The 57,671-nt window shown below is 53.3% G+C and carries 51 protein-coding genes, 3 tRNA genes and 3 rRNA genes (1 of these 57 only partly in view); 22 read left to right on the top strand and 35 right to left on the bottom strand.

What is annotated here, in order from left to right; genetic code table 11:
* The 7 genes from spoT to LN244_RS00500 all read right to left on the bottom strand — a co-directional run.
* Window positions 1-2,112 carry the 5' portion of a bifunctional GTP diphosphokinase/guanosine-3',5'-bis pyrophosphate 3'-pyrophosphohydrolase gene (spoT, locus tag LN244_RS00530; protein ID WP_239040913.1) on the bottom strand. It extends 12 nt beyond the left edge of the window, so the window shows 2,112 of its 2,124 coding nt (coding positions 1-2,112); its start codon is at window positions 2,110-2,112; its stop codon lies beyond the left edge, outside the window.
* 84 nt (window positions 2,113-2,196) lie between these two features.
* Window positions 2,197-2,412: a DNA-directed RNA polymerase subunit omega gene (gene rpoZ, locus LN244_RS00525; protein WP_239040912.1), complete on the bottom strand. Its 216-nt coding sequence runs from the start codon at window positions 2,410-2,412 to the stop codon at window positions 2,197-2,199.
* A 55-nt stretch (window positions 2,413-2,467) separates the two neighbouring features.
* The gene (gene gmk, locus LN244_RS00520) at window positions 2,468-3,094 is read right to left on the bottom strand and encodes a guanylate kinase (protein ID WP_239040911.1); all 627 of its coding nucleotides are present in this window, start codon (window positions 3,092-3,094) and stop codon (window positions 2,468-2,470) included.
* An 81-nt stretch (window positions 3,095-3,175) separates the two neighbouring features.
* On the bottom strand, window positions 3,176-4,456 hold the full coding sequence (locus tag LN244_RS00515) for a TRAP transporter large permease (protein WP_239040910.1): 1,281 nt from the start codon (window positions 4,454-4,456) through the stop codon (window positions 3,176-3,178).
* 42 nt (window positions 4,457-4,498) lie between these two features.
* Window positions 4,499-5,062 carry a TRAP transporter small permease gene (locus LN244_RS00510; protein WP_239040909.1) on the bottom strand — a complete coding sequence of 188 codons (564 nt, stop codon included), beginning with the start codon at window positions 5,060-5,062 and terminating at the stop codon, window positions 4,499-4,501.
* A 48-nt stretch (window positions 5,063-5,110) separates the two neighbouring features.
* Complete coding sequence (locus LN244_RS00505; protein WP_239040908.1) at window positions 5,111-6,130, bottom strand: TRAP transporter substrate-binding protein; 1,020 nt, start codon at window positions 6,128-6,130, stop codon at window positions 5,111-5,113.
* Window positions 6,131-6,433: 303 nt separating this feature from the next.
* Complete coding sequence (locus tag LN244_RS00500) at window positions 6,434-7,297, bottom strand: YicC/YloC family endoribonuclease (RefSeq protein ID WP_239040907.1); 864 nt, start codon at window positions 7,295-7,297, stop codon at window positions 6,434-6,436.
* A gap of 96 nt (window positions 7,298-7,393) precedes the next feature.
* Between LN244_RS00500 and rph the strand changes: the two genes are divergently transcribed.
* Window positions 7,394-8,164, top strand: coding sequence for a ribonuclease PH (gene rph / locus LN244_RS00495; RefSeq protein WP_275424699.1), 771 nt, complete (start codon window positions 7,394-7,396; stop codon window positions 8,162-8,164).
* A gap of 50 nt (window positions 8,165-8,214) precedes the next feature.
* Here rph and LN244_RS00490 read toward each other — a convergent pair whose 3' ends face one another.
* Entirely contained in the window at window positions 8,215-8,988 is a 774-nt protein-coding gene (locus tag LN244_RS00490; RefSeq protein WP_239040906.1) for an exodeoxyribonuclease III, read from the bottom strand.
* Window positions 8,989-9,158: 170 nt separating this feature from the next.
* Here LN244_RS00490 and pyrE point away from each other — a divergent pair, with 170 nt between their 5' ends.
* On the top strand, window positions 9,159-9,803 hold the full coding sequence (gene pyrE / locus LN244_RS00485; protein WP_239040905.1) for an orotate phosphoribosyltransferase: 645 nt from the start codon (window positions 9,159-9,161) through the stop codon (window positions 9,801-9,803).
* A 555-nt stretch (window positions 9,804-10,358) separates the two neighbouring features.
* On the opposite strand, the gene rrf is transcribed toward pyrE, so the two are convergent.
* The 14 genes from rrf to LN244_RS00415 form a co-directional block, all read right to left on the bottom strand.
* Window positions 10,359-10,474: ribosomal RNA gene (gene rrf, locus LN244_RS00480) — 5S ribosomal RNA — on the bottom strand.
* 126 nt (window positions 10,475-10,600) lie between these two features.
* Window positions 10,601-13,485: ribosomal RNA gene (locus LN244_RS00475) — 23S ribosomal RNA — on the bottom strand.
* Between the two features lie 194 nt (window positions 13,486-13,679).
* Window positions 13,680-13,755 (bottom strand) — tRNA-Ala (locus tag LN244_RS00470).
* A gap of 38 nt (window positions 13,756-13,793) precedes the next feature.
* A tRNA-Ile gene (locus tag LN244_RS00465) sits at window positions 13,794-13,870 on the bottom strand.
* Between the two features lie 86 nt (window positions 13,871-13,956).
* Window positions 13,957-15,498 (bottom strand): 16S ribosomal RNA (locus LN244_RS00460).
* Together the 16S, 23S and 5S rRNA genes with 2 tRNA genes alongside form the textbook arrangement of a ribosomal RNA operon.
* Window positions 15,499-16,040: 542 nt before the next feature.
* Complete coding sequence (gene tatC, locus LN244_RS00455) at window positions 16,041-16,835, bottom strand: twin-arginine translocase subunit TatC (RefSeq protein WP_239040904.1); 795 nt, start codon at window positions 16,833-16,835, stop codon at window positions 16,041-16,043.
* Window positions 16,832-17,194, bottom strand: a complete 363-nt coding sequence (gene tatB / locus LN244_RS00450; protein ID WP_239040903.1) for a Sec-independent protein translocase protein TatB — start codon at window positions 17,192-17,194, stop codon at window positions 16,832-16,834. The genes tatC and tatB overlap by 4 nt, the downstream gene beginning before the upstream one ends.
* Window positions 17,195-17,205: 11 nt before the next feature.
* Window positions 17,206-17,463: a Sec-independent protein translocase subunit TatA gene (tatA, locus tag LN244_RS00445; protein ID WP_239040902.1), complete on the bottom strand. Its 258-nt coding sequence runs from the start codon at window positions 17,461-17,463 to the stop codon at window positions 17,206-17,208.
* 86 nt (window positions 17,464-17,549) lie between these two features.
* Entirely contained in the window at window positions 17,550-17,879 is a 330-nt protein-coding gene (locus LN244_RS00440; protein WP_239040901.1) for a phosphoribosyl-ATP diphosphatase, read from the bottom strand.
* A 3-nt stretch (window positions 17,880-17,882) separates the two neighbouring features.
* The gene (hisI, locus tag LN244_RS00435; RefSeq protein ID WP_239040900.1) at window positions 17,883-18,281 is read right to left on the bottom strand and encodes a phosphoribosyl-AMP cyclohydrolase; all 399 of its coding nucleotides are present in this window, start codon (window positions 18,279-18,281) and stop codon (window positions 17,883-17,885) included.
* A 72-nt stretch (window positions 18,282-18,353) separates the two neighbouring features.
* Window positions 18,354-19,985 (bottom strand): ubiquinone biosynthesis regulatory protein kinase UbiB, encoded by a 1,632-nt coding sequence (gene ubiB, locus LN244_RS00430; protein WP_239040899.1) that lies wholly within the window; start codon window positions 19,983-19,985, stop codon window positions 18,354-18,356.
* Window positions 19,986-20,025: 40 nt separating this feature from the next.
* Entirely contained in the window at window positions 20,026-21,594 is a 1,569-nt protein-coding gene (locus LN244_RS00425) for a GGDEF domain-containing protein (RefSeq protein WP_239040898.1), read from the bottom strand.
* 125 nt (window positions 21,595-21,719) lie between these two features.
* Window positions 21,720-22,343 carry a thiol:disulfide interchange protein DsbA/DsbL gene (locus LN244_RS00420; RefSeq protein ID WP_239040897.1) on the bottom strand — a complete coding sequence of 208 codons (624 nt, stop codon included), beginning with the start codon at window positions 22,341-22,343 and terminating at the stop codon, window positions 21,720-21,722.
* A 138-nt stretch (window positions 22,344-22,481) separates the two neighbouring features.
* Window positions 22,482-23,084: a c-type cytochrome gene (locus LN244_RS00415; protein WP_239040896.1), complete on the bottom strand. Its 603-nt coding sequence runs from the start codon at window positions 23,082-23,084 to the stop codon at window positions 22,482-22,484.
* Window positions 23,085-23,283: 199 nt separating this feature from the next.
* Here LN244_RS00415 and yihA point away from each other — a divergent pair, with 199 nt between their 5' ends.
* Window positions 23,284-23,931 (top strand): ribosome biogenesis GTP-binding protein YihA/YsxC, encoded by a 648-nt coding sequence (yihA, locus tag LN244_RS00410; RefSeq protein WP_239040895.1) that lies wholly within the window; start codon window positions 23,284-23,286, stop codon window positions 23,929-23,931.
* A gap of 169 nt (window positions 23,932-24,100) precedes the next feature.
* On the opposite strand, the gene polA is transcribed toward yihA, so the two are convergent.
* The gene (gene polA, locus LN244_RS00405; protein WP_239040894.1) at window positions 24,101-26,845 is read right to left on the bottom strand and encodes a DNA polymerase I; all 2,745 of its coding nucleotides are present in this window, start codon (window positions 26,843-26,845) and stop codon (window positions 24,101-24,103) included.
* 99 nt (window positions 26,846-26,944) lie between these two features.
* Between polA and LN244_RS00400 the strand changes: the two genes are divergently transcribed.
* The 3 genes from LN244_RS00400 to uvrD all read left to right on the top strand — a co-directional run bounded on the left by LN244_RS00400 (window position 26,945) and on the right by uvrD (window position 30,516).
* Window positions 26,945-27,226, top strand: coding sequence for a DUF2782 domain-containing protein (locus LN244_RS00400; protein ID WP_239040893.1), 282 nt, complete (start codon window positions 26,945-26,947; stop codon window positions 27,224-27,226).
* 6 nt (window positions 27,227-27,232) lie between these two features.
* Window positions 27,233-28,204 carry a homoserine kinase gene (locus LN244_RS00395; protein WP_239040892.1) on the top strand — a complete coding sequence of 324 codons (972 nt, stop codon included), beginning with the start codon at window positions 27,233-27,235 and terminating at the stop codon, window positions 28,202-28,204.
* A gap of 101 nt (window positions 28,205-28,305) precedes the next feature.
* Complete coding sequence (gene uvrD / locus LN244_RS00390; protein ID WP_239040891.1) at window positions 28,306-30,516, top strand: DNA helicase II; 2,211 nt, start codon at window positions 28,306-28,308, stop codon at window positions 30,514-30,516.
* 3 nt (window positions 30,517-30,519) lie between these two features.
* Here uvrD and LN244_RS00385 read toward each other — a convergent pair whose 3' ends face one another.
* Complete coding sequence (locus LN244_RS00385; protein WP_239040890.1) at window positions 30,520-31,299, bottom strand: sulfite exporter TauE/SafE family protein; 780 nt, start codon at window positions 31,297-31,299, stop codon at window positions 30,520-30,522.
* A complete protein-coding gene (locus LN244_RS00380) occupies window positions 31,299-32,546 on the bottom strand; it encodes an EAL and HDOD domain-containing protein (protein WP_239040889.1) in 1,248 nt (415 codons plus the stop codon). The genes LN244_RS00385 and LN244_RS00380 overlap by 1 nt, the downstream gene beginning before the upstream one ends.
* 183 nt (window positions 32,547-32,729) lie before the next feature.
* Here LN244_RS00380 and LN244_RS00375 point away from each other — a divergent pair, with 183 nt between their 5' ends.
* A complete protein-coding gene (locus tag LN244_RS00375; protein ID WP_239040888.1) occupies window positions 32,730-33,521 on the top strand; it encodes a TIGR00266 family protein in 792 nt (263 codons plus the stop codon).
* A gap of 58 nt (window positions 33,522-33,579) precedes the next feature.
* Here LN244_RS00375 and LN244_RS00370 read toward each other — a convergent pair whose 3' ends face one another.
* Window positions 33,580-34,128, bottom strand: a complete 549-nt coding sequence (locus tag LN244_RS00370; RefSeq protein ID WP_239040887.1) for a hypothetical protein — start codon at window positions 34,126-34,128, stop codon at window positions 33,580-33,582.
* Window positions 34,129-34,341: 213 nt separating this feature from the next.
* Window positions 34,342-34,875: a hypothetical protein gene (locus tag LN244_RS00365; RefSeq protein WP_239040886.1), complete on the bottom strand. Its 534-nt coding sequence runs from the start codon at window positions 34,873-34,875 to the stop codon at window positions 34,342-34,344.
* A gap of 546 nt (window positions 34,876-35,421) precedes the next feature.
* On the opposite strand from LN244_RS00365, the gene LN244_RS00360 reads away from it, so the two are divergent.
* The 5 genes from LN244_RS00360 to LN244_RS00340 all read left to right on the top strand — a co-directional run bounded on the left by LN244_RS00360 (window position 35,422) and on the right by LN244_RS00340 (window position 39,166).
* On the top strand, window positions 35,422-36,633 hold the full coding sequence (locus LN244_RS00360) for a tyrosine-type recombinase/integrase (protein WP_239040885.1): 1,212 nt from the start codon (window positions 35,422-35,424) through the stop codon (window positions 36,631-36,633).
* A 63-nt stretch (window positions 36,634-36,696) separates the two neighbouring features.
* Window positions 36,697-37,008 carry a hypothetical protein gene (locus tag LN244_RS00355; RefSeq protein ID WP_239040884.1) on the top strand — a complete coding sequence of 104 codons (312 nt, stop codon included), beginning with the start codon at window positions 36,697-36,699 and terminating at the stop codon, window positions 37,006-37,008.
* Window positions 37,009-37,138: 130 nt separating this feature from the next.
* On the top strand, window positions 37,139-37,549 hold the full coding sequence (locus LN244_RS00350) for a hypothetical protein (protein WP_239040883.1): 411 nt from the start codon (window positions 37,139-37,141) through the stop codon (window positions 37,547-37,549).
* A gap of 95 nt (window positions 37,550-37,644) precedes the next feature.
* Complete coding sequence (locus LN244_RS00345; protein WP_239040882.1) at window positions 37,645-37,890, top strand: helix-turn-helix transcriptional regulator; 246 nt, start codon at window positions 37,645-37,647, stop codon at window positions 37,888-37,890.
* A gap of 1 nt (window position 37,891) precedes the next feature.
* Window positions 37,892-39,166: a DUF3631 domain-containing protein gene (locus LN244_RS00340; protein ID WP_239040881.1), complete on the top strand. Its 1,275-nt coding sequence runs from the start codon at window positions 37,892-37,894 to the stop codon at window positions 39,164-39,166.
* A gap of 412 nt (window positions 39,167-39,578) precedes the next feature.
* On the opposite strand, the gene LN244_RS00335 is transcribed toward LN244_RS00340, so the two are convergent.
* Both LN244_RS00335 and LN244_RS00330 read right to left on the bottom strand, forming a co-directional pair.
* A complete protein-coding gene (locus LN244_RS00335) occupies window positions 39,579-41,060 on the bottom strand; it encodes a tetratricopeptide repeat protein (RefSeq protein ID WP_239040880.1) in 1,482 nt (493 codons plus the stop codon).
* A 922-nt stretch (window positions 41,061-41,982) separates the two neighbouring features.
* Window positions 41,983-43,160, bottom strand: a protein-coding gene (locus LN244_RS00330; RefSeq protein WP_239040879.1) for an IS3 family transposase whose coding sequence is annotated in 2 segments (ribosomal slippage) — window positions 41,983-42,902 and window positions 42,902-43,160 — 1,179 coding nt in all. Because the reading frame shifts where the segments join, the coding sequence is not laid out codon by codon here.
* Between the two features lie 529 nt (window positions 43,161-43,689).
* Here LN244_RS00330 and LN244_RS00325 point away from each other — a divergent pair.
* The 6 genes from LN244_RS00325 to LN244_RS00300 all read left to right on the top strand — a co-directional run bounded on the left by LN244_RS00325 (window position 43,690) and on the right by LN244_RS00300 (window position 47,678).
* Window positions 43,690-43,881, top strand: a complete 192-nt coding sequence (locus tag LN244_RS00325; protein ID WP_239040878.1) for a carbon storage regulator — start codon at window positions 43,690-43,692, stop codon at window positions 43,879-43,881.
* A gap of 11 nt (window positions 43,882-43,892) precedes the next feature.
* Complete coding sequence (locus LN244_RS00320) at window positions 43,893-44,438, top strand: zinc ribbon domain-containing protein (RefSeq protein ID WP_239040877.1); 546 nt, start codon at window positions 43,893-43,895, stop codon at window positions 44,436-44,438.
* A 168-nt stretch (window positions 44,439-44,606) separates the two neighbouring features.
* Complete coding sequence (locus LN244_RS00315) at window positions 44,607-45,185, top strand: recombinase family protein (protein ID WP_239040876.1); 579 nt, start codon at window positions 44,607-44,609, stop codon at window positions 45,183-45,185.
* A 409-nt stretch (window positions 45,186-45,594) separates the two neighbouring features.
* On the top strand, window positions 45,595-45,849 hold the full coding sequence (locus LN244_RS00310; protein ID WP_239040875.1) for a hypothetical protein: 255 nt from the start codon (window positions 45,595-45,597) through the stop codon (window positions 45,847-45,849).
* A 135-nt stretch (window positions 45,850-45,984) separates the two neighbouring features.
* Window positions 45,985-47,013: an AAA family ATPase gene (locus LN244_RS00305; protein ID WP_239040874.1), complete on the top strand. Its 1,029-nt coding sequence runs from the start codon at window positions 45,985-45,987 to the stop codon at window positions 47,011-47,013.
* A 146-nt stretch (window positions 47,014-47,159) separates the two neighbouring features.
* Complete coding sequence (locus tag LN244_RS00300) at window positions 47,160-47,678, top strand: hypothetical protein (protein WP_239040873.1); 519 nt, start codon at window positions 47,160-47,162, stop codon at window positions 47,676-47,678.
* A 429-nt stretch (window positions 47,679-48,107) separates the two neighbouring features.
* Here LN244_RS00300 and LN244_RS00295 read toward each other — a convergent pair whose 3' ends face one another.
* Window positions 48,108-49,448 (bottom strand): site-specific integrase, encoded by a 1,341-nt coding sequence (locus tag LN244_RS00295; protein WP_239040872.1) that lies wholly within the window; start codon window positions 49,446-49,448, stop codon window positions 48,108-48,110.
* A gap of 176 nt (window positions 49,449-49,624) precedes the next feature.
* Window positions 49,625-49,701, bottom strand: a tRNA-Arg gene (locus LN244_RS00290).
* A gap of 292 nt (window positions 49,702-49,993) precedes the next feature.
* On the opposite strand from LN244_RS00290, the gene LN244_RS00285 reads away from it, so the two are divergent.
* The 4 genes from LN244_RS00285 to LN244_RS00270 all read left to right on the top strand — a co-directional run bounded on the left by LN244_RS00285 (window position 49,994) and on the right by LN244_RS00270 (window position 54,779).
* Window positions 49,994-50,425, top strand: coding sequence for a c-type cytochrome (locus LN244_RS00285; RefSeq protein ID WP_239040871.1), 432 nt, complete (start codon window positions 49,994-49,996; stop codon window positions 50,423-50,425).
* Between the two features lie 409 nt (window positions 50,426-50,834).
* A complete protein-coding gene (locus LN244_RS00280) occupies window positions 50,835-51,746 on the top strand; it encodes a phosphate/phosphite/phosphonate ABC transporter substrate-binding protein (protein ID WP_239040870.1) in 912 nt (303 codons plus the stop codon).
* Window positions 51,743-53,944, top strand: coding sequence for a putative bifunctional diguanylate cyclase/phosphodiesterase (locus LN244_RS00275; RefSeq protein ID WP_239040869.1), 2,202 nt, complete (start codon window positions 51,743-51,745; stop codon window positions 53,942-53,944). Before LN244_RS00280 ends, LN244_RS00275 begins: the two co-directional genes overlap by 4 nt.
* Window positions 53,868-54,779 carry a hypothetical protein gene (locus LN244_RS00270; protein WP_239040868.1) on the top strand — a complete coding sequence of 304 codons (912 nt, stop codon included), beginning with the start codon at window positions 53,868-53,870 and terminating at the stop codon, window positions 54,777-54,779. Before LN244_RS00275 ends, LN244_RS00270 begins: the two co-directional genes overlap by 77 nt.
* 17 nt (window positions 54,780-54,796) lie before the next feature.
* Here LN244_RS00270 and hisF read toward each other — a convergent pair whose 3' ends face one another.
* Genes hisF through hisB form a run of 4 tightly spaced genes read right to left on the bottom strand, consistent with a single transcriptional unit; the run spans window position 54,797 to window position 57,610 of the window.
* Complete coding sequence (gene hisF, locus LN244_RS00265; protein WP_239040867.1) at window positions 54,797-55,570, bottom strand: imidazole glycerol phosphate synthase subunit HisF; 774 nt, start codon at window positions 55,568-55,570, stop codon at window positions 54,797-54,799.
* Window positions 55,571-55,583: 13 nt separating this feature from the next.
* Window positions 55,584-56,324 (bottom strand): 1-(5-phosphoribosyl)-5-[(5-phosphoribosylamino)methylideneamino]imidazole-4-carboxamide isomerase, encoded by a 741-nt coding sequence (hisA, locus tag LN244_RS00260; protein ID WP_239040866.1) that lies wholly within the window; start codon window positions 56,322-56,324, stop codon window positions 55,584-55,586.
* A gap of 41 nt (window positions 56,325-56,365) precedes the next feature.
* Window positions 56,366-57,013, bottom strand: coding sequence for an imidazole glycerol phosphate synthase subunit HisH (hisH, locus tag LN244_RS00255; RefSeq protein WP_239040865.1), 648 nt, complete (start codon window positions 57,011-57,013; stop codon window positions 56,366-56,368).
* A 3-nt stretch (window positions 57,014-57,016) separates the two neighbouring features.
* A complete protein-coding gene (hisB, locus tag LN244_RS00250; RefSeq protein WP_239040864.1) occupies window positions 57,017-57,610 on the bottom strand; it encodes an imidazoleglycerol-phosphate dehydratase HisB in 594 nt (197 codons plus the stop codon).
* Window positions 57,611-57,671: the final 61 nt, after the last annotated feature.

The raw sequence follows: 57,671 nt of genomic DNA, 5'->3' as shown, positions 1-57,671 counted from the left end.
GATGTGGGTCACCGAGCTGAGCCCGCGCAGCTTGCGAATCACGCGCGCCAGATGCACACGGTTATAGACCGTCAGCTCCATCTGCACGCTGTACAGTTGACCATCACGCTCACCACTGTCGATCTTGAGCAGGTTGGCCCCCACATCGGCTGCCGCCGTCGCCAGATTTGCAATAATGCCGCGCTGGGAGCGGACTTCGAGCTGCAGCCCGACCACGAATTCTTCCTCGTTGTCCTGAGGGGCAGACCACTCCAGATAAATGGTCTTCTCGGGATTGTCACGCAGGTAGCCGATATTGCGGCATTCCGTGCGATGCACCACCAATCCGCGCCCACTGCTGATATGACCGATGATCACATCACCCGGAATCGGATGGCAGCAACGAGCATACTGCATCACCATCCCCTCAGCCCCTCGAATCGCCAGCGCCCGCCCCTGTTCGGCCGGATGCTCTTCCTGATCCGTGTGGGACTCCGGACGGAGACGCCGTGCGACCACATAGGCCATGCGGTTGCCCATACCGATATCTTCGAGCAGGTCGTCTAAGGTTTTGAAATCCGCTTCTTGCAGCAGCTGTGCCAGACGCTCAGGATCGATATTATCAAGCGAGGCACCGTAGTTGCTCATGAACTGCCCCAACAGTCGACGCCCCAGTTCGATCGATTCATTGCGCTGCTGATTCTTGAGGAAATGGCGAATACTGGTGCGCGCCTTGCCGGTCACGACAAAGTTCAACCAGGCCATGTTGGGCTGAGCACGCGGGGTGGTAATGATCTCAACGGTCTGGCCACTCTCCAGCGGTTCAGACAGCGGCGCCAGGCGACGATTAATGCGGCAGGAAACGCAGGAGTTGCCGACATCGGTGTGCACGGCATAGGCAAAGTCCACGGGCGTCGCTCCGCGTGGCAGCTCGAGAATGCGGCCTTTGGGCGTGAAGATGTACACCTCGTCCGGAAAGAGGTCCTTCTTCACGCTTTCGATGAACTCCATGGAGTCACCGGCATTCTGCTGCATCTCCAGCAGCCCCTGCACCCACTTGCGAGCCCGGTTGTAGGAACCCAAGGCCGTTTCGGTACTGCCCTTGACCTTGTAATGACTATGCTCGGCAATGCCCTGACTGGCGACGGCATCCATATCCCGGGTGCGGATCTGCACCTCGATGGTCATGCCGCGAGCCCCGAACAGGACAGTGTGCAGCGACTGATAGCCATTGGCCTTGGGGATGGCAATGTAGTCCTTGAAACACCCCGGCACCGGCTTGTACAGGTTATGTACCGCACCCAGAATGCGATAGCAGTCATCAACGGTATCGGTGACGACGCGAAAAGCGAACACATCCATGATGTCAGCGAATGCCTTGCGCTGCACTTTCATCTTGCGATAGATGCTGTACAGGTGCTTTTCGCGCCCGCTGACCCGACCACTCAACCCTTCCTGATCAAGTCGGTTTTGCATGCTTTCGCGGACGTGCTCAATGATATCCTTGCGCTGACCGCGAGCATGGACCACGGCACGACGGATACGCTTGGCACGCATCGGGTAGTAGGACTGAAACGCAAGGTCCTCCAGCTCGACCTGAAGATCTCGCATGCCCAGACGGGCCGCAATCGGCGCATAGATATCAAGGGTTTCGCGGGCAATACGACGCTGCTTGTCGGGGCGCATGGCGCCCAGGGTGCGCATGTTGTGCAGACGGTCGGCCAGCTTGACCAGAATGACACGGATGTCCTCTGCCATCGCCAGTACCATCTTCTGGAAATTCTCAGCCTGGGCTTCAGCCTTGGTTTCGAACTCCAGGTGGGTCAGCTTGGAGACGCCATCGACGATATCTGCCACCGAAGTCCCGAACTGTCCCTCGATGCCGCCATAGTCGATCTCGGTATCTTCGATCACGTCATGCAGCATCGCCGCCATCAGGCTTTGATGGTCCATGTGCATGCCGGCCAGAATATTGGCAACCGCCAGCGGGTGGGTCACATAGGGCTCACCACTTTTGCGGCGCTGACCATCGTGGGCCTGCTCGGCATAGAAATAGGCGCGCCGGACCCGAGCGATCTGCTCAGGGGTCAGATACTCTTCAAGGCGATGGGAAAGGGCGTCTATCGTCGGCATCAACATCTCCGCTAGGGCTGAAGGCTGGCAGACACCAGCCACCTATCCCCCTGATGATGCCGTATTACGGTCGCGGGGAAAAGATCAGTCCTGATCCTTGGCGTTCAGAATTTCAGCGCGGTCGATCAGGTTTTCAGCAATTTCACGCAAAGCCACTACTGTCGGCTTGTCATTTTCCCACTCGACCTTGGGGTCCTTGCCACCGACCGCAATCTGGCGCGCACGCTTGGACGCAACCATTACCAGCTCAAAGCGGTTTTCTACATTTTCCAGACAATCTTCAACGGTTACTCGTGCCATTGCGACCTCGAACAGGGTTGGAAACAACTAAGGGACCGCACAGTTTACGGGGCTTTCAGTCCTCAGACAAGAGCTGTTCCAGCAGTACCTCGTGACGGGTCTGCTGAGCGGACTGACGCAGGCGACGCGCCTGAAACAGGCTGGCCAGCTGCTGCAATGCGGTATCGAAATCATCATTGATCAGCAGGTAGTCGTATTCAGGGTAATGACTCATCTCACTGGTCGCTTCCGCCATACGTCCCGCAATCACCTCGTCACTGTCCTGACCGCGGGCATTGAGGCGCTCACGCAGGGCTTCACGACTGGGCGGCAGGATGAACAAGGTTACCGCTTCCGGCATCAGTCGGCGCACCTGCTCGGCTCCCTGCCAATCAATCTCAAGAATGACATCCCGACCCGCCGTCAGTTGTTCCTCGACCCAACGCTGAGAAGTGCCGTACTTGTTGCCGAACACTTCCGCGTATTCCAGGAATTGACCTTGCTCGATCAATGCGTTGAAGGCATCCATGGTCACGAAGTTATAGTCCACTCCATCCACCTCACCCGGGCGCATGGCGCGGGTCGTGTGGGACACCGATACCCCTACCTGATCATCCTGCTGCAGCAGCGCCTTAACCAGGCTGGTTTTACCTGCGCCCGAAGGGGCTGAGAGAATGTATAAAGTACCGGCAAGTTGGCTCATCTGTGCGTTCCGATCATGTGACGTTCAAAGCGGGCACTATAGCCCGAGGTCGCCAGCCGATCAAACCGGCGACCTCGAGGCTCAGAAGGCCAGATCGCGCAGGAAAAGCGCTATTTGAGGAAAGATGATCAACAGTGCCGCCGCCACGACCAGCATCAGTACAAAGGGTGGCGTACCCCGTATCACTTCGATATAGGGCCTGCGAAAAATGGCAATCGCGGTGAAGATATCGCAGCCAAACGGCGGGGTTGCCGAACCTATGGCAACCTGTAGCGTAATCAGCACACCCACGAGCACCGGGTCCAGTCCGGCAGACTCCACCACCGGTGCAAAGATCGGTACCAGCACCAGAATCACCACGATCGGATCCACAAACATGCAGCCGATAAAGAAGGCGATCGAGATCGCGATCAGTACGCCCGTTGGGCTTGCCTCGGCCAGCCCCAGTGTGGCCAGAATAGTCTGCGGTATCTGGGCGAACGAAATAATCCAGGAGAATGCGGCACCAGCTGCAACCAGGATGAAAACCACCGCCGTGATCAGCCCGGTGGACTTGGCGATCTTGTACAGTTCAATCGGCTTGAGAGCACGAAATACGATGAACTCGAGAATAACCGCATAGAGGACACAAACGGCTGCAGCCTCCGTGGGGCTGAATACACCGCCATAGATGCCGCCTACGATGATGACAGGGAAGCCCAGTGGCCAGATCGCCTTGCGCACCGCCTGCCAGCGTTCAGACCAGGTGGCTTTCTGCTCTGTCGGAACCTTATGGATCACGGCGTAGATATAGCTGTAGAGGGCAAACATGCCAAGGATCAGCAGCCCGGGGCCAATACCGGCAATGAACAGCTCGGAAATTGACGTGTTGGACACCACGCCATAGATGATCATGCCGATACTGGGCGGAATCAGGAACGCGATATCACTGGCGTTGATAATCAACGCCAGTACAAAGCTGTCCTTGTAACCGGCCTTGAGCATCTTCGGACGCAATGGAGAGCCCACGGCCACAACTGTCGCCTGAGTCGATCCCGATACGGCACCGAAGAGGGTACAGGCGGTGGCCGTACTGATCGCCAGCCCCCCGCGGACATGGCCGATAAACTTCATCACCATTTCGATCAGCCGGTCTGCCGAGTGGCCTCGTGTCATGATATCAGCGGCCAGAATGAACATGGGCACAGCGATCAACGAGGCAGGACGAATCCCTGCCATGAACTGCTGGATCATGAAGTCCATCTGTTCAACGCCACCGAACATGGAGTAGAAACCGATAAAGGCAGCCACAATAAGGGGAATCATCATCGGAAACCCCAGCAGCAGCAACACGATCATGGTACTGACCATAACGGTGGTCATAGCGGCTCCTCCCCTGGCTGCGGCCGAGACCGGTAAGCGGTCTTATTCATCGTCATAACCATCCTGCACCTGTGTCGACAGATAGACTTTCCTGCTCATCAGGTTTTTCAGTGCTGTCAGCAGATACTGCACACCGGTTACTGCAAGCCCTACCGGCACCCAGACAAAGACCCACCAGACCGGGATCTGCAAGGCTGGGAGTATCCGCCCCGACTCGGCCACACTGCTGATATAGCGCACAGAAAAAACGGTCAGTGCAAACATCACCAGTGAAGTTCCCAATGCAATCAATATCATTAGCCACCTGCGCCCGGCATCAGGCAGCACGTCAAATACGGCTGACATACGAATATGCCGACCATGCCTGGCGGCATAACCGATACCGGCAAAGGTAATCATGACGATCAGGATACGGTTGATCTCTTCGGTGAAGAACAGACTGTTCTGAAACAGAAAACGTCCAATGACGTTGGCAACGGTATTGAACGCCATCAGCAGGACACCGGCTCCCAGCATCAATGCTTCGGCACGGCCAAGCCAGGTATCGATCCAGCCCAGAACACCTGGAAGAGTTGAGGCCCGTTTGGACGGGCTAGGTTCGGACATGTTTTACATTCTCATCAGAGGCCGGCCCGAACGGGCCGGCTGGAGGGCTTACTGGGCCTGAGCTGCTTCCAGATCCTGCTTGAACTGCTGCAGCAGGGCCTTGCCGGAGTCACCGGTCATTTCGATGAACTTGGCCTCGACGGTCTCTGCAGCCGCACGGAAAGGCGCACGCTGCTCTTCGGTCAGGCGAACCACTTCCATTTCAGGCTTCTGCTCCATGATTTTCTCAAGAGAGCGTTCACTCAGCCCTTTCTGATACTCCATGATGTGATCGAATGCCGTCTGCATGGCGTCACGCACCAGCTTTTGATCCTGCTCTGACAGGCCATCAAAAAAGCGCTTATTGGCCATGACGGCAGTGGTGAAATTGTTGTGCCCGGTAAAGGTGATCACATCGGTCACCTCATACATTTTGGCCGACTCTACCCAAAACAGCGGGTTTTCCTGTCCCTGGATAATGTTGGTCTGCAAACCACCGTACACCTCACCCCAAGGCAAAGGCGTCGGCGTTGCACCAAAGGCTTTGTAAGACTCAACCAGCAGCGGGTTGGTCATGACTCGAACCTTGACGCCATCGAGCCCTGCAGGGCTGTCGAAGGGTTCCTGGGTGGTCACTACGACCTCGCCTTCCGGAAACATCTTCAAAAGTTCCAGACCATGCTGCGCATAGATAGCCTTGAAGTCTTCATTAATCGCTTTGCTGTTGCGGAAGAAGTGATCCAGCGCCTCATGAGTTTCAGGCAGCAGATAGGGGATAAAGAAGATCTGGGCTTCCGGGATCAGGGAACCCGTGAAACCCGGAGACTGGTCAACAAACTGCAGCAATCCTGCCTGCGTCTGCTCCATGATATCGGCAGATTCACCAAGCGTACCGTAGGGAAACAGCTGAATTTCATGGTCGGAATTGGACTCGATGTACTCCTTGAACTTGCTGGCATATACGCCCTGTACATCGGTTATCGCTTCCTCAAACGCATAACGCCAGGTCGCCGCCTGGGCAGAAGCCACTGTTCCCAGTGCTGCCACCGCAACCGTGCAGGCACCCACCAGTGTTTTCAGCTTGGTCATCTCAGATCTCCGAATCTTCATATGCTTGATGTAGGCCCTCAAGGCCTGCCAACTACAAGTTGTAGCCTAGCCTATTAAATATTTAGCATATCTAACTATTATTTTGCAAAGAAATGAGGATTCAACCAAATGACAGACCAGCGCTATTCGACAAAAATCCTGACATTCCAACATGATCGGCGCCAAATAGGGCCAATACTGTAGAAAGAGAGCAGACAAAATCCAATAAAAAAGCATCGCATATGGAATATTTCCAATAGCGATGCCTTAGTAACCAAATTTGTTAAGCCTTACGCAATAAAATTACTCGATATTCTGGATCTGCTCGCGCATCTGTTCGATCAACACTTTCAGCTCAACTGCACTGCGTGTTGTCGAAGCCACAATCGACTTTGACGACAGGGTATTGGCTTCACGATTCAGTTCCTGCATGAGGAAGTCGAGCCGGCGACCGATGGGGCCTTTCTGGGTCAACACCCGCCGAACTTCCTGCACGTGGGTCTGCAGACGATCAATCTCTTCATCCACATCGGCCTTCTGAGCAAGCAACACGATCTCCTGCTCCAGACGTCCAGTATCCAGCTCAGCGGTTAGCTCGTTCAGTTTCTGTTGAAGGTTATCCCGCTGTGCACGAAGAATCTTCGGCATCATCTGTTTAACATCCGCTACGATCGCTTCGATGCTATCAAGACGCTGCAGGATCAGCTGGTTCAGCTCCACCCCCTCGCGTTCACGTCCTTCAACAAGATCCTTAAGACTTTCCCGATACAGCGATAAAGCCTGCTGTTTAACTTCACGCATATCCAGGTCAGACTCGACCAGCACCCCAGGCCATGAGAGCAGCTCCAGCGGATTCAGCGCCTGCATTTCGGCGCCGACAACACGGAGCTCCTGGGTCGCCGCAAGCACCTCCTGCAGGCGCGCCTGATCAACTTGAAGACTGCCAGAGGATTTTTCCGGCACAAATCTCAGTGTTGCTTCAACCTTGCCACGACTGACCGCCTTGCGCAGCGCTTCGCGCAAATGCCCCTCGATATCTCGCAATGAATCCGGCAGTCGGAAATGGGGCTCCAAATAGCGATGATTGACCGATCGCAACTCCCAGATCAGGGTTCCCCAAGGCTGCTGCATCTCCTGTCGGGTAAAGGCGGTCATGCTTCGTGTCATAATCCATCGATCTCTATTAGAATTGCTTTTTCATTATTCTAACAGCCATCTGAGTGCCTTGCGCGACCAGGATGGAGACATATAAGGGTAGCCCACATGAGTTCGAGCTTTTCTGAACAACTGCAGAATCTAGGACTGAACAAGATGCGTCCCAGCGGCAGACAGCCGGACCAGATGCGCGATATCCGTATCACCCGCAATTTCACCCGCCATGCCGAAGGCTCAGTCCTGGTCGAATTTGGCGATACCAAAGTGATCTGTACCGCCACGGTAGACCGAGGTGTGCCTCGCTTTCTGCGCGGCACTGGCTCCGGTTGGGTAACCGCTGAATACGGCATGCTACCTCGTTCTACCAATACTCGCAGCGACCGTGAAGCGGCTCGTGGCAAGCAGACTGGGCGAACTATCGAAATACAACGCCTGATCGGACGCTCTCTGCGTGCTGCGCTCGACCTGAACAAGCTCGGGGAGAATACCATCACCATCGACTGTGATGTGATTCAGGCCGATGGCGGTACTCGTACAGCATCCATCACAGGGGCCTGTGTGGCGTTGATGGATGCCATCAATGTCTTGAAGCAGGACAAGAACGGCGCCATGAAGGGCAACCCCGTGAAGCAGTTGATTGCAGCGGTATCTGTCGGCATCTACAAGGGAGAGCCCGTCCTTGATTTGGATTATGTCGAGGATTCAGCCGCGGAAACGGACATGAACGTGATCATGACCGATGCCGGTGGCTTTATTGAGGTTCAGGGTACGGCTGAGGGTGCCCCTTACTCACAGGAGGAGCTTAATGCCATGCTGGCACTGGCTCAAAAGGGTATTGCCGAGCTGGTAGAGCTGCAGAAACAGGCTTTGGCCAGCTAACAACCAAAGAGCGCTAGAGGGCCGCTCCGCAAGAAGCGGCCCGACAGACATCAGATTTCAATGTCGTAATCAATTGTAAGAGGTGCATGTTCCGAGAACCGCTGATCGCGGTAAATGCGTGCGTTCTTAACGGTCTTGCGAAGGTTGGCAGTGGTAATCTGGTAATCCAGACGGGCCCCTTCATTTAACGTCCACGCGCGATTGTAATCCGGCCACCAGGTGTACTGACGCTCAGCCTTATTGATTTCACGGAAGGCATCCACATACCCCATTTCACCAAGCACTTCTTCAATCCATTCACGCTCTTCAGCCAGGAAGCCTGAAACCCGCTGATTCACATACCAGTTACTCAGGTCTATGGGACGGTGCGCGATATTGAAAGTGCCGGCAAAAATAAACTCACGACGCTTGCGAAGCGTTTTCTTCAGATGCCCCATGAATAGCTCAAGGTACTCCATCTTGGCAGCCTGAGCTTCATCACTGCGCAGGCCAGAGGGAATGGTCATCGAACTGACACTGACCTTATCAAAGTCAGCCTGAATGAAACGGCCATTAAAATCACACTGTTCAAAGCCAAGCCCTGTCATGATCGCTTTAGGCAGGTGTCGGGTATACAGTGCGACGCCACTGAAACCATCCTCGAAAGCATCGAAGAAGTATGCATGATAGCCCTCGGGGTGGTAACGATCGCCATCAAGCTGATACTCCTTTGCTTTGAGATTCTGCAGGCATACTACATCGGCATCCTGCTGGATCATCCAGTCAAAGAAGCCATTATCTGCGGCCTGTTCAATACCCTGGGTATTGAAGGTGATCACACGCATAGTGTCTGAGCCCCGTTGAGCGTATTCGAACGAATATGGGATGGAAGGTAAAAGAGAATTGTAACCATTGCACGCCCAAATTTGAAATTTTTCTGGCTTGATCCTGCATGGATGCAGCCTCCTGCAGCAGGTATCATAGCCCTGATTTCATTACCGCTGCGGAGAAAACTATGCTGGACTATCAACGTGAATTTATCGAGTTTGCACTGGAAAAAAATGTTCTGCGCTTTGGCGAATTTACGCTCAAGTCCGGCCGTAAAAGCCCCTACTTTTTCAATGCGGGTCTGTTTAATTCAGGACTGGCGCTCGCCAAGCTCGGTCGCTTTTACGCAGCAGCTTTGGAAAATGCAGGAATTCAGTTTGATGTCATGCTGGGTCCTGCCTACAAAGGCATTCCCTTGGCTGCAGCAACCTGCGTGTCCCTTGCCAATGATTTTAACAAAGATGTCCCCTATGTATTCAACCGCAAGGAAGCCAAGGACCACGGCGAAGGCGGCAATCTGGTAGGTGCGCCACTTGAGGGACGAGTCCTGATCATCGACGATGTCATTACGGCAGGTACCGCTATCCGCGAAGTCATGGCAATCATTGAGCAGGCAGGGGCTCAGCCTGCAGCAACCCTGATCGCACTGGATCGACAGGAAAAGGGAACAGGGGAGCTGTCTGCCATTCAGGAAGTCGAGCGTGATTACAAGATGCCTGTTATCAGTATCATCAGCGTAGCCGATCTGATCGAGTACCTGCGAGAACAAGGCAACATGGCTGATCAACTTGAAGCGATCGAAGCCTACCGTGATGAATATGGCATTCGATGAGGAAATAGGAATTTTTCCTATATACCCTTCTTCTTCACATGGATATTATCTGTTTCGAGGTTCACAGGACGTGACGAGCTGAGTGGAGTCTCAGTACCTCAACGTCTGCGTAGGAGATGCGCAGCGGCTGACATGGAAGTCGGTGACAGGGCCCTAAGACACGGATGCGTCAGGGCCCTTCTTTTTATCCCCAGTCTCATGTAATCAGGCACCTTACCGGGTGCGTCATCTGTTGATACACATACCGCTGATCCTTTATCCACACCCGCCATCAATGCTCCGGCTTGTGGATAAACCTGTTATCTGCAGCATCAAGCCCGCCCAGCCGTTAGCGTCAACAACACCGAGCTGTTATCTGAGCTCGAAATAGCGTCCTGGGGATAACCTCTGGAGAGAACCGGATACGTCCTGTAAAGCCCAAACTGCTGACTGACAAGACTAGTTGACCAGCGTCATCGCCCCTCAAGGCACACAGGCACAGACTCTGCTGTCATCGCCAGGCCCATAACGCAAAAACCCCGGCCTCAACGAGACCGGGGTTCTGCTTAAATAAGTGCTTGGCGATGACCTACTCTCACATGGGGAAGCCCCACACTACCATCGGCGATGACGCGTTTCACTGCTGAGTTCGGGATGGGATCAGGTGGTTCCACGTCTCTATGGTCGCCAAGCAAAACTGGTACAAATCAGATCTGAAATTCGTGACTGTCTGTGTTGTCGCTACAAGCGTTCAACCGGTGCTCTTACGAGCTACGATAATCTTTCTAACCATTCATTTCAAACGCCTTGGGCGTTATATGGTCAAGCCTCACGAGCAATTAGTACTGGTTAGCTCAACGCCTTACAACGCTTACACACCCAGCCTATCAACGTCCTGGTCTCGGACGGCTCTACAGGGACCTCAAGGGTCCAGTGAGATCTCATCTTGAAGGAGGCTTCCCGCTTAGATGCTTTCAGCGGTTATCCCGTCCGAACGTAGCTACCCGGCAATGCCACTGGCGTGACAACCGGAACACCAGAGGTTCGTTCACTCCGGTCCTCTCGTACTAGGAGCAACTCTTCTCAAATCTCAAACGCCCACGGCAGATAGGGACCGAACTGTCTCACGACGTTCTAAACCCAGCTCGCGTACCACTTTAAATGGCGAACAGCCATACCCTTGGGACCGGCTTCAGCCCCAGGATGTGATGAGCCGACATCGAGGTGCCAAACACCGCCGTCGATGTGAACTCTTGGGCGGTATCAGCCTGTTATCCCCGGAGTACCTTTTATCCGTTGAGCGATGGCCCTTCCATACAGAACCACCGGATCACTAGAACCTACTTTCGTACCTGCTCGACGTGTCTGTCTCGCAGTCAAGCACCCTTCTACTCTTGCGCTCATTGGCTGATTTCCGACCAGCCTGAGGGTACCTTCGTGCTCCTCCGTTACGCTTTGGGAGGAGACCGCCCCAGTCAAACTACCCACCACACAATGTCCTCGATCCGGATTACGGACCTGAGTTAGAACCTCAACAGTACCAGGCTGGTATTTCAAGGACGGCTCCACTCGAACTGGCGTCCGAGCTTCAAAGCCTCCCAGCTATCCTACACAAGTAATGTCAAAGTCCACTGTGAAGCTATAGTAAAGGTTCACGGGGTCTTTCCGTCTAGCCGCGGGTACGCTGCATCTTCACAGCGAGTTCAATTTCACTGAGTCTCGGGTGGAGACAGTGTGGCCATCGTTACGCCATTCGTGCAGGTCGGAACTTACCCGACAAGGAATTTCGCTACCTTAGGACCGTTATAGTTACGGCCGCCGTTTACCGGGGCTTCGATCAAGAGCTTCGCCGAAGCTAACCCCATCAATTAACCTTCCGGCACCGGGCAGGCGTCACACCCTATACGTCCACTTTCGTGTTTGCAGAGTGCTGTGTTTTTAATAAACAGTCGCAGCCACCTGGTATCTTCGACCGGCATCAGCTTAGAGAGCAAGTCTCATCACCAACACCGGCGTGCCTTCTCCCGAAGTTACGGCACCATTTTGCCTAGTTCCTTCACCCGAGTTCTCTCAAGCGCCTTGGTATTCTCAACCTGACCACCTGTGTCGGTTTCGGGTACGGTCCCGCATAACCTGAAGCTTAGAGGATTTTCCTGGAAGCATGGCATCAACCACTTCGACTCATAAAGAGTCTCGTCATCAGGTCTCAGTCTTAAGGAGCCGGATTTGCCTAACTCCTCAACCTACACCCTTAAACGCGGACAACCAACGCCGCGCTGGCCTAGCCTTCTCCGTCCCCCCGTCGCAGTTATGCGCGGTACAGGAATATTAACCTGTTTCCCATCGACTACGCTTTTCAGCCTCGCCTTAGGGGCCGACTCACCCTACCCCGATTAACGTTGGATAGGAACCCTTGGTCTTCCGGCGAGGGGGTTTTTCACCCCCTTTATCGTTACTTATGTCAGCATTCGCACTTCTGATACCTCCACGGTGCCTTACAGCTTCCGCTTCAACGGCTTACAGAACGCTCCTCTACCATGCCCTAAGGCATCCGCAGCTTCGGTGTCTAGTTTGAGCCCCGTTATATCTTCCGCGCAGGCCGACTCGACTAGTGAGCTATTACGCTTTCTTTAAAGGGTGGCTGCTTCTAAGCCAACCTCCTAGCTGTCTAAGCCTTCCCACATCGTTTCCCACTTAACTAGAACTTTGGGACCTTAGCTGGCGGTCTGGGTTGTTTCCCTTTCCACGACGGACGTTAGCACCCGCCGTGTGTCTCCCATGATTGCACTCTTGGGTATTCGGAGTTTGCATCGGGTTGGTAAGTCGGGATGACCCCCTAGCCGAAACAGTGCTCTACCCCCCAAGGTGAGACATGAGGCGCTACCTAAATAGCTTTCGAGGAGAACCAGCTATCTCCGGGCTTGATTAGCCTTTCACTCCGATCCACAGGTCATCCGCTAACTTTTCAACGGTAGTCGGTTCGGTCCTCCAGTTGATGTTACTCAACCTTCAACCTGCCCATGGATAGATCGCCCGGTTTCGGGTCTACTCCCAGCGACTTGGCGCCCTATTAAGACTCGGTTTCCCTACGCCTCCCCTAAACGGTTAAGCTTGCCACTGAAAGTAAGTCGCTGACCCATTATACAAAAGGTACGCAGTCACCGTCCGAAAACGGCTCCCACTGCTTGTACGTACACGGTTTCAGGGTCTATTTCACTCCCCTCACAGGGGTTCTTTTCGCCTTTCCCTCACGGTACTGGTTCACTATCGGTCAGTCAGGAGTATTTAGCCTTGGAGGATGGTCCCCCCATATTCAGACAGGATAACACGTGTCCCGTCCTACTCGATTTCACTGTAAATAGGTTTTCGCATACGGGGCTATCACCCACTATGGCCACACTTTCCAGAGTGTTCTGCTAACCACATCACAGCTTAAGGGCTGGTCCCCGTTCGCTCGCCGCTACTAAGGGAATCTCGGTTGATTTCTTTTCCTCCGGGTACTTAGATGTTTCAGTTCCCCGGGTTCGCCTCTCAAAACCTATGTATTCAGTTAAGAGATACCCGCAAGCGGGTGGGTTTCCCCATTCGGAAATCCTCGGATCAAAGTCTGTTTACCGACTCCCCGAGGCTTATCGCAGGTTACTACGTCCTTCATCGCCTCTGACTGCCAAGGCATCCACCGTGCACGCTTATTCACTTGACCATATAACCCGAAGGCGTCTGGAAAAATGAATGGTTCGTAACGATTATCGCCGGTTGGCGCTTGTATCAAACAATACAAGACAATCTTTCAGATCCAATTTGTTAAAGAGCGTTTAAAGCTAAGAAGCTTTAAAAGATAAACTCAAAAGAGCGTATGTTTTAAAACTTTCTTGACCATTCCAGGCATCTAAGGAATGGTGGAGCTATGCGGGATCGAACCGCAGACCTCCTGCGTGCAAAGCAGGCGCTCTCCCAGCTGAGCTATAGCCCCATCGAGTCGCTTCCCCATCGGCCAGGCCGTGAGGAAATTGGTAGGCCTGAGTGGATTTGAACCACCGACCTCACCCTTATCAGGGGTGCGCTCTAACCAACTGAGCTACAAGCCTACATATTCAGCACCAGGCTGATTACGCTCTCTTCAACTTTCGATCAGGTAATATGTGTGAACGCTTGCCAGAACTTCGCAATCGTTTAAGGAGGTGATCCAGCCCCAGGTTCCCCTAGGGCTACCTTGTTACGACTTCACCCCAGTCATGAATCACACCGTGGTAACCGTCCTCCCGAAGGTTAGACTAGCTACTTCTGGTGCAACCCACTCCCATGGTGTGACGGGCGGTGTGTACAAGGCCCGGGAACGTATTCACCGCGACATTCTGATTCGCGATTACTAGCGATTCCGACTTCACGCAGTCGAGTTGCAGACTGCGATCCGGACTACGACCGGTTTTCTGAGATTAGCTTACCCTCGCAGGTTCGCGGCCCTCTGTACCGGCCATTGTAGCACGTGTGTAGCCCTACTCGTAAGGGCCATGATGACTTGACGTCATCCCCACCTTCCTCCGGTTTGTCACCGGCAGTCTCCTTAGAGTTCCCACCCGAAGTGCTGGCAAATAAGGATAGGGGTTGCGCTCGTTACGGGACTTAACCCAACATTTCACAACACGAGCTGACGACAGCCATGCAGCACCTGTCACTGCGCTCCCGAAGGCACCAAGGTATCTCTACCAAGTTCGCAGGATGTCAAGAGTAGGTAAGGTTCTTCGCGTTGCTTCGAATTAAACCACATGCTCCACCGCTTGTGCGGGCCCCCGTCAATTCATTTGAGTTTTAACCTTGCGGCCGTACTCCCCAGGCGGTCAACTTATCGCGTTAGCTGCGCCACTAAAGGATCAAGTCCCCCAACGGCTAGTTGACATCGTTTACGGCGTGGACTACCAGGGTATCTAATCCTGTTTGCTACCCACGCTTTCGCACCTCAGTGTCAGTATCAGTCCAGGCAGTCGCCTTCGCCACTGGTGTTCCTTCCGATCTCTACGCATTTCACCGCTACACCGGAAATTCCACTGCCCTCTACCGTACTCTAGTTTGGCAGTATCAGGTGCAGTTCCCAGGTTAAGCCCGGGGCTTTCACATCTGACTGACCAAACCACCTACGCGCGCTTTACGCCCAGTAATTCCGATTAACGCTTGCACCCTCCGTATTACCGCGGCTGCTGGCACGGAGTTAGCCGGTGCTTCTTCTGCAGTTAACGTCACAGCATGCCGGTATTAACGACACACCTTTCCTCACTGCTGAAAGTGCTTTACAACCCGAAGGCCTTCTTCACACACGCGGCATGGCTGGATCAGGGTTGCCCCCATTGTCCAATATTCCCCACTGCTGCCTCCCGTAGGAGTCTGGGCCGTGTCTCAGTCCCAGTGTGGCTGATCATCCTCTCAGACCAGCTACGGATCATCGCCTTGGTGAGCCTTTACCTCACCAACCAGCTAATCCGACGCGGGCTCATCTGATAGCGTGAGGTCCGAAGATCCCCCACTTTCCCCCGAAGGGCGTATGCGGTATTAGCAGTCGTTTCCGACTGTTGTCCCCCACTACCAGGTAGATTCCCACGCGTTACTCACCCGTCCGCCGCTCGCCGGCGATCTAGCAAGCTAGATCCCGCTGCCGCTCGACTTGCATGTGTTAGGCCTGCCGCCAGCGTTCAATCTGAGCCATGATCAAACTCTTCAGTTTAAATCTTTGGTTGAGTCTTTTACGAAAGGAGGAATGATCCCTTCAGACTCGGCTCAAGGTATTACACAACGCTAAATGAATATTCAGTTAGGTTGCTTGCCTTGATTAAGCTTTGCGTGCTCAATCCTGACAAGCGCCCACACATATTACCTGATCAATTTGTTAAAGAGCGGGCTTGGCCAACCGCGCCGTAGCGCAACCTGTTGTCTCAAGCGAGGCGCATATCTTACTACGCCGATTTTCGATGTCAACCATTTTTTTCGTTTTTTGTTTCAGTGTCGTAACACTTCACAACGATCCGGTTGAGATCAAGGAGGCAGATTCTACATCAGAAACTTATTCAGTTTCAAGAACTTATCTCCTTCTCACTAGAGCCGCTCAGTGTTTCGCGAACCCTGTCGTCTCAAGCGAGGAGGCGTATTCTACGCATCCCCACCCGGGTGTCAACGCCTTTTTGTAAAAAGATTTCAAAAAGGTTAAAAACGCAAACGGGCGCCTCTTTCATACAGAGGCGCCCGTTATATTTTTTATCAGACAGCCGATCAGGTGTTCGGGTTTTGTTTCTCTTGATCAGCCGTTTCATCCAATTCCTGATCATCTTTATAATCACGTGACTTGATCAGTATACGCCCCAACAGGATACCCAGTTCAAACAGCAACCACATGGGCACTGCGAGCAGGCTCTGTGAGATGATGTCGGGTGGCGTCAGTAACATGCCCAGAACAAAGCAACCAACAATAACATATGCGCGCTTTGCCCTGAGCCCATCTACCGTAACCACGCCTGACCACAGCAGCAGCAATGTAGCAACAGGAATTTCAAAGACGATACCAAACGCGAAGAACAGTTTGAGCACGAAGTTCAGGTAACTGCTGATATCGGTCATCACTGCAATATTCTCGGGACCCACGCTGGTGAAAAAACCGAAAATCAGCGGAAAAACCACAAAATAGGCAAAGGCGACACCCAGGTAGAACAGGAATATGCTGGATACCAGCAAAGGAACGGCCAAACGCTTCTCATGCGAGTAGAGTCCGGGTGAAATAAAACTCCATGCCTGATGCAGCAGAAAGGGCATGGCCAGAAAAGCAGAAGCGACCAGGGTCAGTTTGAAGGGAGCAAAAAAAGGCGACGTCACATCTGTCGCAATCATGCTGGTCCCTTCCGGCAGGAGTGCCGTTAGAGGTTCTGAAATCCAGGTATACAGATCATTGGCGAAGGCAAAAAGGCCCAGGAAGATCACCAAAATCGCCAAAACCGAGTACAACAGACGTTGCCTCAGTTCGACCAGGTGCGCAATCAGGGGCTGTTCCTGATCCATATGTTCAGCACTCATGGCTTGTCCTTACCGCTGTCAGAAGCACCGATTTCCTCATTGCGGTTACTCGCCTGTTCTGAACGTGCAACAGAAGCAATTTCAGCACTGTCCCGGATTTCTGCAGCAGACTGCTGAAAAGGCTGACGCATTTCATCAAGCTCACGCTCCAGCTGCTCCTTTTGGATCGCCGTACTCCGTTTCAACTCCTCCATACGCAACTCTTCGCGAATTTCGGATTGGATGGAGGTCAATGAGCGGCGAACACGTCCCAGCCAGAGCCCACAGGTACGCGCCGCGGTCGGCAGCCGCTCAGGGCCAAGAACGAGCAGAGCGACCACACCAACAACCAGCAGCTCGAAAAAGCCAATATCAAACATGGCCGTTCAGCTTACTTCTGCGCTTTATTGTCAGTCTTGCTGGCAGTGGAATCACTGTCCTTGAACTGGGCGTCCTGCTCGGACGACAGCTTTTTCTGCTCCTCTGCCGAATTTTTGGACTCTGTGTCATCTTCATTTACAGCTTTTTTGAAGCTTTTCAGTGCACCACCCAGATCGCCGCCGATGTTGCGCAGTTTTTTGGTGCCAAACAGCAGAATGATGATGACCAGTACGATCAGCAACTGCCAGATACTAATTCCACCAAGCATGATGACTCCTAGCCTTAATAGTGCTTACTTTAGATAATGGGTTAGCACGCACCGCGTGCGTCCGAACCGGGGAGCAGGTTCGGCGATTACTTGTTTCGAGAGGCTTTTTCTTCCAGGCCCGACAGGTCAAAGCGACGTGCAAGTTCATTCAGCACCGCCTCATGGCTTTCACCCAAGTGCGACAACATGACCAATGAGTGAAACCAGAGATCAGCGGTTTCATAAATCAACTCGGACGTGTCACCATTTAGCGCTGCGTCCTTGGCGGCCAGCAGAGTCTCAACACTCTCCTCGCCAACCTTCTCCAGAATCTTGTTCAGTCCCTTGGCATGCAGCGAAGCCACATAGGAGCTCTCAGGGTCTGCATTCTTGCGTGCTTCAAGTACTTCATGCAGTTGGGCAAGTACATCGGTCATGGCTCAGGCCTTTTTCGTATAGATCTCGTCAGGATTACGGCGCACTTCGTCTACGCTTTCCCATGTATTACCATCACGCAAAACACGATAGAAACAGCTTTCCCGACCTGTATGACAGGCAATCGCACCCAGTTGTTCAACACTGAGCAGGATGACGTCCCCATCACAGTCCAGCCGCAGTTCATGCAGCTTCTGCACATGGCCGGATTCTTCACCCTTGCGCCACAGGCGGTTGCGAGAGCGAGACCAGTAAATGGCTCGACCTTCTTCTACCGTCAACCGCAAGGCTTCTTCATTCATCCATGCAACCATCAACACACGTCCGCTTTGATGGTCCTGGGCGATCGCCGGTATCAGCCCTTTTTCATCCCACTTAATCTGCTCAAGCCAATCTGCCGACATGCGCCTTCCATCAGTTCTGTTAGCAATATAGTCAGTCGCGAAGCATAACCGATCCACGCAGAAGCGACTACCTCAAGCACGCCACAGCAGCCAGCCACCCAATGCAGCTGAGAGATAGGCATACCAGGGCCAATCAGACACCAGCTGCTTCAACTCGGGCTGAGCGATCAACACGCCTGCCGACACAAGTGCACTGCCCAACAATAGCAAGCGCCGTCTGTGCTGCTGCCTGTGCAACTGCGTTTCCAATAGCTTTTGCTGAACCCTTTCATCTGCTTCAGAGTGCAGCTTCAACTGTTCCAGGCTGTCATACACCATCTGCGGCAGATGAGGCAGCTTTTCGAGCCACTCCGGTGCCTGCTCTTTCATACTACGGTAGACCGCCTTTGCACCCATTCGCTCCTGCATCCAGTTTTCCAGGAAGGGTTTGGCCGTCTGCCAAAGATCAAGATCAGGGTAGAGCTGTCGCCCCAAACCTTCGATGTTCAAGAGGGTTTTCTGCAATAGCACCAATTGCGGCTGCACTTCCATATTGAATCGCCGCGCCGTCTGGAACAGACCCAACAGCACCATGCCGAAAGAAATATCCTTCAATGGCTTTTCGAATATCGGCTCACAGACACTGCGGATAGCCGTTTCGAATGCATGTACATTGGTATCGCGTGGCACCCAGCCCGAATCGATATGAAGCTGTGCAACCTGTCGATAATCACGCTTGAAGAAGGCAAGAATATTACGGGCCAAATAGCTCTGATCCTCGGCATTCAATGAGCCAATGATGCCGAAATCGACAGCAATATACTGAGGATCAGCCGGATTGTTGCGAGCGACAAAAATGTTGCCTGGATGCATGTCCGCATGAAAGAAACTGTCACGGAAGACTTGGGTAAAGAAGATCTCTACCCCTCGCTCCGCCAACTTCTTCATATCCGTCCCCTGAGCCTTAAGCTGTGCCACATCAGCCACTGGTATGCCGTGAATACGCTCCATCACCAGCACATTCTGACGGGTATAATCCCAGAACACTTCCGGTACGTAGAGGATGGGTGAGCGATCAAAGTTACGCCTGAGTTGAGAGCCATTGGCGGCTTCCTTGCGCAGATCCAGCTCATCGAAAATTGTCTGCTCGTACTCGGCTACCACTTCCACCGGACGCAGGCGCCGACCTTCAATCCAGAGGGCGTGCACCATACGAGCCAGCAGATACAGCAGAGCAACATCCTGGCGAATCACGGCACCAATGCCGGGCCGGATAACCTTGACTACAACCTCCTGCCCCGTGTGCAGCGTCGCAGCATGAACCTGTGCTACAGATGCAGAAGCCATAGGTTCGACTTCAAACCGGGCAAACATGGTGTCGACCGGCTGCTTGAGTTCACGCTCGATGATTTTACGAGCACGCTCCCCAGAAAAGGGAGGGACTCGATCCTGCAGTTTCGCAAGCTCTTCAGCCAAGTCATCCGGAAGCAGGTCACGGCGCGTCGACAGCATCTGACCAAACTTGATGAACACAGGCCCCAGGGCTTCAAGAGCAAGACGCAAACGTTCTGCCTGGCTGCGTTTGGCCGGCAGAACATAGCGCCAGGGCAGCAGCCAGAAAAGCGCCCGTACATACCAGGGCAATAACGGCTGATTGAAAAAGGTATCGAGTCGATAATAGGCGAAGATCCAGGCGATCTTCAGCGAGCGCATCAGGGTTCGCACAGCCAGAAAAATCCTGTCCCGTTAAGTAAAGAGGGCTATTCTAGCCTGCAAGGGCAGGCTGTGTCTGGTTTCGTCCCTGCTCTTTGGCGCGATAAAGGGCCTTGTCGGCACGAGTGAACAGGGACTCAAGGTCATCACCATCCTCCACCTCGGCTACACCGAAGGACAGAGTGACCTCTACAGGCTTACCCTTGAAGTTGAATGGGCTGTTCTGGACCGCCAAACGCAATTTCTCGGTCGCCTGCAGCGCTTCTTCCGCGCGAGTGGAAGGGAACAGAATGACAAACTCTTCACCACCAAAGCGGGCAATGAAGTCGGTACCGCGCAAATTTTGACGCAGCACCTTGGCAACCAGCCGCAAGACTCTGTCACCGGCCAGATGCCCCAACTGGTCATTGATACGCTTGAAGTAATCGATATCGCCAACCGCCATGGAGAAACAGGCTCTATACCTGTCCCATCGCTGCATCTCGGTCTGCAGGTGCTGCTCGTAGGCGGTACGGTTAGGCAGACCGGTCAACGGGTCAGTGCGGGCTCGCAGCTGCTCTTCCTGCATGCGCGCACGTGCCTTGCTGGTTTCGAGCTCCATCTGATCAACTTTATTAAGCAGCTCGTTATAACGCTGGTTAAGCCGATCTTCACGTTCCTGTTCGTGCAGCCTGAACTGCTCCATGCTTCGCATGATGGATGCCAGTTGTCGGGTGACACTCTGTTTCAACTGCCCCAGATCGCTCGCATCCTTGACCGTACGGTGAATGTTGCGCACATCACGTCGCACAACATCATCAAGGTCCTGATGTGCCTTGCGTGCTTCCTGCTCATCGCAGCGACTTTCTTCCAGGAACTGCTGCACATACGCCAGCTGGGAGTTCAACGTCAGAAGATAATTCTCGAAATCCTCCTGACTGTTACCGCCCGCCATGCGAACGAGCTCCGTCAAGGTGGAAATGACTTCGGGAAGGCGTTCAAGTTTCAGTCCGCTTTCAAGCTCCTGCACCAACCTCCGGGCCTTCTCCACACCCTCCGCAGGTACCTGAAGCAATTCCAGCAACCGGATCAATCGATGAGCAATCTCGGCCTGCAGTAATTCGAGATTCTGATGACCATCCTGATTAAGCTCGAACTCATCAGTGGCAGATCTGCCGCTCTCACTGGACCCCAGAATATTAGCCTGTAGTTCAACCAGCTCGGTCATCAGCCTCGCCAACGACCCCAGCTGCTCCACAGCTGTCTGTGAACGTGTTTCCACATCACTGATAGCGGGCTCCAGAGCAGGAACTCCGTTGATCTTGCGCAACTGCTGTCCCCAGCGTTTAAGGCTGCGCTGCAGACTTTCGCGGGCACGCTGCCGATCGAGATCAAATTGGCTCAGCTGCTGCTTAATGTTGCGATTCACCGGCAACATCCGCGCGGTGTCCTGAGACACAAGAACACCATCCAGAGCATCAAGCGCTTCATCCAGCGTTGCCTCGTTCCCTTTCAGCCCGAGACTAAGATGACGTGTCAGTACTATCAGCTGGTCTCGCCAATGCGCATCAGCCTGCCTTTGCTGATCGACTTCAAGTGTCAGATCGGTATATTTGCGCTTCCAGTTGGTCTGATCAGACACGCTTCAACCTCGTCACCGGTCTTCTAGGGGATATAAGCTCTATAGAATATTCACTTCTACTCGGAATAGAAATGCAAAACCGCCTTTAAAGGCGGTTTTATTATACTGGATCAAAAAGGAGACAATCAGTTTCCATTACGCTCCTGCTGCACCAGGTAGTCGACAACTTCAAGCATCTGTTTGTGACCACCGGCAGACTGCGCCGTTACGCGATATTTGCCGTTCACAACCATCGCCGGTACACCCGTGATCTCATAGCTGCGCAATCTGGAATCACCCTGCTTCAGCTTCATGTTCACGGCAAAAGAGTCATACAGCTTGTTGAACTTCTCCGGCTCAATTCCCAGAGGCGCATAGAAGTCGGCCAGCGCCTTGGGGCCGGTGAAGCGCTGACGCTGAAGATGAATCGCATCAAACATCGCCTGATGACTTTCTTCCACCTTATTGCTCAATTCAGCTACATAGTAGGCACGCGCCAGCGGCTCCCAGCTGCGACCAAATACCACCGGCAAACCAACAAAGGTGACATCATCTGCCTGCTGCTTGCGCCATTCGGCCAGCAGAGGTTCGAAGGTGTTACAGTGTGGGCACAGGTAACCGAATGCTTCAGTGACCTCGATCTTGTCTTCTGCGACGGTTTTAACCGGAAAGGGCAGCTCGAAATAATGCTCTCCGGCACGGTACTCTTCGGCCCAGGCCAGAGTCGCCATCAGGGACAGGGCCAATGTTGTCAGCAATTTCTTCAACATACTTCTCTTCCTATGATCGTATTGGCGAATGTCGGGTAGACCCCGCTGGCTTGAGTTTAGTTCAGCACCAACGGCTCAGGGACACAAAAAAGGCAGCCTAAGCTGCCCTTTTCGGTTAACGTCATCAAAGACTGATGATCAGTGCAGACCCTGCACATACTGGGAAACTGCCTTCATTTCAGCTTCGCTCAGTTTGCCAGCGATATCGCGCATCATCTGGGCCGGGTCGTTGTCACGTTCGCCCTTGGCGAACTTGTTCAGTGTAGACTCAACATACTGCGCATGCTGACCGCTCAAAGCCGGGTATGCAGCACTGTCAATGCCTTTGCCTGCCGGGCCGTGACAAGCCGTACAAGCTGCTACGCCCTTATCTGCGACACCGGCACGCCAGATGCGCTGACCCAGTTCCACCTGATCAGCCGCTGCCTGACCCAGCTGAACCTTTTTGCTGGCGTAGTAAGCCGCGATATCAGCCAGATCCTGGTCGCTCAGGTTGTTGAGCAGACCGGTCATCTCCGGCACCATGCGAGCGCCGCCCTTGATATCATTCAGCTGTTTCAGCAGGTATTTTTCACCCTGTCCAGCCAGTTTCGGGAAGTTACCTACAACACTGTTGCCATCTGCACCGTGGCAGGCTGCACAAACGGCAGTCTTGGCCTGGCCTGCAGCCGCATCACCCGCCGCGTGAGCGACGCCGGTGAGGCCGATGCTTACCAGTAAGCTGATCAGTAGTTTGTTCATTGACTAACCCAGACTCTTGCTTGACGAAATATGTGTTTATTTCCGCCATTTGCATTCAAAATGGCGAAAATGGCCAATTTCCACTATTACCCTGACTGGAGACAGGCTCTGTTCGCGGGTAAAATTGGCGACATTATAAACCAATATCCCCACAAACTGGAACGGATATGTTCAGTTTGTCGCCACCGAGCCTTGCATCATGTCAACCTCAGACCCAGTAATCCATTATAACCTTGCCCGCTTTGAGATCAGCGCCGCTCGCCTTGACCAGTGCCCATCGGATACCGGGGCAGAGGTCGCCTTTGCCGGCCGCTCCAACGCCGGCAAGTCCAGCGCCATCAACGCTCTGACACAGCAGAAAAGCCTGGCGCGCACGTCCAAAACACCCGGTCGTACCCAGCTGATCAACTTTTTCAGCCTCAATATTGAAGGTCTGAAAATTGTTGACCTCCCCGGCTATGGCTATGCCAAGGTGCCGATCGCGATGAAGCAGCACTGGCAGCGCCATCTTGACGCCTACCTGCAGCACCGAGAAAGCCTGCAAGGTGTCGTCCTGGTGATGGATATTCGCCATCCGATGAAGGAATTCGATGAGATGATGGTTCACTGGTGCGAATCGACCGGTGTGCCCTTGCATGTACTTCTGACCAAGGAAGACAAGCTCAAGCGCGGCCCGGCCAAGAACACTTTGCTGCAACTGAAAAAAGCGCTGAAAGAGCGTTTGGGGGACAAGGTCAGCGTACAGACCTTTTCGGCACTCAAGAGCACCGGCGTCGATCAGCTGCGACAGCGCCTGAACAGCTGGTTGCTGCCTGACGCGGAGACGGCTGAAGAAGCGGACGCCTGAACGGAAAAGAAAAGCCCCGGCCACAGGAAGGGGAAACCAGGGCCGGGGCAGAAGATGTCATGACAGACGAACCACGTGTCCACGCTGGCACAGACAATGGATTTTTCTTACGTGGTTCCTGAAATGAGACATCTTCTGCCCGGAAAGTTCACTGCTGTTTAAAAAAAAATCAGTGCGCCTGCTCCCAGTTATCTCCGACACCGGCCTCTATCAGTAATGGTACTGCCAGATCGGCTGCCTGCTCCATCAGCGGTTTCACCTGCTGGCAGAAACGATCGACTTCAGACTCACGCACTTCGAATACCAGTTCATCGTGTACCTGCATGATCATGCGGGCGTCCATGTCCCCCTGTTCAAGCCAGTGATCGACCGCGATCATCGCCCGCTTGATGATATCGGCTGCAGTACCCTGCATCGGAGCATTGATTGCGGTGCGCTCCGCGGCCTGACGCTTCATCGGGTTACGGTTGTTGATATCCGGCAGGTACAGACGGCGTCCGAACAGGGTTTCGACATAGCCCTGGCCCCGTGCCTGGGCACGGGTCTCATCCATGTAACGCTGCACGCCCGGGTAGGTAGCAAAATAATGGTCGATATAGGTACCCGCTTCCTTATTACCGATCCCCAATTGCTTGGCAAGGCCGAAGGCTGACATGCCGTAGATCAGGCCAAAGTTGATCGCCTTGGCACTGCGACGTTGATCGGCAGTCACCTTATCCACAGTCGTACCGAACACCTCCGCGGCCGTTGCCTTGTGGATATCTTCACCGTGACGGAAAGCATTTAACAATCCTTCGTCGCCCGACAGATGTGCCATGATGCGCAGCTCAATCTGTGAATAATCCGCTGCGACAATTTTGTACCCTGCCGGTGCGATAAAGGCGTTACGAATACGGCGGCCTTCCTTTGTACGCACCGGGATGTTCTGCAGGTTTGGCTCGGATGACGACAGACGACCGGTGGCAGTGACCGCCTGATGGTACGAGGTATGGATGCGACCAGTAGCCGGATTGATCATCAGGGGCAGCTTGTCGGTATACGTGCTTTTGAGCTTGCTCAGGCCACGCTGCTCGATCAACAGTTTTGGCAGCGGATAGTCGAGCGCCAAGTCCTGCAGTACCTCTTCCGCGGTGGAAGGCGCCCCCTTGGGCGTCTTCTTCTTTACCGGCAGGCCCATCTTGTCGAACAGGATCGCCTGCAACTGCTTGGTCGAGTTGAGGTTGAACTCTTCACCGGCCAGATCAAAGGCTTCCTTTTCGATCTCGTTCAGGCGCAGCTCCAGCTCCTGGCTCTGCTCACCCAGAATTCTGGCATCCACCAGAGCCCCACGGAACTCCATGCGTGAAAGCACCGGAATCAGCGGACGCTCGATCTCCTCAAAGACTTGAAGCAACGCTTCCTCTGCCGCCAGCTGTGGCTGCAATTTCTGATGCAGCCGCAGGGTAATATCGGCATCTTCTGCCGCATAGGGTGCCGCCTGCTCCAGTTCAATCTGATTGAAGGTAAGCTGCTTCTTGCCCTTGCCGGCAATGTCCTCAAAGCGGGTCGTGGTGACGCCCAGGTGCCGGTCGGCCAGCGTATCCATGTCATGGCGGCTGGCGGTGGAATTGAGCACATAGGACTCCAGCATGGTATCGGCACCAATTCCCTGCAGCTCAATACCGTAGTGGCGCAGCACGTTCATGTCGTACTTGATGTGCTGACCGATCTTTTTCAGCTCCGGATCTTCCAGCAACGGCTTGAGCTGCGCCAACGCAGATACTCGGTCCAGCTGCTCCGGTGCGCCCATATAGTCATGCGCCAGCGGCACATAAGCAGCTTTGCCCGGTTCTACAGAGAAGGACACGCCAACCAGCTGTGCTTCCATGTAATTGAGGCTGGTGGTTTCGGTATCAAAGGCAAACTCGCCGGCAGCCTTGAGTTTCTCCAGCCAGCTATCGAATGCAGCCTGCGTCAGCACGGCTTCGTATTCGGTTTCTATGGCATCTGCGGCAGCTACCGGCTCATCGGCCCCCAGCTCATCGGCATCGCCCGCTTCCAGCTCACGGACCCAGCTCTTGAACTCGAACTGTTTGAACAGCGCCAGCAACTGCTCGGGCTCGGGTGTCGGCAACGTTATATCGTGCAGAGAAATATGCAGCGGCACATCGGTCTTGATGGTCGCCAACAGGTAGGACAGCTCAGCCGCTTCCCGGTTTTCCTCCAGCTTCTTCGGCATCGACTTGGCGCCACGGAAACCCAGCTCGGGAATCTTGTCCAGATTCTGGTACAGGTCGCTGATACCACCGATACCCTGCAGCAGTGCCAGCGCGGTCTTTTCTCCGACCCCCGGCACGCCGGGGATGTTGTCCACCTTGTCCCCCTGCAGTGCCAACAGGTCAATGACCAGGTGCGGCGGCACACCGAACTTCTCCTCAACACCGGCCACATCCATTCTGGTGTCATTCATGGTATTGATCAGCGTGACGTGCTCATCCACCAATTGGGCCATATCCTTGTCACCGGTCGAGATGATGACGGCTCGACCGGACTCACTGGCCTGACGTGCCAGCGTGCCAATGACGTCATCCGCTTCAACACCTTCCTCGACAAACAGCGGCAGCCCCATGGCACGGATAATGGCGTGGATAGGCTCTACCTGGCTACGCAGATCATCCGGCATCGGTGGACGGTGTGACTTATACTCAGCATAGATCTCGTCACGAAAGGTTTTGCCTTTGGCATCGAAGATCACCGCGACGGGGCTGTCAGGATAATCCTTGAGCAAGCGCTTGAGCATCGAAGTCACCACACGGATGGCACCGGTGGGCATACCGTCAGCGGTACGCAGATCCGCCTGCTGTGAGGCAAAGAAGGCGCGGTAAAGGTAAGAGGAGCCATCCACCAGAATGACCGGGGCGTGCTGTTCGCTCATGGGAGTATCCATATATCTGTTTCGAGGGGTTGTTCGTGCCTGCGACAAGGCCCACAATCATAGACAATTCGACCCCGACTAACCAATTGGGAAGCAATGATGCTGAAAAAACTGACTCTGGCGGCTGTGCTGGCACTTTCGCCTCTCGCACAGGCTGAAGTGGTGGCGGACCCGGCCCAGACCGAGCCGGAGATCACCATCACCTACGATGGCGAAAACACCTACTACGAGTACACCATCAATGGCCAACTCAAGGAAATCAAGGTTGTGCCCAAAATGGGCGAGCCCTATTACCTGGTGCCAGCTGAAGGCTCACAGAAATTCATCCGCGTGGAGGAGTCACAGCTGCTGATTCCAAAATGGGTTATCTTCCGCTGGTAATCGACCTTGGCCGTTTATACTCAGATTTCGCGCCCCCAGCTTGAAGCCTTGCTCGAGGACTACTCCTTGGGGCAGCTGGTGGACTTCACCGGTATCGAAGGCGGTATCGAAAACAGCAACTTCTTCGTCACCCTTGAACAGAACGGCCGGCAGATCGACTACGTGCTGACCCTGTTCGAGGAGCTGAACCAGGACGAGATGCCGTTCTTCGTTGAACTGGGCCAATGGCTGCAGGCAAGGCAGGTGCCGGTTCCGCATGCGATCAAGGATCGCAACGGAATCGCCCTGAAGCAGCTCTGTGGCAAACCCGCCTTTTTCCAACCGCGTTTTCAAGGGCACCATCTCGATCGCGCACAGATCACGGCCGAGCACTGTGCCGAGATCGGGGCGGCATTGGCCCGTTTCCATCTGGCAGGCGAGGACTTCTACCTGCGCCGTCAGGCACAGCGAGGAGTGTTCTGGTGGCGTCGTGAAAGCCAGGCAATCCGTCACCTGCTCAAGCCTGAAGATGCCGAGCTGCTGCAGCAGGAAGTCGCCCTGTTCGATGCGCTGCGTAACCAGCCATTCGGGCTGCCGTTGGGCACCATCCATGGCGATCTTTTCCACGACAACGCCCTGTTCGTTGATAATCGACTGGAGGCGATCCTGGATATCTACAATGCGGCGACTGCTTTCCTGCTGTTCGATCTGGCCATTGTTGCCAACGACTGGTGTACCGATGCCAACGGACATGTGGACCCTATCCGGGAACAGGCGCTAACCCGCGCCTATGCCAGCGTACGCGCATTCAGTGACGAGGAAATGGCTGCCTGGCCAACGCTGACACGCACTGCTGCCATGCGCTTCTGGCTGTCGCGACTGATCCCCTGGCTGGGCGTCGAGCAGGCTTCCCGCTCGGGCATCAGCACCAAGCTCAAAGATCCGGACGAGTTTCGTCGCATCCTGCTCAATCGTATCGACACACCCGCCACGATCTGAGCTGCCATTGCATCCGGCTTGCCCTCGGGTTCAGGCCGGATGCCGCAGGCTGGTATACTAGCCGTCATATTTCATCCTTCTGATTCCAAGCTGCAGGTCCCATGGACGTTACACATATCATCGATTCGCTTAACGACGCCCAGCGGCAGGCCGTGACCGCTGACCTGAACAACCTGCTCGTACTGGCCGGTGCCGGTTCCGGCAAGACCCGGGTACTGGTGCACCGCATCGCCTGGCTGATCGAAACCGAGGGCCTCTCGCCCTACTCGATCATGGCGGTGACCTTCACCAACAAGGCAGCTCGGGAGATGCGCGGCCGAATCGAGCACCTGCTGGGAATCAATACACATGGCATGTGGGTGGGCACCTTCCACGGCCTGGCGCACCGCCTGTTGCGCGCCCACTGGCGCGATGCCGGTCTTCGCGACAACTTCCAGATCATGGACAGTGATGACCAGCTGCGCCTGCTCAAACGGCTATGCAAGGAGATGAATCTGGATGACAGCCGCTGGCCGGCAAGACAATTCCAGTGGTTCATCAACGCGCAGAAGGATGAAGGCCTGCGCAGCGCGCATATCGAGCGCACCGGCGATCCCTACCAGACGATGATGATCCGGGTGTACGAAGCCTACGAAGATGCCTGCGAGCGCGGCGGGATGATCGACTTCGGCGAACTGCTGCTGCGCGCACTGGAGCTGCTGCGCGACCGTGCGCCCCAGCTGCTGAAGCACTACCGCGAACGTTTCCGCTACGTGCTGGTGGACGAGTTCCAGGATACCAACGCCATCCAGTACGCCTGGCTGCGCCTGCTGTGCGAAGGCGAAAACAAGCTGATGGCCGTAGGTGATGACGACCAGTCGATTTACGGCTGGCGTGGTGCCCGAATCGAGAACATTCAGCACCTGGAAGAGCACTTCCCCGGCACCGAAACCATTCGCCTGGAGCAAAACTACCGCTCCACCGGCACCATTCTTGGCGCAGCCAACGCCGTGATCCAGAACAACTTCGGCCGTCTCGGCAAGGAGCTGTGGACCGAGCTGGGCGACGGCGAGTCGATTTCGTTGTACAGCGCCTTCAACGAGCAGGACGAGGCACGCTTTATCGTCGACCAGATCCAGAAATGGGTCGAGGACGGCAACCGCCGCGACGAGTCGGCCATCCTCTATCGCTCCAATGCCCAGTCCCGCGTATTGGAAGAGATGCTGATCCGGGCGGGGATGCCTTATCGCATCTACGGTGGCCAACGCTTCTACGACCGACTGGAAATCAAGAATGCCCTGGCGTACCTGAAGCTGATTGCCAACCGTGATGACGACACGGCGATGGAACGCATCATCAACGTACCCACCCGTGGCATCGGCACCCGTACCATCGAGCTGATTCGTGAACACGCCCGTAGCGAGAACGTCTCCATGTGGCGTGCGGCCAACGAGATCACCGAACTCAGAACGTTGCCGGCGCGGGCCAACAATGCGCTGCAGGCGTTCATCGATCTGGTCAACCAGCTCGATACGGACACCCGCGAGGTGGAGCTGCACGAGCAGACTGAGCACGTCATCGAACACTCCGGCCTGATCCAGCACCATGAGAAGGAAAAGGGCGAGAAAGCCCAGTCCCGCATCGAAAACCTGGAGGAGCTGGTCAATGCCACCCGCCAGTTCATGGGACAGTGGCAGGAAGACAACGAAGAGGGCTTCAACTCTCCGCTGGCGGCCTTTCTGGACCAGGCCGCACTGGACGCAGGTGAGACCCAGGCCGACGTCAATACCGACAGCGTCCAGTTAATGACCCTGCACTCGGCCAAGGGCCTGGAATTCCCGCTGGTGTTCCTCGCCGGCATGGAAGAAGGCCTCTTCCCGCACAGCATGTCGGTGGAGGAGCCGGGCCGTCTGGAGGAAGAACGTCGTCTCTGCTATGTCGGTATCACCCGCGCCATGCAGAAGCTCTACATCACCTATGCCGAGTCCCGTCGCCTGCACGGTAAGGAAACCTTTAATCGGGTCTCCCGCTTCGTCAACGAGATCCCTCCCCAGTTGATCGAAGAAGTCCGACTGAATGCGACCGTGCGACGCCCCTATGGCGCCCAGCAGGACAACCCCAGCAGCCTCTTTGGCGGTGGCTCCTCCCTGTCCAGCGCCGAAGTGCCCAGCACCAACCTGAGCCTGGGCAAGCCGGTCATGCATGCCAAATTCGGCCCGGGGATCGTTACCAATTTTGAAGGCAGCGGTCCCAAGGCACGGGTGCAGGTCAATTTCGAGGAAGTGGGCAGCAAGTGGCTGGTGGTCGGCTTCGCCAACCTGCAGCCGTTGTAGGATTCAGCCCAGCAGGCGGGGCAGCAACGTCTCGCCTGCCTGCCACAGCAGGCGCAATGCCAACAGTGTCACCACGGTGCGGAACAGGCGGTTGAACCAGACCGATGACACCCGGTGCAGCAGATTAAGACCGATCCAGGTACCCAGCATGCCGCTGAGGATCATCGCTCCGATCAGTGGCAGCCAGTCGGCAAAGGAAAATCCCACCACCGAAAACACCAGCCCCTTGAGCAGGTGCTGACCGGTCATGGTGGCGGCGAAGGTTGCGACCGTCTGCATCTTGTCGTGGCTGTGGCGATGGACAAATGCGGCGACCAATGGCCCGGTGGCACCGACAAACATTGAGAAGAATGTGGTCAGACCGCCAGCCAACAAGGTTTTCAGCGGTGACAGCGCACGTGCAGCCGGCTTGGGGCCCCAGATCATCCACAGGATAAAGCCACCCACCGCGAGCTGAATCATCTCCAGTGGCAATTGCACCACCAGCAACGATGCCAACCCCGCACCGATCGCGGCGCCGATCAGGAACCGGCGACTCAACGGCCAGTCGATATGCTGGCGGGTCATAATGGCACGATTGGCGTTAGAGCCCAGCTGTACCAGGCCGTGCACGGGAATCAGCGCGGCAATCGGCACCAGCTGGGCCATGATCACCAGCAGGAGCACACCGCCACCGATCCCCAGAGTTGCGGTCATCAGGGAAGTAAAGCCGGCCGTCAGCACCAGCCAGAACGCATCCAGCGGGGGCAGCCCGGCCGGAAGCCAGGCCAACAGATCCGGCATCAGCCTTCCTGCATCGCCTGCAGTACCTGCTGAGCCCAGTTCAGGCTATGGCGATAGGCGACTTCATAGAAGGGACGGTCCAGTGCACGGCTGAGCTGATCGAAATCGCCACGTTCGTAGATTTCGACCTGACGCAGCAACTCACCAAAGGAATGGGCGCGATCCAGGAGTGCTTCCTTCATATCCTGCTGCAAGGGCACCTGGTCCAGCAGGTCCACCATTTCCATATCCAGCAGCACATCCAGCTGCGACAGCAGACCAACGATAAAGTGATTAATCGGCTCGTCACGGCCCATCATCTCGGCCAGCAGTTCACACATGCGACCACGGGTCAGCATGTTGCGGGTCAGCTCGTCAGGCTTGTTCTTATCGGCCGCACTGAGGAACAACAGTACCCAGCGCTTGATCTGGTCGATCCCCAGCAGGGTGATGGCATGGGCAAGCGAACTGATTTCACGCTTCAGGTTAAACGCCGCCGAGTTGACCACCTTGAGAATACGGAAGGTCAGTGCCGGATCCTGCAGGGCGATCTGCTCGATCGACTGCGCCGTGGCATTGGGGCGCTGCAACTCGGTCAGAATCTGCAGCAACACCACCTTGTTGCCGGTAATCTTCTTGCCCTTGACCGCTTCCGGCTTGCTGAGGAAGTAGCCCATATAGAGAGCGAAGCCCATCTCCAGGCAAAGACGGAACTCTTCCTGAGTTTCGACCTTGTCAGCCAACAGCTCAAGCTGGTAGGGGCGAAGTTTCTGCAGCAGAGGCGGAATGTTCTCCAGACCCAGCAGCTGGATGTCCAGCTTGAGGACATGGACGATGTTCAGCAGCGGCTCGAACTTCGGATTACGCGGGTCATAGTCGGCCAACGCCAGACGATAGCCCTGACGAGCCAAATCCTTGACCCTGGCAATCAGCTCGGGGGTGATATTCGAATGCCCGAGCAGCTCAAGTACAAAGCTTTGCTTCGGCAATTCGGGCAGGTCGTTGTTGAGCAGAAAACTGTCGGTTACCTTGAGGAAGCAGGGTAGCGATTTCACCACGCCTTTTTTGGTGATGCTGGAATAGGTACCCAACAACACCCCCAGGGTCGCTTCATCGTCCTTGAGTCCTTCGACAAAACGCCCCTCGTTATCACGGAATAGCAACTCGAAAGCCACCACATCCTGGCTTTTGGTGTATACGGGCTGGCGCGCCATCAAAACCTGAAGCTGATGTTCCTCTGCCATCATTTGAGAGCCGTTCGCTGCCACTGCTGACTCCTTTCGTGGATGCTGGATGTACATTTGTTTGATTTATACACGGAAGTATATCGGCTCCCTCGGTATCCTAACAGACTTGGAGTCATACTCATCTTTTACGAGTCACCGCCCTGCCGCCCTGACCTGCGGTTATACTCGAACATCGACAGGCATTCACACAAGGAGAACAGCATAATGCGCTGCCACGAACTGGACTACGAAATCCTCGGCTCAGAGATGCAGCTGGTCGAGGTCGAACTGGATCCGGGTGAAACCGTCATCGCCGAAGCCGGTGCCATGACGTACATGGAAGAAGACATCACCTTTGACACCCGCATGGGCGATGGTTCCAACCCTGACGAAGGCCTGATGGGCAAGCTCTTCTCGGCCGGTAAGCGTGTATTCACCGGCGAGTCGATTTTCACCACCCACTTCAGCAACACCGGAATAGGCAAACGCCGGGTCGCCTTTTCAGCACCCTATCCCGGAAATATCGTGCCGCTGAACATGGCTGAGCTGGGCGAGAAGGTAATCTGCCAGAAGGACGCTTTCCTGTGTGCCGCCCTTGGTACCAAAGTCAGCATTACGTTCAACCGACGGATCGGCGCCGGCTTCTTCGGCGGCGAAGGGTTCATCCTGCAGAAGCTGGAAGGTGACGGTATGGCCTTCATTCAGGCAGGCGGCACCGTCGTCAAGAAAGAGCTGAACGGTGAAACACTCAGAGTCGACACCGGCTGTCTGGTCGGGTTCACCGAGGGAATTGATTACGACATCCAGCGTGCCGGTAGCCTCAAGTCGATGGTATTTGGCGGTGAAGGCCTGTTTCTGGCGACCCTCAAGGGAACCGGCACCGTCTGGCTGCAAAGCCTGCCGTTCTCGCGCATGGCCGATCGCATTCTGGCACATGCTCCTTCCAACGGTGGCAAGGACCAGGGCGAGGGCTCGGTACTGGGCGGTATCGGCCGCATGATTGGCGGCGATCGCTGATGCCGGCTGACATCATCCCGAGGCTGCAGACCTCGGGGTGATGCACAACGTCGGGCGATTAAGAGTTGTGCTGCTTGAACGCCGCCATCAGCTCGACCGGTTTCTGCTTTTTGTTGTCGTCACGCAGCACGAATACCAGAGTTTCGCCCTTGGGGCCTGCACCTATTTGGGTGAATCGCAGCGGCGCTTCGCCGGTCATCCGTACCGCTTCCATATCTTCGATGCGGTCAAACACGTAGATGCGGCCTTCCATACGCATCTCACCGTAGAACGTATCCGCTGCCGGCAGCGTACCGTGATAGAGGTTGTACCCGGCAACCTGATCCACTTTCTTCTTCTTGTCTGCACCGGTCACGCCGAATACCAGAGTTTCCCCTTTTGGGCCCGCGCCGATGAATGTCTGACGGAAAGAGGTTTCACCGACTTCAAGATACTGCTGGTACGTTGCCTGATCATCGAAGACATGGATACGGCCATCGTGGTGGACCTCGTACAGGTCTTCATTATTCAGGTCTGCCGCTGCAACGGTTTCATTCTTCGTACCTGACGCACACGCGGTCAGGGTGGCAACCAGCCCGCCCAGCATGAATGTCTTGAGTGTTCGCATAGGTCTATCCTCCAGTTCCTGTTAGCAGGCGCAGAGGGTAACGGGCCAATATTGCGATTCCTTGACAGTCAAGAAGAGACTCAGTGGCGGGGCAGGGTCAGGACAACGTTTCAACGCCTCACTGGGCAAAACGGGGGCTTGATTAAAGAGTGGGAGATGTAGCCCTGCCTCTCTCGAGCGACATCTCCCGGATATGTCCTTACCAAATCACGGTTACCGGTCAGCGATCGGCACCATCACATGGGCGTAGGGCGTATTGTTCCACATTATATAAGGTCCACCCTCTGCCGGATCATCCGTTATGCCGGACATCATGGCCTTGGGCACTATTATCATCAAATGCGGGCCTTCCCTGATAAAGTCTTCCGCATTAAAGCGGTCAGCATGGTAGGGGTCGGAGTTACTGACACCTCCTGCTTCACCATCGCCCTGCAACATATACGAGAAGCCCATCTGCTTGGCTTCGAACGGTGCCTTGGCACCAACCGCCTGCATCATCTCCATCCAGACAGCATCGTTACACATTGGAGAGTTGTCATCGGGCAGGGTTTCGGGCATGCAGACCCACCCATTGCTGCCTTCTGCCAAAACCTCACCCCGATACATCACTGTTGCCTCTGCACTGACACTGTCCGGTGCTGCAGAGCGCGCCAGTTCAATAAGAGCCTGATTATCTTCAGCGTGTGCCAACACCGTAGACAGGGTCAGGCCAGCCACCAGAAGTGACTTGCCAATTATCCTGTTCATCTGAGTAGCCTGTTCTTATGCGTTAATCGGATTGCACACCCGCGAAGCAGCGGGTCCCGCTTCGCCAGAAGCACCTTTCAGTCTAGTCAATCCGAAACCCGTTAGCGGCAGGATAACCTCTCACTTGTTTCCACAGGCTCAGATGCCGGCAGACCTTGGGGAATATGGCGGAAACACAGAAAGCGCAAAATTGCGATTGGCACTCATCTGCGGTTAGGGTCACCAGGGAGAATTGTGACTCGTGGCGATGGAGGCATAGCCACCAGAAAAAGCTCATGGCCGGGCATTATTGGAGCCAGCGGAGAAAACGAGAGGCAGTACTACACGAAAAAATGGCGCGCCTGGAGAACTTCAAACTTAATAAAACATAGGACAAATAGGACAATCGGCTAACACATTAATTCTTATATAACAATAATATATCTATCCTATACCTTCTTTGAGCACTATACTATCAGGACCAATTGACGGTTCCATTGACGGTTCCATTGACGGTTCAATGACACCTCTGGACCGTCATCCACTCCACCTATCGGAGAGTTCAGGATGGCACTTTCCAACACCGCTTTAGCCAAGGCAAAGCCCCAAGAGAAACGCTACAAGCTGACAGATCGGGATGGCCTGTATGTGTTAGTTCAACCCTCAGGAACAAAGACCTTCAAATACGATTATCGGATCCTGGGAAAACGAGGCACCTTCACCATTGGCACCTATCCCGAGATCTCACTAGCAGAAGCCCGAGAGAAACTCGTAGAGGCACGGCGCTTGGTCAGCGAAGGGATCAACCCCACCACCATCAAGCATAAGCAGATCCAGAAAGCAGCAACTACCGAGAAGAGATTCAGTGACTACGCAAAGGAGTGGATCGCCAAACAGAACTACAGACCCTCTACGTTGAAAGATCTCAAGCTCCGGCTGGAAAAGAACATCTACCCGGCCCTGGATAAAAGGCCGGTAGAAACCTTCTCCACCCGCGACCTATTGAACATCATGCAGCCCGTAACTGAGAGGGAAGCTCGCGAAACCGCCAAACGCATGGCCGGCATCATCCGGCGGGTATACAACGATCTACTCCTGCTCGGCATCGTGGACAACAACCCCGCTCAAGGCCTGGCAGAGCTGCTGCCCAAGGTGAACCATCGAACCAAATCCAACTTCGGCCACCTCACTGATACCGAGGAGCTGAAGATCCTGCTGCAACAGATCCACGCCAGCACCGCACGACGCGACCGCCTGGTGGACATCGCCCTCAAGCTAATGCCCCTGCTATTCCTGCGACCCGGTAACATCCGATTCATGAAGTGGGACTATATCGACTTCAACAAAGCCCTGATCACCATTCCCGCCATCGAGATGAAAGCAGGAAAAGAGCTGAAGATCCCACTAGCCCGCCAGGCTTTGGAACTTCTGCAGGAAGCATATACCTTACGCCGCAGCGATGATTATGTGTTCGTAACCCCTCACGGAAAGGGCAAACCAATCAGTGAGAACACCACCACCCAAGCAATCCGGAAAATGATTAACCCAAAAACCGGCAAACCCTTCGGCACCGGCTTCATGACCAGCCACGGATTCCGCCACACCGCCAGCACCTTCCTCAATGAGATGGGCTACTCACCCGATGCTATCGAACTCCAGCTCGCACATGAGAGCCGGGACCGAGTACGCGCCACCTACAACAAGGCACAACTACTGGATGAAAGAGCCAGAATGATGCAGGATTGGGCTGATTTCTTGGACAACCTGAGAAATGCTTGAAGTACCCTATTCGTCGTCAGCCCTACTTCTGATAGGGAATCCGTATTGGGCAGGGAGTCACACATGAAGATCAGTACATTAGGAATTACCTTCGCGCTTTTGGCCAGCACCCATTCCTATGCAGGATGTGTAGGTGTCGAGGTCATGGGGCAATGCCAAGGCACCGAGGTCCGGGGATACTCAAACAGCAATGACGATACCCGATACGAGAGCAATTCTGGTTCCAGCTACCAGTACGACCTGAACAAGCCGACCGACCGCAACCGCTACACCCTGGATCTGGATGCCCAACGGCGTGATCAGATGAGCACCGACCCAAGACGAGCCACGGATCGCAACTCCGGCCAGTACGGTGGCGGTATCTATAACGACTGATACTTACAAGCCATGCCGGGCGGCATGGCTTTCTCAAACTAAAAACGGCATAGAGCACGACCCATTATCAATACTTCAAAAACCTTCTCCTCAAGCGACGCCCTCAACAACAAATACTCGGCACCAGGCGATGAAAGACCATACCCCCCCTTGGAATGACAAACCTCTCGTTCTAACAACAAATGAACAGATTCTACACAACGATTTCGCCCAGAACCCTCTATCTGCACGTCATGCTATCTGGGCATACGTAGAACAGGACATCCCCATTCCCAATGAGTTAAAACCCATTCTACTGGAAGTTCTGCAGGAACCCTTCAAGGGCAAATCAACAGCAATTACCAAGAGATACTGGACGCTACTCATCCAAGAGGTGATCTTCATGGTTGCAGAAGAAGGTATCAACCAGACCGATGCGATTGAGCGTGTTGCCGAGCGGCATGGTGTGAAGGTCGATACCCTAACCCGACGCTACAATGACGGGAACTTCCGAAACCTACGCTCTGCTATGATCCAGCACTTACTTCAAGATGCAGAATAAATATTTTTTCTGCACTAAAAGCATCCGCCCAATCCATCGATCATGTCCTAAGAGTCTTATGACTCATATCCAACTTGTTGATATAGGAAATGTATATGCATTCGATGGTAAACGTTATTGAAGACGCTGTTCGCAGCCAGACCACCACCCGCCTGATCCGCATCAAGGAAGTCTGTAACCTCACCGGGATCTCTCGTTCCCACATCTACCTGCTCGCCTCCAAGGGCATGTTCCCCAAAAGTGTAGACCTGATCCCTGGGGGCGCCGCTAAGGCCTGGGTGGAGCAGGAAGTTCACGACTGGATCAACCAGCGCATCGCCGCTCGCAATGAGGAGGTATGAAATGACATCTTTGAAGAAACCAGACCTGGAGAATTCAGAAGAAACCCTCGTCGCCGGCCAGCAGATCGAGGGCACCTTCCAGAACACTCACGCACAGTCTAGCACGTCGGTAAACGCTGAACAGAGCCCTGCATCGGACAAACCCGTCAGCAATGCCGCAAACCCAGCCCACGGAGCCGTGGACAGCCTAACCGAGGCCAAACCCCAATTCCCCGAAAGGCTCAAACCCTGGCCGGATCCGGTCGATATCCAAGCCACCGCCTATGCGATTGCTGATCGGTTACGCCTGCACAGCGTATTGACCGAAGCCGATATCACCGCCACCGTGCTGTGGATCATCTCCAGCTACCTGATCAACAGCTTTCGCATCTTCCCGAAGCTCTCCTTGATCAGTCCGGAGAAGCGTTGCGGTAAAAGCACTCTGATGGAAGTCATCCAGTCCTTCAGCCACGAGGGCCTGCTGGTATCCAACCTGTCAGGAGCGACGATCTACCGCATCACCACAACCGTCCAGCCTACCTTGCTGATCGACGAAGCCGATACCTTCGTGAAAGGTGGCGATCCCCAACTGGTGGGCATCATCAACTCCAGCCACAGCCAGCAGGGCGCGACCATCCTACGCTGTGATGGTGACGACAACACCCCCAAGGCTTACAAAACCTGGATGCCCATGGTGCTCGCTTCAATCGGTGCGCTGCCGACCACCATCATGGATCGCAGCATCGTCATCAACCTGCGCCGGAAAAAGGTCACCGAACAGGTCACCCGAGTTCCACACAACCTGCTTGAGTTGAACCAGACCTACCGTGAAAAAATCATTCGCTGGTGCCTGGATCACAAAAGGGTGATTGAAGCCAACACGGTAGAACCCAACAACCTTGGCAACGACCGTGCGGCGGATAACTGGCTCCCCCTGTTCACCGTCGCGCACCAGATCAACACAGACTGGATAAACCGCTGCGAAGAAGCATATGAAGCCCTGACTACCGTGCCGGAACTGGAACTGCCAACCCAGCTCCTGAAGGACATCCAGCAGATCCTGAACCAACACCCGCAAGACAAAATCTTCTCGGAGGATCTGCTGGAGGCGCTGCATCAGGACACCACCGCCCCTTGGTTAACCTGCAACAACGGGAGGAAGCTCACCGCAAGCAAGATGTCCAGCCTGCTCCAGCCCTACGGTATCAAACCCAAGGTACTTAGGATTGGAGACAAAACTAGGCGCGGGTACGAGAAACAACAGTTTGAAGATGCCTTCGACCGCTACCTGACCTAACCCCACCAAACCGTAACAGCGTCACAAACCTCACCACACGGGGGCTCCAGCAGCCCCCTTCCTGTAACACGCATCGCAACATAAACGTTACGCCCCACACGAACCGTTACACACCCTGTTACGGAACCAGCGCCATCACCCCATTGAAATACGCTCATTGTTACGTTGTTGCGTCCAAGGCTACCTCGATTCCCCCTATCCATCTCCCCGCCTCCTGCCTCCACTCCCGTCCCTGTCGCGCGCCTCGCTGCGCTGCGGGCGCTCCGGGACTACGCTCGGCAGTCGGCTGAAGAACTCTATACCTTCCAACCTTACTGCCCCCGCGTTTCAGAATGGTGCGTATTACGGAGCAACGTGACCGGCGATTCCGGAAAACTACTCGAAATCGGTCACGTTCAAACGGAATGGGCAGTCACGATGGGCCGGAATATGCAAATGGATCATACTTTTTAGCTTCCTGCATCCTTTCAAAATATTCCGCATATTTTTTAGGACTTTTTTCGATACCAGGAAGACTATAACCATTTTCTCCGAAGATATTGATTAACAAACGATAAATTTCCGCTAAATCCAGGCCATCACCAATTCGCTCCTGATATTTATATCTTCCCCAACCCTTTTTTAAAGGCGATATAAACTCTTGCTCACCCTCTTCAGCGATTCTATAAATTATAGATAATAAGCGATCGCTATAGTCTTTCTTTTTTTCTAAAGGCAGACTATGAAACCAATCATATAGAGGCTCATACTTGGGAGGCAAATAATTAAACGAGCGCTCCTTAGGAGGAATATCAGAAAAAATTTCTAAGATAAAACCAACCTGAGTCTTTAGCCTTGCATAATTAGGATGGGGCACTAGATCTATAATATCCATCAAGCGCTCTAAAGCACTTTCATATAGCCCTAGCTCTAATTCAATTTCAGCTAACTTTCTCAGGTCCATATCATATTTTGCTTGAAGCGGACGGTCTACCTCATCACAAGGAAGCTGCTCCACTGCTTTTGAAAGCAAGGATCTAGATTTATTCAAATCCAGCATATTGTATTCCGGATTTGAGTATAAAAAAGCGAGAGCCTTCATCCCGCCTCTATCACCAAGATTTGTTAATTCCTCAAGCAACTTTATACCTTTAGCAAGATCAGGCTTTATAAATTCATGGGCCGGTGCTTCAAAACTAACCAAAATTCTAGCTAGCTTCAGCTTGGCCGTTGGATCTCCCTGTTCGGAGCCCCTTATTAACATCTCTGCGGCTTTACCAAGGTCTTTATTGACAAAGGAATTACCCCGCAAAAACATCCGATACAGCTGGTTTGTAGCTCGATAGTCACCTTGCTTTGATTGCTCAGTTGCTAACCTAAATGCCCGCTCATAGTATTCAAAGGCAGCTAGCGGATCCGCTTCGATCACACCCTCCACTCCTTCATCATATGCACGAGCCAAAATAAGAAGCGCCGACATATTTTCGTCGTCAGAAAGCTCTGCAGCTAAAGCGTACAATTTCTTACGAATCTTATTAGCTACAGCAGAATCAGGCTCTATATAAGGAACACGGAGCATATGACGCTCCAGATAGGGCGCTCCTCGCTCATACGCACGAGCTAAAACTTTTAAAGCATCCAGATGTCCTTTAGCTGCCGCCCCTTTAAGATAATTAAAAGCAGCATTAGTATCTATTTCTGTAGCTACCCCGTATCTGTTAAAACGATATAACTGATACATAGCTTCCATGTCACCGCTTACCGCTTTCCTCTTGTACTCTTCATACAAGTCTGAAACATGCAAACTATTAGTTGCACTATATGAAGTTGAAGACAAACCAAAAATTAATATAAGAAAGATTAAAAGGCTAATGTCTTTTAACATTCGTCCAAATCGAAGGCGATAAATATCCATAAATTTCCTCCCTTATCACAGCTCACGCATAAGTCTTCGTTAGATATTCCAGACAGACCAATAAGGCCTAAGCATATCTACTCATCACAGAATCCAAGATGCATTGGTCAATATAGAATTAAGCCACCGACCAAAATAAGATGGATTTTCCATACCTATACGCAACCTATAAACTAATTTAAATAGGTTTTCTGCCACATCACAGAAACAGGATGCTCCAGAGTTATCTGACATATCGCAAATGTTCCGGAACGATATACTAACATCACAAGTCTACCGAGTTCATACTATATAAAACCGATATCATATATCCAGTCGGGTTAAGGGAAATATCTCACAGGTCTAAATGAGCCATATCTACCTACCGTCTTGGGCACGGCACAGGAACCTCCCCCCCCTGGTCCCAACACAGCTAATGAAAAATACACACCCCCACCCCGGAACTTACAGAACTGACCAAACCCTGCAGCACGACTAGACCGAACAAAAGCCGCTGATCAGGGCGCGTTCTACCCTTGTTCATCCTCCAAGCTCGAAGACGCGAACAAGGCACAGTAAAGTCTCAAACCCCGAGAAGGGACACTGTGGCTACTTGAGTATTAGAAGCGGCTAAAGCCGCGTACCGCGCCTGCAAGACCAGAGCAATATGGACGAAAGGCAGAGGCGCTATCAGCCGCTAAAGCGGCTAGCAGCACACAGATGGTAGCCAGCGAGTTACTCTTCCTAGAAGAAACCTATCAAGCCCTTAATAATGCCCCATGGTGGAATGAAAGCAGCCAGAAGGAATGACAAGAACCCTTCATGGAAAGCTAAGTACACACCATGAAGCCAGCAAACTGGCAATCCTATAACTGCAGCAAAGAAGAAAATCGGAAGGATGGAGCTACCATCAGAAGAGCCTGCAGACATCTGTTTGTAGTGGTCAAGTAAAACTGGCCACGGGTTTATAAGCCTTCCAGTAAGTTCTCTCGGCCACATTTGGCGGCAGATCGTCATTGTGCCGATGCGGTCTGACCTGGCTGTAGTAACCTACCAAGTAATCCGTGATCGACTGCTTTGCTTCAACGAATGAGCGGTACCCTGTTTCGGGGACCCACTCTGTTTTAAGACTGCGGAAGAACCGTTCCATTGGTGCGTTATCCCAGCAGTTGCCTCGTCGGCTCATGCTTTGCTGGATTTGGTAGCGCCACAGATATTGCCGGAAGCGTAGGCTGGTGTATTGAACGCCCTGATCAGAGTGGAACAACAAACCTTTGGGCCTCCCTCTGGATTCATAGGCCATCATCAACGCCTTGCTGGTCAGCTCGCTATCGGCCTTCAGTGATAGCGCCCAGCCAACTGGTTTCCTGGCGTAGAGATCCAGCACCACCGCCAGATAAGCCCAGCGTTGCCCTGTCCAGATATAGGTAATATCACCACACCAAACCTGGTTGGGTTTACCAACAACGAACTGCCGATCCAGCGCGTTTGGAATGGCCACATGCAGCTTATCCGCCCGTTTGTAGGCATGCTTGGGTAACTGATTGCTCACCAGCCCCAGTTCTTTCATCAGCCCGCCTGCTACATATCGCGTTAGCTTTTCACCGCGCTGGCTGACGATAGATGCAACCGTCCGAGCGCCTGCTGAACCGCCGCTCAACTGATGTGCAGCGCGAACCATCAGTTTGAGCTTGAGGCGGTAGGCGCTATCGCCTTTTGGGCGACTACGCCAATACTTGTAACTGCTACGCTGAATGTCGAATGTTTGGCACAGCAGCTTTACCGGATAGCTCTCTTGAAGCCGCTGAATTATCGAATATTTTTCAGCTCGTCTGACATCAAGAGAGCCATACCCTTTTTTAAAATGTCTTTCTCTGTCTCAAGCCGCTTGATTTGCCGCTCCAGGTCTCGAATACGGCGCTGCTCTGATGTCATCGGTGAGGCTTTTGGGCTACCGCCAGAACGTTCTTGTTTGAGCTGACGAACCCACTTATCCATCGTCGATTTACCGACGTTCATGGCTTCGGCTGCCTCTCGAACAGAGTAGCCTTGGTCAACGACAAGTTGCGCGGATTCGAGTCGAAACTCGGGACTGAAGGTAGGGCGTGATGGTCTGGTCATTGGTTCACCTGTAATCGAATGAGGTGATGCTATCACCTCTAATCAGGTGGCCAAATTCACTATGCCACTACAGTTTTCCCTCACAAGAAGTATGGCACTACAGGTAGGATAGTAGTTGCCACAAAAGCAGTCTAGACGCTTTTGCAGGACAAAAACCTCAGATCAAACCAATGAGGCGCTAACGACAAGAAACATTGACGGTTTCAATGACGGTGTAGAAGAGAGTCTTTCGAACCAAATAGCTTCTAAATCAGCTACTTAGTCATAAAAAATGGCGCGCCTGGAGGAAGCAATAGTTAAAATTTAGTGATTGAATGTATTTAAATATCAACAACTTATGGTTGATGAATTGCCTCAAAAACATAAGCCCCGTACCCTTTTTCGTACCCTTTAACTCTACAGCAAGAGATCCAGATCCGCCACCAGCACCAGCACCAGCACCAGCACCAGCACCAGCACCAGCACCAGCACCACAAGCCTATTTTGCGTTAACATGCGAACAGCGTAACAACCAAGGAAGGAATCCACCATGCTCTACATAACGCTCAAGGAAGACGAACAGCTCTACATAGGCGATAACATTGTTCTGAGCTTCTACCGCCACCAAGACCCGTTGTTGAAGCGGTGCAGGATGCCTTGCGACACTCAGCAGGTCAAGCTGGCGATAGATGCGCCCCAAAGTGTTAAAGTGCTGAGATCAGAGATTATTGGCAGAAGTTGAAGGAGTAACGTATGTTTTGTCCGAAGTGCGGGATTGGCATTAAAGATGGTGACAAGTTTTGCCCAAATTGTGGGGCCGAGCAGAGCAAGCCATCAGCAACTCATGAAAAGACAAGACCTGTTAATCCCAATGTAATTATTATTCCGCTTGGTATCATTATCGTTGTTGCTGGTCTCTACATAGGCCTTGAAAAAAGGCAGTACGCAAAGGCTGAAACTGCAAAGATACAAGCTGAAACTGCAAAGATACAAGCCAGTAACCAAAAGCTTAGTGCCGAACTCAATGGGGTTTCAGACGATACCCCAGATATTATAGTGGCTGAAATGTGCCACGAACGCTTACACAAGCTGGCTAAATATCAAGCTGATATAACTAGTACAGACATTGACCGTACGAGAGGAAAAGGGATCACCCTTGTTACAGGCATTGCCAAGTTCCAAAACGGTTTTGGCGCTTGGGATAGCAAGAGTTATAAGTGTCATATGGCTGCACCTAGAAGCATATACATTCACTTGGATGGTGAGCTTGTAGCAACTTTTAACACTCTGATCGACTGATAACTGATCAAATCTTTGTAGATGAACGTTATGCGGTATCAACAATCGTTCGTTTAATGACACCAGCAAAAGCCCCCCTGAATTGGTATCAACAAAATAGGGTTCACATGCAGTTCAACTGCTGCTAAAGTGACCCCACGTTAATTGATACCAGCAAGGAGCAGCACAATGTCCCGTATCTTCGCTTACTGTCGAGTCAGCACCAACGAACAGACAACAGCTAACCAGATCCATGCCATTGAGTCAGCAGGTTACAAAGTAGAAGAACATCGTATTGTATCTGAAACTATTTCAGGTGGTGTCAATGCAATGGAAAGACCAGCCTTCTCAACGCTGGTGAATCACAAGCTCGAAGCTGGTGACACTCTGGTTGTCTTGAAGCTGGATCGACTCGGAAGGGATAACATTGACGTTCAGCAGACCATTACAATGCTAATGGAGAAAGGTATCAGTGTTGTGTCTCTGGATCTGCCTTCTAGAGATCTGGCTTCAGCAGAAGGGAAGCTAATTCTTCAGATGTTTACAGCCTTTGCAGAGTTTGAGAAGAACCGCATCAAAGAACGCACCAAGGATGCTTTGAGGCGTGCCAAGAAGGAAGGCAAGAAGCTGGGTAGACCAGAAGCAACCAGCACAACAAACGCTGTTCAGGAAGCCAAACAGGAAGGCTTGAGCCAGTCTCAGACAGCCGCTCGACTCAGTATCAGCCTGCCCACTGTCAAACGCCACTGGAACAAGACAGCAGCCTAAACAACAATCCCCTGCTGGTCTGGCGCTGATTAGAAACCGGCGGGGGTTCTTTGGTCAGATTCTAAACCAACCAGCACCACCATTTGCTGCCGTGTTAAACACCTCAAACGCTATTATTAAATCAATAGAACCATTCTATTATAAACAATAGTCAGACCCCCTCTCTTTTGCCGTATATATCATAAACAATCAATTCAAATTAATACTTGACTTAACCCTAATATCAAATATCATAGTTTATAGGGTAAGGAAAGAGGTTGAATTTAAATACAAGTTATGTATTGACATAAATAGCCGTATTCCTTACTATCTTTATTAGAAGCAATAGACCGCTTCTAATACATACATATCTCGTCCTGTCGGTGTAACAGCCCACGGGAATTTTTGCGTCCAAAAAAAGGATAATCAAATGAAGACTAAGCAACAGCGTATTATTTCAGAACTAATCGCACAGTATAGTTATATTAACGAAGAAGGCGAACGGATCGCCATGCCTGAATATGGATCGAATTATAAAATCAGAGTTGGCAGCATTCTAACGACCCTCAAACGTTGGTCATACTTTGCAGCATACGGTGAATTCCCAGAGAACAAACTCTACACCGCCAGCCGACACAAGCAATCAATTGAGCCGGGACTTCTATACTCACCTGCTGACTTCTAACCAAGGTTAAAATTATGCGAATCAGAATATATCAAAACCAATTCATTGAAATGGTTGAAATGCTATGCAAGCAAACACGACAGACACCAACGCAATTAATCCTATCTCTAATCGAAAAGGAGGCAAGTATCTATTATGCCCAAGACAAACAAGTTCGAGAAACTGGCAAGAAAGCCATCTGACTTCAAATCTGCAAAACAAATCCCCCTGATTGAATCCCTTTTCAATGAAGAGTCCATCAATCTAATATACTCAAAAGCTGGTGGTATGAAGTCATGGTTAATGATGGATTTAACCAGAGCCATATCTACTGGCAGCACCTTCCTTGGCTACCCAGCAACACAACAGCGCGTTCTCTACTTAGACGCTGAACAGGCAGATCCAGACATTGCCCACCGTCTACAAACAATGGGCTTGTTAGATAATGAAAATATTGTGTATGTAACCCAAGCAGAAGACTCTTTTGATTTTTCAGAAGAGTCCGACAGGGAAGCGTTCATTGAATACGTCAAAGCAGAAGATCTCAGAGTAATCGTATTTGATAACTTGAGAACAATGCTAACAGTAGAGTCTGAAAATGACGCCTCAGCATTCAGCGAGATTAATCGTTTTCTTGTTCAACTCAGGTCGTTAGGATGCACTGTATTCATGGTGCATCATTCTACAAAAGATTCAGCACGTTATGCAGGCAGCAGTAATATTGCCACCGTTTACAATACTGTTATTGGACTGCATGACACCAGTAACGGATCTGCTGAATACCGTCAAATAGTTATAGAAAAGAATAGGTCTTCTCTTCAAGGTCTAATCGACATTAACAACCAGTATATAAACCTTGTTGGTGATCGTTTCCTATTGAATAACTCACAAGGCCTTGAAGAGTCCGACATTGCAGACCAGCTATTAGAAGAACTGACTGCATTAAGAATTAAGAATCTATCAGAAGTAAAACTATTCTTGCGTCAGTCGTGTGGTATGACCATTAGCAATGGTTCATTTAAGAATCAGTCTGTTGTAGATCTTCTGAAAGAGGCGTCTTTACCGCACCAGTTTACGTCAGTCATTAAGCTGCAAGAACAGTACAAATCAGCAAAAGAGGCTCCAGAATATGTCTTCTCGGATATTACTGAAGCAGACCCTGACGCTTGTGCTGAATACTACTAATCCGCTATAGATAAAGACTTCTCGGATTTCCTCTCTAAGCCAGTAATTGCGCGGCATTCAGTCCCATCTAATCCGACAAATCCGACAGAAAAATCCGCGGATTTCTGGCTAATCCTTCCTATCTCTATTTCTCGCAAGGAGAACTTATGTCCAGTATTGAACAACGCCACCAAGACATTGCCTATCAAGAATTACTACCATTCATTTTTCAAGACAAAACAGGCGAAGAGTTTAAAGCCAAGGCAGATGCACTAATAACCACACCAGACGGACAGCGCATCCTGATCGAACTGAAAGAATCACCACTCAATACAATCACCACTCGAAAGACCAGCAGGAACTATCTTCTAAGCCAGTACAAATGGCGATTCAAACGAACAGCACCCAATGCCGCTGCTGCATCCAGAGAATTGCACTTTGGTGGCTACAACAAAGACTGTTTAGACTATGGTTGGAACCACTCTGTCTACAAACACAAAGCAGTTAATGACGTACTCAAAGAACAGGGAATCCGTTACATCATTGTCTTCAGCAGCCATCCCCCAACAGTGAAATGGTATAACAAACAAATCCCATTCAAACGATTCTACAAGCAACGCTTTGGCTTAGAGACAATGCTTGAGTCTGAATTCAACCAGCTCAAACAATCGCACACCATCCACTGAACACCCTCTCAGACCGTCTAAAACAAGCCTAGAATCAACGATCACCTACCAACCCAAGCCAGCCTACCAGCAACACCAAAACACGCTCAAAATGGCTTGTAGAGCCTTACAGACAAAAAGATCAAGCAGGCTATTGACACAATATATGGTCACATGCTACTCTCAAGAATCTTCTGGCAAGACAGCAGATGTTTAGTCAAAACATCCTTGCAAGAACAAGTAATATTAATAGTAAATTATTTATTACTTCTTTTGTCTTGTTAAGATTATCCTGTCTATATGTTTAGTGCGTAGCACTCGATTATTCAGACAACATCTGTCTCAAAGACCTTCATTTTCTTGTGTCATTATTCTGACAGCCTACAAGCCTTTCTAACGTGTTCAGGTGTTCAGGTGTTCAGGTGTTCAGGTGTTCAGGTGTTCAGGTGTTCAATCAAAGTAGCACTTGTTCCTCTCGAAAGAGTGCATACGATCCAACGCATCAGCAAGCCTCTGCAAGCCTTCAGAAACGCCATAATGATTTGCCATAGACGCATCAGACCAGCCTAACAGGTTGTTAGTCTCAAGCCTTGGAATACCAGACTCATACAGCCGATCACTCATAGCGTGTCTGAAGGAATGAGTAGTAACCTTGGGAACAACGCCTTTCAGCCACTTGTTAACGGCTTGAGCGCAATTACCGTTGCTGTAAACACCATGCTTGTTGTAACGAGGAAAGGCGTACTCTTGGTCAGGTTCAGCGTTAGCAACGATATGCTTTGCAACTAACAAGCTAAGACCTGTTAGCGGCACTGGTCGTTTCGAGTAGATGGTTTTCAACCCCCTGTTGTCTTCAGGCTGTATACGCATGTTGGGGGTATCATCTTCAAGGCGTATATCCTTCAGCATCAGACCACCAACCTCACCACAACGACAGCCGGTATCGAACAACAGCCCAACAACCTGCGCACTGACCAGATTCAGGTTACTCAATACAGCATCCCTGATCGTCTTTCGTTCAGGAATTGCTGGCGTATACCTCTTGTTGGCATCCTTGCCAGCATTCAGGATTTCAACATTCTCAAAGGGGTTCAGCGCCTTCATATCATACTGTTTAAGAACACTGCGCACCTGCTTACGAACCCGTCCAAGTGCTTTCTTGACGGTGGTCGTTTTCAACCCCTCTGCCAGTAGCTTGTCAATTACAGCTTGGGCATCTCTTGTACGGATCTGAGCAATGTCATGCTGGGGAAGCCTGTCTATGAAATAGCCAAAACAGCGTATGAGTTCATCTTGCGCTTTCTTGTCAGCAGCACCCCGAAGCGCAATGTCTTGCACTTCATGTAATGTTACCCGCTCATTGTCTTTCAGGATGCTCAAGGCACGGGCTTCATGTGGGGCTGGCTCATACCAGCGCTGTTCACCGTCATTGTCGTAGTACGAAAGGTCTTCACTGAGATCCTGCATCATCTGGTCGTGACCAGTCCACGTGAACTCACCATCTTCATTGGGATCGAATGGTTGTCTGGATAACGGAGCATCCACCAGACCATATTGCTTCAGGAACAGAACAGCCTGTTCACGCTCACCCACTGGCGACCGTAACCGTTCAAACTCAAGATCGTATTGCTTGGTTAGCTGTTGTGCCTTCCTGATCGCCTGTTGTTCGTCATAGGTCTTCAGGGATTGTTTCAGCTCACGCTTGCCGTAAAGCTCACGAAGATCTTTGGGGATGTCTCTGCGGTAGTAGTACAAGCCAGAAGAACGTCTGGTCAGATATTGAACCTTCATCCTCAAGCATCCTGTCTTGATTCGATACCCGCGCATGATAGCAACCTCACCGTGTCAGTGCTGCTGCTTCCTTGGTCGTACCTGTTTTCGTACCCTGATTCGTACCCTTTCCGAAAACCAAAAGACCTAACAAGCCTTAATTTTCAAAGTGTTACGCTGTTCTTGAAGGGAAAAAATGGCGCGCCTGGAGGGATTCGAACCCCCGACCAACAGGATCGGAACCTGCTACTCTATCCAGCTGAGCTACAGGCGCGTAATGGAAGTGTTTGCGGCCACATATACTACGGATGAAGCCCCCATTTGCCAAGCAAATTCTCAGGCCCCTGCAAACAGCTTGTACGGGTTCTTTGGTTGCAAACACCCCTGTAAATCGCTTCATACTGTCTAAACGCAATTTCCGTATGGGCATTTTTGCCGGTATAATCCTTCGTCAGATTTTGTGAGCGCAGTCATGTCTGCACTGGCCCTGCCCCGCACATTGCATATTAAGGCCGTACGCCAGGCATCGCTGCCCCAACAACTTACCAAGTGATGAGGTCGTGACTGTGAAAAAATTTGCTGCCAAAGCTGCTTCCGCACTCTGCGCATTCGGTCTGAGCATGGCGATGACTGCCTCCGTTCAGGCGGCTGCCGACAATGAAGCGATCATTGAGCGCATTAAGCCGGTAGGCTCTGTTTGCGTTCAGGGCGATGAAAACTGCGGCGGTGCTGCTTCTGCAGCCGCAGCCAGCACCAGCGGTGCTCGCTCTGGCGAAGAAATCTACACCGGCAAGTGTGCCGCCTGCCACGCCAGCGGCGTATTGGGCGCTCCGAAGTTTGGTACCAATGAAATGCAGCTGCGCCTGGATGAGAAAGGCATGGAGACCCTGCTGTCCCACGCCATCAACGGCTTTAACGCCATGCCCCCGCGCGGCACCTGCAGCGACTGCTCCGATGAGGAGATTGAAGCTGCTGTCAATCACATGCTGGGTCAGTAATCTGACCGCATGACGATAAAAGGCTGCTTCGGCAGCCTTTTTCGTATTTATCGAACCCTCATACTGTAAACATCAGGCCTTCATGGAAAGAAGCCATGTTTAAACCCCACTTCCTCTTCTACGTAATCACCTCGCCTGGCCACCTTCTCATGCAAGGCGCCAAAGCTGATGTGAGCCACTGATTTCACCTGAGCTTTGAGCAGTGCAACAATGCCAGCAAACAGCAAAACGCCGCTGCTGTTCCTCTGGAGAGGGCTAGCCATCTGCTATCGGTTGCACGATAGGGTTTCACGGCCGCGACCCGACACTCTTTGTCCTTTTCAGATGCCTGCGCTCAGACTGCAGTTAGAGTGTGCAAAGTCTGGCATTAACCGGGTGTCTCACGTAGGATTTTGGATTCTCACTTACAATGTCACCCCATCGCATGGATAGACCTTCGCTTCTCGGCACTGTGACCCTGCTACTCGCCTGCTGCCTGCTGTTTTTCGGCAGAACAGCCTATGCTCAGACCCTGGTATTGGCTCAGATCAGCGATCGCCCCAAAAAGGATTACCGCCAGTTGCGCCCGATGGCTGATCATATTGTTCAGGCAATGGCCCCTTTTGGCTTTCGCCGTGCTGAGGTCCGCCTCTATCCGGATCTGCCTGCTTTCGAACAGGCTATTCGCAATGGCCAGGTCCACTGGATCACGGAAACACCCCTGACCGCTGCACGCCTGTATCAGCATCAGCTGGCCATACCCGTTGCGCGCAAGTGGAAAAGGGGACAGCAGACCTACCAAAGTCTGATCTATGTAGCCAAGGACAGCCCCATACACAATCTGGGCGATCTGGCCGGCAGGATCATGGCCTTCGAGCATCCCGACTCCTTCACCAGCTTTTTCCTGCCACTTCAGGCTCTTCGCCAGGCCGGCATGACCCTGGTCCCTCTGGACTCCCCACATCAGTCGGTTCCTGCCGACAAGGTTGGCTACACGTTCAGCCGCAATGAGCGTAACAATCTGCTGTGGGTCGACAAGGGGATTGCAGCCGCCGGCGCACTCAATGATGGCGACTGGTCAATTCCTGATCGACTGCCTGCCGAACTGGTGCAGCGAATGCGTATCATCCACCGCTCGCCCTCCTACCCGCGCGCTTTCGAAATGGTAACCTCCACTCTTGAACCAGAAGCGCGAGAAGCATTACAACAGGCACTGCTCTCACTGGACCCGGAGCGTGACAGGCCCCTGCTCCAACGCTATGAGAAGAGCAGCCGGATTACGCCTCTGGAGGCGGGTGACCTGGACCTGCTGCGATCACTTGAGGTTGAAACTCTGCCATGAGGTCACGTATTACCAGCTCCCTGACGCGACGCCTGACCGCTGGCTTTGCTGCTCTGATACTGATCCTTGCCGCTGTTCAGTCCGTGCTGCTGGTCAAGAGTTTCCATGAGTACAGCCGTTTTTCCATCGACCGCGGCAATACCCACCTGACCAATGTGCTGAAGGGCCAGCTTGAACGTGACGCCAAACTTCTGGGACAGACACTCTCGTCTCAGCTCGATATCCCGCTCTATCATTTGGATCTTACTGAGATCGGCGACCACCTGACCAAGATTCAGCGTACGCAAAATCTGGAATATGCCTACCTGTTCAACTCTCGGGGCACCCTGTTGCACGATGGCAGCAGTACGATTCCCGAATTCGGCTTGCCCGCCGAAGTGCTCATTCCGTTGCAACCGAGCAATCAGCTGGAGATACGCTGGCAGGATGACCGCTTGCATCTGGTGCAACCTGTGAACGCAGCAGGCCATATCGTTGGTTACCTTGCACTGGCGGTCGATTTTTCCGAGGCGCTGCACAGCCTGACGACCCATAATCAGGAGCTCCAGTCTGCCGCCAAAACCAAGGAACGCGAGGTATTGACGCATCTGGTACTGGTCACTGTTCTGCTGTTGCTGGTCGCCCTCTGGATTGTCTACCGATTTTGTCACCACCTGTTTAAGCCTCTGCAGGCACTGGCCGAGAAAAGCCTGCGTTATGGTGAAGGCGACCGCAGCATCCGTTTCGATATCGCTCAGGAGGGGGAGATCGGACAGCTCGGGAGAGCACTGGAGCAGATGCGACGTGGCCTCGAGCAAAGCCACCATCAGACCAATCAGCTGGCATACCTGGACAACCTGACCCAGCTGCCCAACCGGCACTGGTTCCAGCAGTCACTGGACAGCCTGATCAAACGCGCCCAACAACGCTCTCAGCGCCTGGGGGTATTGTTTATCGATCTCGACCACTTCAAGGAGGTCAATGATACCGCCGGCCATGAGATGGGCGACCTGCTGCTGTTCGAAGCAGCTGCGCGGCTTCGCAACCTGCTGCTGGAGCTTGACCTGTCCGACCCTGACGATGATGAAGTGCTGTTGGCACGTCTGGGCGGGGACGAGTTTGTCACGCTGTATCCGGATCTTGCCAGCAGCGAGCATGCCGCGGAGCTGGCCAGGCGCATCGCCGAAGTACTGGATGATCCCTTCCTGATCGATGGCCGCTATTTCCGCATCTCCAGCAGTATCGGTATCACCGTCTACCCGGATGACGGTATCACCAGCAGCGAAATTCTCAAGCATGCGGATATTGCCATGTATGCCGCCAAGCAAAGTGGCCGCAACCAGTATGCGTTTTTCTCGCCACAGATGAACCAGCAGCTGCATCAGAGAATCGAGGTACTTCAGGGCGTACGCACGGCGCTGGAACAGGGGCATTTCCATCTGGAGTACCAGCCGGTCCTGAGCCTGGCCGATGGTCGTATTCGTGGAGCCGAAGCCCTGCTGCGCTGGCACCACCCCGAGCAAGGCCTGATTTCACCGGGGCTGTTCATCCCCACCATCGAGGACTCTGACCTGATCGGGCCTGTCACCGAATGGGTTGCATGCCAGGCAGTACAGGACCTTCTGCAGCTGCAGCAACTCAAACCAGGCTTTTCGATCTCCATCAACATCTCCGGGGCCGCACTGCATCAGGACAGCACACGAGATTTCCTGACAGAACTCAAGCAGCGCGAGCAGGTACCGGATAACTGCCTCAACGTGGAGTTGACGGAAACCAGCATGATTCGTCATCTCGATGACTGCCGCCAGACCCTGAAACAGTGGAAGGCAGCAGGCATGAATATCTGGATCGATGATTTCGGTACCGGTTACTCATCTCTGAGCTACCTGCACCAGCTGCCGATCGACGGGCTCAAGATTGACCGCAGTTTTATCCGGGAACTCAAGCCCGGCAGCAGCAATTCGCTGGTCGCAACCATTATGACGCTGGCCGAGTCGATGAACCTTTACGTGGTGGCCGAAGGCATAGAAACAGCCGATCAGCGAGACTGCCTTGCCCGTCTTGGTTCCTGTCTCGGGCAGGGCTTTGGCCTGCATCGCCCCATGCCTCTGAGTGCCCTTCAACAACTCCTGGAAGCAGAAAATGACACACTGGCTGCCGATGTTCGGTCTGATACTGACAGTTCCGCTGTGCGCTATGGAGCTGAAGCTGAAAAATGACCTTGAGTATACCCGCGGCCCGGTTACCAACAGCATCCAATACAAGGATGACGGCAGTTTTGACGAACGTGACCAGCGCCAAAAGACGGGTTACGAGAACCTTACCCTGCTGCTGATCACCCAGCCTGTCCATGATCAGCTGGACTGGCAGACCCGTCTAGGCATGCGGTACGAGCGCACCCGTGACAGCAAGCGCGAGTATCGTGAGGACGGCTCCTTGAAAAAGGATAAAAGCCGTACCGAATGGCAGACGACACCGATCATCGGACTGGGGTTCTCATACGACCTCGGGCGCCAGCTGGGCGGCTTCCAATGGCGACTGGATGGCTACCACGACCGCTTCATTGATGTCGCCTACAAGGCAACCAGCCTCGCCGAGGATGCGAAGCCACGTGCAGGCCGAGGGCGAGGCTATGAGAGCCGGTTACGCCTTCAAGCCGAGTACATGACACCGGTCAGCAGCCTCTTTTTCCAGCCTCGACTGGAACTGAAACATGAATACTTCAGCCAGTGGTATGACAGTGCCCGTGGACGCCAGGAGGCAGCCGAACAGGAACTGCAGTACGAAGCGGGTCTTTGGCTAAGCTGGATTCCGCCACTGGATGGCTGGGAAGTCACGTTCGGACCGACCTGGCAACGTGAAGACAAGGCAGAACGTGAGCCAGAGACATCCCATTGGGCGTGGGAGGATGAAGAACGCTGGCAGGGTCTTATCAAACTGGAATATGAGGCTCCGATGCCGGGCTTCGAGTTCGAATTCAAGCTGGAACGGGATCTGAACGGCCCCGATAAGGACAAGATGAAGTACGAAGCCGGACTCAGCTACGAGTTCTGAGTCCGGCGTTCACGGGATCAGAGACGAACTTCGATCCCGTGCTGGCGCATATATTCCTTTGCCTGCGGAATGCTGTACTCGTTGAAGTGAAAAATCGAGGCTGCCAGAACAGCATCGGCTTTGCCTTCGATACAGCCTTCCACCAGGTGGTCCAGATTACCCACACCACCGGACGCGATCACCGGGACATGAACCGCCTCACTGATGGCGCGAGTGACACCGATATCATAGCCGTTCTTGACGCCATCCTGGTCCATGGAAGTCAGCAGAATCTCGCCGGCCCCGAGGTCGACCATCTTTTTCGCCCATTCAACGGCATCAATTCCGGTCGGCTTGCGGCCACCGTGGGTAAAAATCTCCCACTTGTCCGGTTCGCCCGGCTGGCTCACCTTCTTGGCGTCGATTGCGACCACGATGCACTGACTGCCGAAACGCTCGGCCGCTTCGCGCACGAAGTCCGGGTTCTTTACCGCGGCGCTGTTGATCGAGACCTTGTCGGCACCGGCATTGAGCATGGTGCGGATATCTTCGCAGGTACGGATACCACCACCGACTGTCAGCGGAATGAATACCTGAGAGGCCATCTTCTCCACGGTATGCACCATGGTGTCGCGCCCTTCATGGGTCGCGGTAATGTCGAGGAAGGTGATCTCGTCAGCGCCCTGTTCATCGTAGCGCTTGGCCACTTCCACCGGATCGCCGGCATCACGGATATCGACGAACTGAACCCCTTTCACCACGCGGCCATTCTCCACGTCGAGACAGGGGATGATGCGTTTTGCCAGTGCCATACTGCTATCTCTCTCAGTTGCCGGTGAGCTCGTCGCTCAGCGCCTGAGCTTCGGCCACGTCCAGGGTGCCTTCATAGATGGCACGGCCGGTGATCGCGCCCAGGATACCCTGATCGGCGACCTTGGCCAGCGCCTTGATGTCTTCGATGTTGGTCACGCCACCGGAGGCGATTACCGGAATGCCGGCTTCACGTGCCAATTCTACGGTCGCTTCCACGTTCACGCCCTGCATCATGCCGTCACGGCTGATATCGGTGTAAACGATGGCGCTGACACCGTCGTTCTTGAACTGCTTGGCCAGCTCCACCGCCTTGATGTCCGTGATCTCGGCCCAACCGTCAATGGCTACGAAGCCGTCCTGAGCGTCCAGGCCCACGATGATGTGACCCGGGAACTGCTTGCACATTTCCGTCACGAAGCTCGGATCCTTCACCGCCTTGGTGCCGATGATGACGTACTGCACGCCGGCATCCAGATAGGCCTGAATAATCTCGGCAGAGCGGATACCGCCACCGATCTGGATCGGCAGATCCGGATAGGCTTCGGCAATCTTTTTGACAATCTCGCCATTGACCGGTTCACCGGCAAAAGCACCGTTCAGGTCAACCAGATGCAGACGACGGCAGCCGGCTTCAACCCACTTGGCCGCCATCTCGACAGGGTTATCGGAAAATACGGTGGAATCATCCATACGGCCCTGACGCAGACGAACGCAGGCACCATCTTTGAGGTCAATCGCGGGAATAATCAGCATATCGGCTCGAATCCAGAATAATCAGTCAAAAAATGTCAGGCTCAGGGACGGCCGTCCCAGTTGAGGAAGTTCTGCAACAGCTGCAGGCCTACCTTCTGGCTTTTCTCAGGGTGGAACTGCACCGCAAAAACGTTATCGCGGGCGATCGCCACATCGAAGTCGACACCGTAGTTGCAGGTCGCGGCCACCAGCTCGCTCTGTTTCGCCTTCACGTAGTAGCTGTGCACGAAATAGAAACGGCTACCGTCCTCAATATTGGCCCAGAGGGGGTGATCCTGGGTCTGATAGACCTGGTTCCAGCCCATGTGCGGTACTTTCAGCCGCTCGCCATCGGCATCCTTGAGGTCATCGCCAAAGAAGTTGACGCGCCCTTCGAACTCGCCGAGGCAGTCAACGCCGTTGTTCTCTTCGGAGAACTCCATCAACGCCTGATAACCGACGCAGATGCCCAAAAACGGCTTGCCGGAGGCAATCGCTTCACGCACTTCGGCATCGACACCCAGGCGACGGATCTCTGCCATACAGTCGCGAATGGCGCCCACGCCAGGCAGCAGCACACGGTCGGCACTGCGCACCAGTTCGGGATCAGCCGTCACACGCACCTCTACACCAGGCTGGACATGTTCCAGCGCCTTGGCGACCGAGTGCAGGTTGCCCATGCCATAGTCGATTACTGCAATGTTGCTCATGACTTACAGGCACCCCTTGGTGGACGGCATGATGTCCGCAGCGCGCTCATCAACGGTCAGTGCCATGCGCAGAGCACGACCAAACGCCTTGAAGATGGTCTCGGCCTGATGGTGGGTATTCTTGCCTTTCAGGTTATCGATATGCAGCGTCACCATGGCGTGGTTGACGAAGCCGTGGAAGAACTCGGAGAACAGATCCACGTCGAAGTTGCCGACACGACCACGTGTGAACTCGACGTTCATTTCCAGGCCGGGACGGCCTGAGAAGTCGATCACTACGCGAGAGAGTGCTTCATCCAGCGGCACATAGGCATGTCCGTAACGATAGATGCCCTTTTTATCGCCTACCGCCTGCTTGAACGCCTGGCCGAGGGTAATGCCAATGTCTTCTACTGTGTGGTGATCATCGATGTGCAGGTCGCCGATAGCGCTGATCTCCAGATCGATCAGGCCATGACGGGCAATCTGATCCAGCATGTGATCCAGAAAAGGGACACCGGTATCCACATCCAGCTGCCCGGTGCCATCAAGGTTTACGGCAACAGTGATCTGGGTTTCCAGCGTGTTGCGGGTTACCTGGGCTTTACGCTCGGCCATCTTTCTCTCCGCCTGGGATTTACGAAAACGCTCATTATACATCCAACCGCGGCTTAACGGC

The sequence above is a fragment of the Marinobacterium sediminicola genome, assembly GCF_022343685.1.
GTDB classification, from domain to species: domain Bacteria; phylum Pseudomonadota; class Gammaproteobacteria; order Pseudomonadales; family Balneatricaceae; genus Marinobacterium; species Marinobacterium sediminicola.
This window is presented reverse-complemented; position numbering and strand designations above follow the sequence as displayed.

Excerpts from the sequence above, each read along its gene's own strand:
- rpoZ (WP_239040912.1), bottom strand. The coding sequence starts at position 2,412 with ATGGCACGAGTAACCGTTGAAGATTGTCTGGAAAATGTAGAAAACCGC.
- gmk (WP_239040911.1), bottom strand. The coding sequence starts at position 3,094 with ATGAGCCAACTTGCCGGTACTTTATACATTCTCTCAGCCCCTTCGGGC.
- LN244_RS00515 (WP_239040910.1), bottom strand. The coding sequence starts at position 4,456 with ATGACCACCGTTATGGTCAGTACCATGATCGTGTTGCTGCTGCTGGGG.
- LN244_RS00510 (WP_239040909.1), bottom strand. The coding sequence starts at position 5,062 with ATGTCCGAACCTAGCCCGTCCAAACGGGCCTCAACTCTTCCAGGTGTT.
- LN244_RS00505 (WP_239040908.1), bottom strand. The coding sequence starts at position 6,130 with ATGACCAAGCTGAAAACACTGGTGGGTGCCTGCACGGTTGCGGTGGCA.
- LN244_RS00500 (WP_239040907.1), bottom strand. The coding sequence starts at position 7,297 with ATGACACGAAGCATGACCGCCTTTACCCGACAGGAGATGCAGCAGCCT.
- rph (WP_275424699.1), top strand. The coding sequence starts at position 7,394 with ATGAGTTCGAGCTTTTCTGAACAACTGCAGAATCTAGGACTGAACAAG.
- LN244_RS00490 (WP_239040906.1), bottom strand. The coding sequence starts at position 8,988 with ATGCGTGTGATCACCTTCAATACCCAGGGTATTGAACAGGCCGCAGAT.
- pyrE (WP_239040905.1), top strand. The coding sequence starts at position 9,159 with ATGCTGGACTATCAACGTGAATTTATCGAGTTTGCACTGGAAAAAAAT.
- tatC (WP_239040904.1), bottom strand. The coding sequence starts at position 16,835 with ATGAGTGCTGAACATATGGATCAGGAACAGCCCCTGATTGCGCACCTG.
- tatB (WP_239040903.1), bottom strand. The coding sequence starts at position 17,194 with ATGTTTGATATTGGCTTTTTCGAGCTGCTGGTTGTTGGTGTGGTCGCT.
- tatA (WP_239040902.1), bottom strand. The coding sequence starts at position 17,463 with ATGCTTGGTGGAATTAGTATCTGGCAGTTGCTGATCGTACTGGTCATC.
- LN244_RS00440 (WP_239040901.1), bottom strand. The coding sequence starts at position 17,879 with ATGACCGATGTACTTGCCCAACTGCATGAAGTACTTGAAGCACGCAAG.
- hisI (WP_239040900.1), bottom strand. The coding sequence starts at position 18,281 with ATGTCGGCAGATTGGCTTGAGCAGATTAAGTGGGATGAAAAAGGGCTG.
- LN244_RS00420 (WP_239040897.1), bottom strand. The coding sequence starts at position 22,343 with ATGTTGAAGAAATTGCTGACAACATTGGCCCTGTCCCTGATGGCGACT.
- LN244_RS00415 (WP_239040896.1), bottom strand. The coding sequence starts at position 23,084 with ATGAACAAACTACTGATCAGCTTACTGGTAAGCATCGGCCTCACCGGC.
- yihA (WP_239040895.1), top strand. The coding sequence starts at position 23,284 with ATGTCAACCTCAGACCCAGTAATCCATTATAACCTTGCCCGCTTTGAG.
- polA (WP_239040894.1), bottom strand. The coding sequence starts at position 26,845 with ATGAGCGAACAGCACGCCCCGGTCATTCTGGTGGATGGCTCCTCTTAC.
- LN244_RS00400 (WP_239040893.1), top strand. The coding sequence starts at position 26,945 with ATGCTGAAAAAACTGACTCTGGCGGCTGTGCTGGCACTTTCGCCTCTC.
- uvrD (WP_239040891.1), top strand. The coding sequence starts at position 28,306 with ATGGACGTTACACATATCATCGATTCGCTTAACGACGCCCAGCGGCAG.
- LN244_RS00385 (WP_239040890.1), bottom strand. The coding sequence starts at position 31,299 with ATGCCGGATCTGTTGGCCTGGCTTCCGGCCGGGCTGCCCCCGCTGGAT.
- LN244_RS00375 (WP_239040888.1), top strand. The coding sequence starts at position 32,730 with ATGCGCTGCCACGAACTGGACTACGAAATCCTCGGCTCAGAGATGCAG.
- LN244_RS00370 (WP_239040887.1), bottom strand. The coding sequence starts at position 34,128 with ATGCGAACACTCAAGACATTCATGCTGGGCGGGCTGGTTGCCACCCTG.
- LN244_RS00365 (WP_239040886.1), bottom strand. The coding sequence starts at position 34,875 with ATGAACAGGATAATTGGCAAGTCACTTCTGGTGGCTGGCCTGACCCTG.
- LN244_RS00360 (WP_239040885.1), top strand. The coding sequence starts at position 35,422 with ATGGCACTTTCCAACACCGCTTTAGCCAAGGCAAAGCCCCAAGAGAAA.
- LN244_RS00355 (WP_239040884.1), top strand. The coding sequence starts at position 36,697 with ATGAAGATCAGTACATTAGGAATTACCTTCGCGCTTTTGGCCAGCACC.
- LN244_RS00350 (WP_239040883.1), top strand. The coding sequence starts at position 37,139 with ATGAAAGACCATACCCCCCCTTGGAATGACAAACCTCTCGTTCTAACA.
- LN244_RS00345 (WP_239040882.1), top strand. The coding sequence starts at position 37,645 with ATGCATTCGATGGTAAACGTTATTGAAGACGCTGTTCGCAGCCAGACC.
- LN244_RS00340 (WP_239040881.1), top strand. The coding sequence starts at position 37,892 with ATGACATCTTTGAAGAAACCAGACCTGGAGAATTCAGAAGAAACCCTC.
- LN244_RS00335 (WP_239040880.1), bottom strand. The coding sequence starts at position 41,060 with ATGGATATTTATCGCCTTCGATTTGGACGAATGTTAAAAGACATTAGC.
- LN244_RS00325 (WP_239040878.1), top strand. The coding sequence starts at position 43,690 with ATGCTCTACATAACGCTCAAGGAAGACGAACAGCTCTACATAGGCGAT.
- LN244_RS00320 (WP_239040877.1), top strand. The coding sequence starts at position 43,893 with ATGTTTTGTCCGAAGTGCGGGATTGGCATTAAAGATGGTGACAAGTTT.
- LN244_RS00315 (WP_239040876.1), top strand. The coding sequence starts at position 44,607 with ATGTCCCGTATCTTCGCTTACTGTCGAGTCAGCACCAACGAACAGACA.
- LN244_RS00310 (WP_239040875.1), top strand. The coding sequence starts at position 45,595 with ATGAAGACTAAGCAACAGCGTATTATTTCAGAACTAATCGCACAGTAT.
- LN244_RS00305 (WP_239040874.1), top strand. The coding sequence starts at position 45,985 with ATGCCCAAGACAAACAAGTTCGAGAAACTGGCAAGAAAGCCATCTGAC.
- LN244_RS00300 (WP_239040873.1), top strand. The coding sequence starts at position 47,160 with ATGTCCAGTATTGAACAACGCCACCAAGACATTGCCTATCAAGAATTA.
- LN244_RS00295 (WP_239040872.1), bottom strand. The coding sequence starts at position 49,448 with ATGAAGGTTCAATATCTGACCAGACGTTCTTCTGGCTTGTACTACTAC.
- LN244_RS00280 (WP_239040870.1), top strand. The coding sequence starts at position 50,835 with ATGTCACCCCATCGCATGGATAGACCTTCGCTTCTCGGCACTGTGACC.
- LN244_RS00275 (WP_239040869.1), top strand. The coding sequence starts at position 51,743 with ATGAGGTCACGTATTACCAGCTCCCTGACGCGACGCCTGACCGCTGGC.
- LN244_RS00270 (WP_239040868.1), top strand. The coding sequence starts at position 53,868 with ATGACACACTGGCTGCCGATGTTCGGTCTGATACTGACAGTTCCGCTG.
- hisF (WP_239040867.1), bottom strand. The coding sequence starts at position 55,570 with ATGGCACTGGCAAAACGCATCATCCCCTGTCTCGACGTGGAGAATGGC.
- hisA (WP_239040866.1), bottom strand. The coding sequence starts at position 56,324 with ATGCTGATTATTCCCGCGATTGACCTCAAAGATGGTGCCTGCGTTCGT.
- hisH (WP_239040865.1), bottom strand. The coding sequence starts at position 57,013 with ATGAGCAACATTGCAGTAATCGACTATGGCATGGGCAACCTGCACTCG.
- hisB (WP_239040864.1), bottom strand. The coding sequence starts at position 57,610 with ATGGCCGAGCGTAAAGCCCAGGTAACCCGCAACACGCTGGAAACCCAG.